Annotated in this window: 36 protein-coding genes and 2 pseudogenes; 21 read left to right on the top strand and 17 right to left on the bottom strand. The window is 72.6% G+C overall.

Translation table 11 applies throughout. The annotated features are described in order from the left end of the window. Positions 1 to 413 precede the first annotated feature (413 nt). From E1286_RS20285 to E1286_RS20275, 3 genes and pseudogenes are all read right to left on the bottom strand, one after another. Positions 414 to 1031 (bottom strand): annotated as a pseudogene (locus tag E1286_RS20285) (dihydrofolate reductase family protein); the annotation flags it as partial. Next, entirely contained in the window at positions 1028 to 1504 is a 477-nt protein-coding gene (locus E1286_RS20280; protein ID WP_132614796.1) for an SRPBCC domain-containing protein, read from the bottom strand. The gene E1286_RS20280 and the pseudogene E1286_RS20285, both read right to left, overlap by 4 nt. Next, on the bottom strand, positions 1501 to 1839 hold the full coding sequence (locus E1286_RS20275) for an ArsR/SmtB family transcription factor (protein WP_132614794.1): 339 nt from the start codon (positions 1837 to 1839) through the stop codon (positions 1501 to 1503). The genes E1286_RS20280 and E1286_RS20275 overlap by 4 nt, the downstream gene beginning before the upstream one ends. 221 nt (positions 1840 to 2060) lie before the next feature. Between E1286_RS20275 and E1286_RS20270 the strand changes: the two genes are divergently transcribed. The 4 genes from E1286_RS20270 to E1286_RS20260 all read left to right on the top strand — a co-directional run bounded on the left by E1286_RS20270 (position 2061) and on the right by E1286_RS20260 (position 8962). Next, a complete protein-coding gene (locus E1286_RS20270) occupies positions 2061 to 3968 on the top strand; it encodes a GTP-binding protein (RefSeq protein WP_132614792.1) in 1908 nt (635 codons plus the stop codon). A gap of 90 nt (positions 3969 to 4058) precedes the next feature. After that, positions 4059 to 4184 carry a hypothetical protein gene (locus E1286_RS51310; RefSeq protein ID WP_281282706.1) on the top strand — a complete coding sequence of 42 codons (126 nt, stop codon included), beginning with the start codon at positions 4059 to 4061 and terminating at the stop codon, positions 4182 to 4184. A gap of 106 nt (positions 4185 to 4290) precedes the next feature. Further along, entirely contained in the window at positions 4291 to 7410 is a 3120-nt protein-coding gene (locus E1286_RS20265; protein WP_132614790.1) for a S41 family peptidase, read from the top strand. Between the two features lie 163 nt (positions 7411 to 7573). After that, on the top strand, positions 7574 to 8962 hold the full coding sequence (locus E1286_RS20260) for a glycosyltransferase family 4 protein (RefSeq protein WP_132614788.1): 1389 nt from the start codon (positions 7574 to 7576) through the stop codon (positions 8960 to 8962). Here the strand turns inward: E1286_RS20260 and E1286_RS20255 are convergent. Then, positions 8943 to 9863 (bottom strand): S1C family serine protease, encoded by a 921-nt coding sequence (locus E1286_RS20255; protein ID WP_132614786.1) that lies wholly within the window; start codon positions 9861 to 9863, stop codon positions 8943 to 8945. The two genes, E1286_RS20260 and E1286_RS20255, sit on opposite strands and share 20 nt — an antisense overlap. Before the next feature lie 161 nt (positions 9864 to 10024). Here E1286_RS20255 and E1286_RS20250 point away from each other — a divergent pair, with 161 nt between their 5' ends. After that, a complete protein-coding gene (locus E1286_RS20250; RefSeq protein WP_132614784.1) occupies positions 10025 to 10738 on the top strand; it encodes an HNH endonuclease family protein in 714 nt (237 codons plus the stop codon). 3 nt (positions 10739 to 10741) lie between these two features. On the opposite strand, the gene E1286_RS20245 is transcribed toward E1286_RS20250, so the two are convergent. Then, a complete protein-coding gene (locus E1286_RS20245) occupies positions 10742 to 11575 on the bottom strand; it encodes an SGNH/GDSL hydrolase family protein (protein WP_132614782.1) in 834 nt (277 codons plus the stop codon). A gap of 218 nt (positions 11576 to 11793) precedes the next feature. Here E1286_RS20245 and E1286_RS20240 point away from each other — a divergent pair, with 218 nt between their 5' ends. Next, positions 11794 to 13023, top strand: a complete 1230-nt coding sequence (locus E1286_RS20240) for an isochorismate synthase (RefSeq protein WP_132614780.1) — start codon at positions 11794 to 11796, stop codon at positions 13021 to 13023. Between the two features lie 4 nt (positions 13024 to 13027). Here the strand turns inward: E1286_RS20240 and E1286_RS20235 are convergent, their stop codons facing one another. Next, positions 13028 to 13648 carry a YigZ family protein gene (locus E1286_RS20235; RefSeq protein ID WP_132614778.1) on the bottom strand — a complete coding sequence of 207 codons (621 nt, stop codon included), beginning with the start codon at positions 13646 to 13648 and terminating at the stop codon, positions 13028 to 13030. 71 nt (positions 13649 to 13719) lie between these two features. Here E1286_RS20235 and E1286_RS20230 point away from each other — a divergent pair, with 71 nt between their 5' ends. Next, positions 13720 to 14052 (top strand): hypothetical protein, encoded by a 333-nt coding sequence (locus tag E1286_RS20230; protein ID WP_132614776.1) that lies wholly within the window; start codon positions 13720 to 13722, stop codon positions 14050 to 14052. Positions 14053 to 14108: 56 nt separating this feature from the next. Here E1286_RS20230 and E1286_RS20225 read toward each other — a convergent pair whose 3' ends face one another. The 6 genes from E1286_RS20225 to E1286_RS20205 form a co-directional block, all read right to left on the bottom strand. After that, positions 14109 to 15641: a PucR family transcriptional regulator gene (locus tag E1286_RS20225; RefSeq protein ID WP_132614774.1), complete on the bottom strand. Its 1533-nt coding sequence runs from the start codon at positions 15639 to 15641 to the stop codon at positions 14109 to 14111. Beyond that, positions 15638 to 16672 (bottom strand): DUF917 domain-containing protein, encoded by a 1035-nt coding sequence (locus E1286_RS20220; RefSeq protein ID WP_165969812.1) that lies wholly within the window; start codon positions 16670 to 16672, stop codon positions 15638 to 15640. Before E1286_RS20220 ends, E1286_RS20225 begins: the two co-directional genes overlap by 4 nt. Then, a complete protein-coding gene (locus E1286_RS47905; protein WP_165969811.1) occupies positions 16669 to 17592 on the bottom strand; it encodes a hypothetical protein in 924 nt (307 codons plus the stop codon). The genes E1286_RS20220 and E1286_RS47905 overlap by 4 nt, the downstream gene beginning before the upstream one ends. Before the next feature lie 626 nt (positions 17593 to 18218). Further along, positions 18219 to 18974: an ATP-binding cassette domain-containing protein gene (locus E1286_RS20215; RefSeq protein WP_132614772.1), complete on the bottom strand. Its 756-nt coding sequence runs from the start codon at positions 18972 to 18974 to the stop codon at positions 18219 to 18221. After that, complete coding sequence (locus E1286_RS20210; protein ID WP_132614770.1) at positions 18971 to 20011, bottom strand: ABC transporter permease; 1041 nt, start codon at positions 20009 to 20011, stop codon at positions 18971 to 18973. The genes E1286_RS20215 and E1286_RS20210 overlap by 4 nt, the downstream gene beginning before the upstream one ends. Then, entirely contained in the window at positions 20008 to 20985 is a 978-nt protein-coding gene (locus E1286_RS20205) for a sugar ABC transporter substrate-binding protein (RefSeq protein ID WP_132614768.1), read from the bottom strand. The genes E1286_RS20210 and E1286_RS20205 overlap by 4 nt, the downstream gene beginning before the upstream one ends. A gap of 139 nt (positions 20986 to 21124) precedes the next feature. On the opposite strand from E1286_RS20205, the gene E1286_RS20200 reads away from it, so the two are divergent. The 3 genes from E1286_RS20200 (at position 21125) to E1286_RS20190 (ending at position 25270) form a co-directional block, all read left to right on the top strand. Beyond that, positions 21125 to 22348 carry a phytase gene (locus tag E1286_RS20200; RefSeq protein WP_132614766.1) on the top strand — a complete coding sequence of 408 codons (1224 nt, stop codon included), beginning with the start codon at positions 21125 to 21127 and terminating at the stop codon, positions 22346 to 22348. A gap of 151 nt (positions 22349 to 22499) precedes the next feature. Beyond that, positions 22500 to 24224 (top strand): MOSC and FAD-binding oxidoreductase domain-containing protein, encoded by a 1725-nt coding sequence (locus E1286_RS20195; protein ID WP_132614764.1) that lies wholly within the window; start codon positions 22500 to 22502, stop codon positions 24222 to 24224. A 245-nt stretch (positions 24225 to 24469) separates the two neighbouring features. Beyond that, on the top strand, positions 24470 to 25270 hold the full coding sequence (locus tag E1286_RS20190; RefSeq protein ID WP_132614762.1) for a hypothetical protein: 801 nt from the start codon (positions 24470 to 24472) through the stop codon (positions 25268 to 25270). Here the strand turns inward: E1286_RS20190 and E1286_RS20185 are convergent. Next, positions 25225 to 27066 (bottom strand): ABC transporter ATP-binding protein, encoded by a 1842-nt coding sequence (locus E1286_RS20185; RefSeq protein WP_132614760.1) that lies wholly within the window; start codon positions 27064 to 27066, stop codon positions 25225 to 25227. The two genes, E1286_RS20190 and E1286_RS20185, sit on opposite strands and share 46 nt — an antisense overlap. Further along, positions 27063 to 28745 carry an ABC transporter ATP-binding protein gene (locus E1286_RS20180; RefSeq protein ID WP_132614758.1) on the bottom strand — a complete coding sequence of 561 codons (1683 nt, stop codon included), beginning with the start codon at positions 28743 to 28745 and terminating at the stop codon, positions 27063 to 27065. Before E1286_RS20180 ends, E1286_RS20185 begins: the two co-directional genes overlap by 4 nt. Positions 28746 to 28945: 200 nt before the next feature. On the opposite strand from E1286_RS20180, the gene E1286_RS20175 reads away from it, so the two are divergent. The 5 genes and pseudogenes from E1286_RS20175 (at position 28946) to E1286_RS20155 (ending at position 32434) form a co-directional block, all read left to right on the top strand. Next, a complete protein-coding gene (locus tag E1286_RS20175) occupies positions 28946 to 29434 on the top strand; it encodes a TroA family protein (protein WP_132614756.1) in 489 nt (162 codons plus the stop codon). A gap of 12 nt (positions 29435 to 29446) precedes the next feature. Beyond that, positions 29447 to 29701: pseudogene (locus E1286_RS20170) on the top strand (iron chelate uptake ABC transporter family permease subunit); the annotation flags it as partial. A gap of 2 nt (positions 29702 to 29703) precedes the next feature. Then, positions 29704 to 30750 carry a FecCD family ABC transporter permease gene (locus tag E1286_RS20165; RefSeq protein WP_132614754.1) on the top strand — a complete coding sequence of 349 codons (1047 nt, stop codon included), beginning with the start codon at positions 29704 to 29706 and terminating at the stop codon, positions 30748 to 30750. After that, the gene (locus E1286_RS20160; RefSeq protein ID WP_132614752.1) at positions 30747 to 31520 is read left to right on the top strand and encodes an ABC transporter ATP-binding protein; all 774 of its coding nucleotides are present in this window, start codon (positions 30747 to 30749) and stop codon (positions 31518 to 31520) included. Before E1286_RS20165 ends, E1286_RS20160 begins: the two co-directional genes overlap by 4 nt. A 101-nt stretch (positions 31521 to 31621) precedes the next feature. Next, positions 31622 to 32434, top strand: a complete 813-nt coding sequence (locus tag E1286_RS20155; protein WP_132614750.1) for an SAM-dependent methyltransferase — start codon at positions 31622 to 31624, stop codon at positions 32432 to 32434. 34 nt (positions 32435 to 32468) lie between these two features. Here the strand turns inward: E1286_RS20155 and E1286_RS20150 are convergent, their stop codons facing one another. Together E1286_RS20150 and E1286_RS20145 are read right to left on the bottom strand one after the other, a co-directional pair. Next, positions 32469 to 34583, bottom strand: a complete 2115-nt coding sequence (locus E1286_RS20150; RefSeq protein WP_223190144.1) for a SpoIIE family protein phosphatase — start codon at positions 34581 to 34583, stop codon at positions 32469 to 32471. A gap of 163 nt (positions 34584 to 34746) precedes the next feature. Further along, positions 34747 to 35646 carry a LysR family transcriptional regulator gene (locus E1286_RS20145; RefSeq protein ID WP_132614748.1) on the bottom strand — a complete coding sequence of 300 codons (900 nt, stop codon included), beginning with the start codon at positions 35644 to 35646 and terminating at the stop codon, positions 34747 to 34749. A gap of 111 nt (positions 35647 to 35757) precedes the next feature. Here E1286_RS20145 and E1286_RS20140 point away from each other — a divergent pair, with 111 nt between their 5' ends. Continuing rightward, on the top strand, positions 35758 to 37065 hold the full coding sequence (locus E1286_RS20140) for an aspartate aminotransferase family protein (protein WP_132614746.1): 1308 nt from the start codon (positions 35758 to 35760) through the stop codon (positions 37063 to 37065). 25 nt (positions 37066 to 37090) lie between these two features. On the opposite strand, the gene E1286_RS20135 is transcribed toward E1286_RS20140, so the two are convergent. Next, entirely contained in the window at positions 37091 to 37930 is an 840-nt protein-coding gene (locus E1286_RS20135; protein WP_132614744.1) for an SDR family NAD(P)-dependent oxidoreductase, read from the bottom strand. Between the two features lie 74 nt (positions 37931 to 38004). Between E1286_RS20135 and E1286_RS20130 the strand changes: the two genes are divergently transcribed. The 5 genes from E1286_RS20130 to E1286_RS20105 all read left to right on the top strand — a co-directional run. Further along, a complete protein-coding gene (locus E1286_RS20130; protein ID WP_132614742.1) occupies positions 38005 to 38724 on the top strand; it encodes a TetR/AcrR family transcriptional regulator in 720 nt (239 codons plus the stop codon). A gap of 303 nt (positions 38725 to 39027) precedes the next feature. Next, the gene (locus E1286_RS20120; RefSeq protein WP_132614740.1) at positions 39028 to 39687 is read left to right on the top strand and encodes a glycosyltransferase family 2 protein; all 660 of its coding nucleotides are present in this window, start codon (positions 39028 to 39030) and stop codon (positions 39685 to 39687) included. Next, positions 39684 to 40355, top strand: coding sequence for a TIGR04282 family arsenosugar biosynthesis glycosyltransferase (locus E1286_RS20115; protein ID WP_132614738.1), 672 nt, complete (start codon positions 39684 to 39686; stop codon positions 40353 to 40355). Before E1286_RS20120 ends, E1286_RS20115 begins: the two co-directional genes overlap by 4 nt. Positions 40356 to 40381: 26 nt before the next feature. Beyond that, positions 40382 to 41368: an NAD-dependent epimerase/dehydratase family protein gene (locus E1286_RS20110; protein WP_132614800.1), complete on the top strand. Its 987-nt coding sequence runs from the start codon at positions 40382 to 40384 to the stop codon at positions 41366 to 41368. A 93-nt stretch (positions 41369 to 41461) separates the two neighbouring features. Next, a partial coding sequence (locus tag E1286_RS20105) for a glycosyltransferase 87 family protein (protein ID WP_132614736.1) occupies positions 41462 to 42824 on the top strand: 1363 nt, incomplete at its 3' end.

Genomic DNA, 42824 nt, shown 5'->3' with positions numbered 1-42824 from the left:
GAGCCCGAACAACTCCGCCTGCTCTAGCCCCGATGCCGTGAAGTCAAGGGCGTGGAGCAGCCGTCAACGCCGGCGACGGACCTGTCAATGTCCCGCTCCGGCGAACGGACCTGCCGCCGGCAGCGGATACACCACCGCCCGCGATGGCGGCTCGCACACCCGCCGCTCGGTTCCGCCCGCCCCGGCCGGCACCTCATCGACCAGCTGAACTCGCTAGGCGTGCCGCCGTACGCCCGACTGAGCCTCGCGCCCGGCGCGGGCGTGCGAGGTCACGGTGAACCACCCGCCCGGCGAGGGTGCCACGCACGCCGGGCGACACGGTGGAGCGGACCGTGATCCGCGCGTACCGCCCAGCGCCCCGCCCCTGACCGGCGCGTACGGTCACGCGTCTCCGCCGGTCGGCCTTGGACGAAGGCGGTGACGCCCGCATATTCGCCGTGGGGTGCCCGGCCTGTCGTCTCGTATTCGACGAGCAGCAGGCCGTTCGGCGTCGCCTCGTGACGGACCAGGCGGAGACCGGACGTGGCACCCGGGCCCGCCAGAAGACGCCGGCCGGTCCTGAGCACTGTGGGCGCGACCACGAGGCGGAGCGTGTCGATCAGGCCCGCCGTCAGCAGCGCGTCGCCCAGGCGGGCGCTGCCGTGGATCTGGAGTTCCCGTGCCGGTCGCGCCTTGAGCTCGGCGACCGTCCGGAGCGGGTCGCCCTTGAGGACGGTCGTGGGGTGCCAGGGCCCCTCGGCGAGGCTGTTGGACACGACGTACTTCGGCAGCGCGTTCATCCGCTCGGCGAACGGATCGGCCGGGTCGGTGATCTTCGGCCAGTCGCGCGCGAACGCCTCGTAGGTGCGCCGGCCGAGCAGCAGGCCGTCGGCGAGGCCGAGCCAGTCGGAGGCGCGCTGGACGAACGTCCCGTCGATGTGGGGCACGAGCCAGCCGCCGCGGGCGAAGCCGTCACCGGTGTCCTCGTCCGGCGAGCCGGGGCCCTGGCTGACCCCGTCGAGCGTGACGAACTCGGTGAGGGTGATCTTCATCGCGCGAGCATGCTCTCGGCGAAAGCGGTCAGCTGGCCGGCGACCGTGCCCCAGCCTTCGGCGAAGCCGAGCTTCTCGTGGTGGGCGCGGGCCTCCGGGTCGCCGTGCCGGACGACCATCCGGTAGTCCGTGCCGTCCGGGTGATCTCTCAGGGCGATCGTGGCGGTCATCGCGACGGGAGCGGGATTCGCCGGACGCCAGGTGCTGTCGATCGCGTTGGTGAACACGATCCGCTCGAGTTCGTCGACGGCGAGGAAGCAGGCGTCCAGGTGCGGGACGAACTCGGCCCCGTCGTCACTCAGACGGGTCAGGAACGCCCCGCCGGGCCGCAGGTCCAGGTGGTCCACCCGGCAGCGGGACGGAGCCGGGACCCACCACCGCTCAAGCCGGGACGGGTCGGTCCAGGCGCTCCACACGGTGGCGCGGGGGGCCCGGATGATCCGCTCCAGGCCGAGATCGAGCTCGGGATTCACTGTCTGCTCTTCTCCTGGTCGGTGACGAACTGTTCGAGGCGGTCGGTGCGCTCCTCCCAGATCCGGCGCTGCTCCGCGAGCCAGTCGTCGATGAGGGCGAGCCTTTCGCGGTTGAGCACACACGTGCGCACCCGGCCGGACTTGACCGTGCTGATGAGCCCGTTCGATTCGAGCGTCCGCACGTGCTTCATGAACGAGGGGAGGGTCATCGGGAACTCGCGGGCGAGATCGCCGACGGTCGTGGGCCCGTGGCCGAGGCGCCGGACGACGGCCCGCCGGGTCGGGTCGGCGAGGGCGACGAACACGCCGTCCAAGGGCGCCGAATACTGTGCCATGAGGCTAAGTATTTCGGAACCACAATGGTGAGCGCAAGAGCTAAGTGTCCAGTCGGTGGCCGCCGTGGCCGGGGCGCGTAAATGGTTGGACGCTGTTGCCGGGCCGGTGACAGGATGGCCGCGTTGTTCTGTGATCGCACGTCAGGAGCTTGAGATGCGGCGCCGCCTCGGAATCTCCCAGCGCCCCATTGGCACGAGAGTTCTCGAGGGCTCCTGCACCCATGCACATCCTGAACATCGGCATCCTCGCGCACGTAGACGCGGGCAAGACCAGCCTCACTGAGCGGCTGCTGTTCGAGACCGGCGTGATCGACCGGCTCGGCAGCGTCGACGAAGGCAGCACCCAGACCGACAGCAACGCGATCGAACGCCGCCGCGGCATCACCATCCGCACCGCCGTGGCCTCCTTCACCCTGAGTGACCTGCGGGTCAACCTGGTGGACACGCCCGGTCACGCCGACTTCGCGGCCGAGGTGGACCGGGCGCTAGGCGTGCTCGACGGCGCCGTGCTGGTGTTGTCGGCCGTGGAGGGCGTCCAGCCGCACACCCGCGTCCTGATGCGGGCGCTCAGCCGGTTGCGCCTGCCGACGCTGATCTTCGTCAACAAGATCGACCGGGCTGGGGCCCGGGAGGGCGGGCTGCTGGACGACATCCGGCGGCGGCTGTCGCCGTCCTGCGTCCCCGTCAACACCGTGTCCGGCATCGGCGGCCCGCGGGCGCGGACCCGTTCGCTGGGCTTCCTCGGGGAGGCGGCCGACGTCTTCGGCGCTCGCCAGGAGGCGGCCGAGGTGCTGGCCGAGCGGGACGACGGGCTGCTGGAGGTGCTCGTCGAGGGCGGGACGCCCGGTCCCGAGCGGGTTCGGGCGGCACTGGCGCGGCAGTGCGCGGCCGGGGTCGCGTACCCGGTGCTGTTCGGGTCGGCGATCACCGGTCAGGGCGTCCCCGAGTTGCTCGACGCGGTCGCCGGCCTGCTGCCGTCCGTGCCGCAGCCCGGTCCCGCGCAGGCGGTGCGGGGGACGGTGTTCGCGATCCAGCGGGCGCCCTCCGGCGAGAAGGCGGCGCTGCTGCGGATCCGCGGCGGTGAGCTGCGGACGCGCGAGCGGCTGACGTTCCACCGCGGGCCGCACGCCTACGAGGGACGCGTGAGCGCGCTCGAGGTCGCCGGCGCCCCCGACCGGCGCAGCGCCGTGACCGGCGACATCGTCAAGGTGTGGGGCGTGCCCGAGATCCGCGTCGGCGACCACCTGGGCGAGCCGGGGCCGGCCGCGGCCCACTTCCCGCCGCCCGCCCTGGAGACCGTCGTGCGCCCGCGCGCTCCCGGCCAGGAGCCGCGCCTGCACGCCGCCCTGCTGACGCTCGCCGAGCAGGACCCGCTCATCGGCACCCGTACGCTGCCCGGCGGCGATACCTCGGTCCTGCTCTACGGCGAGGTGCAGAAGGAGGTCATCGCCGAGACCCTGGCGGCGGACTTCGGCGTCGAGGCCCTTTTCGCGCCGAGCAGGCCCGTCTTCTTCGAGCGTCCCGCGGGCGTCGGCGAGGCCGTCGAGGAGATGGCCCGCCACGGCCGCAACGCGTTCATGGCGACGGTCGGCCTGCGGGTGGAGCCAGGACCGCGCGGCTCGGGGGTGGACTACCGGCTGGAGGTCGACCTCGGATCGCTGCCGCTGGCCTACCACCGGGCGATCGAGGAGAGCGTCCGCCTGACCCTGGGCGAGGGGCCGCACGGCTGGCCGGTGACCGACGTCGTCGTGACGCTGACCAGGACCGGGTACGAGGCGCCCGTCACCGTCGCGGCCGACTTCCGCGGGCGTACGCCGATCGTGCTCATGGAGGCGCTGCGCCGGGCGGGCACCACGGTGTACGAGCCGTGCCACCGCTTCGAGCTGGAGGTGCCCGAGGAGACGCTGGGCCAGGTGACGGCGGGGCTGGCGGCACTGGGCGGGGCGCCGCACGACACCCGGCGCGCCGGCGACACCTGGATGCTGGCGGGCGAGATCCCGGCGGCCGCGGTCCACGTGTTCGAGCAGCGGCTGCCCGGCCTGACGCACGGCGAGGGCGTGTGGTCCTCGCGGCCGGCCGGCGACCGGCCGGTCCGCTCCCCCGCCACAGCCGGACACACCACCCCTTAAGGCGGTATGTCGGGTTTCGATGCTAGATGGGTATTAACGGGCTTGGTGCACCGATCAGGTGCAACTCGTCCGTACAGGGGGGGAATTTCCATGGCTGACACCAAGAAGAAACCGGCCGCCAAGTCCGGCAAGTCCAAGAAGCAGGCCATCAAGACCAGCAGGCAGGCCAAGGAGACGAAGAAGGAAACCAGGCAGGCTCCGCCGGACGAGGCGTGACCCCGGGCCTTTGACCGGGCGGCCGGATGACCCGGCCGCCCGGTGGTGACATGATCGGACGGCTGGACCGCGTTCCGGCCGTCCGATCGACCGTGGAGCGGCACTGATGTCGGCTTACCTGCGCTTCCCCGCTGTCTTCCAGGACGTGGTGGTCTTCGCCGCCGAGGACGACCTGTGGATGGTCTCCGCCCGCGGCGGACGCGCGTTCCGCCTCACCGCGGGCCTGGCCGAGGCCGGCTACCCGCGCATCTCGCCGCGCGGCGACCAACTGGCGTTCGTCGGGCGCGAGGAGGGGCCGGAAGAGGTGTACGTGATGCCGTCCGCGGGCGGCGCGGCCCGCCGGGTGACCTTTCACGGTGCCCGCTGCGCGGTGACCGGATGGGATCCGGAAGGCCGCATCCTGTACGCCAGCGACCAGTCCCAGCCGTTCGAGGGCCGCAAGTGGCTGCACCGGGTGGCCCCGGGCGGGGTGCCGGAGCGGCTGCCGTACGGACCGGCGAACTCCATCGCGTACGGACCCGACGGCATGATCGTGCTCGGCCGCAACACCGCCGACCCGGCGCGGTGGAAGCGCTACCGCGGCGGCACGGTCGGCGACCTGTGGATCGACCCGCGCGGCGACGGCGAGTTCCGGCGGCTGATCCGGCTGCCGGGCAACCTGGCCTCGCCCTGCTGGAGCGGCGGCCGGGTGTGTTTCATCTCCGACCACGAGGGCGTCGGCAACGTCTACTCGTGCGACCCCGGCGGCGGCGACCTGCGCAGGCACACCCACCACGACGACTACTACGCGCGCAACCTGTCGGGCGACGGGCACCGCCTGGTCTACCACGCGGGCGCCGACCTCTACCTGCTGGAGCCGGGCGAGCGGCCACGCCGGCTGGACGTGCTGCTGGCCAGCTCCAGGACCCAGCGCAACCGCAGGTTCGTCGACGCCGCCGAGTACCTCGACAGCGCCACGCTCAGCCCCGACGGCAGCGCGCTGGCCGTCATCGCGCGCGGCAAGGCGTACGCGATGGCCGGCTGGGAGGGCCCGGTGCGGCAGCACGGCTCCCCCGACGGGGTCCGCTACCGCTTCCTGACCTGGCTCAACGACGGCGTCCGGCTGGTCGCGGCGGCCAGCGACGACGGCGACGAGGAGCGGCTGGTCGTCCTTTCCGGCACGCCGGGCGGCCCCGGCACGGAGGTAGCCAGGCTGGGGCGGATCAGCGAGCTGGTGCCCGACCCGGCGCACGACCGGGTGGCAGTCGTCAACCACCGTGACGAGCTGCACCTGCTCGACCTGGCCACGGGTCAGGCGACGCTGGTCGAGGCCAACCCGCACGGCCCTCCGGAGGAGCCGGCCTGGTCGCACGACGGGTGCTGGCTGGCGTACGCGAGCCCGCTCAGCTCGCAGACCAGCGCGATCAAGCTGCATCACCCCGAGACCGGGCGGACGACACAGGCCAGCGAGCCGGTGCTCAAGGACTCGGCTCCGGCGTTCGACCCGCGGGGCCGCTACCTGTACTTCATCGGGCAGCGCGTCTTCTCCCCCGTCTACGACCAGCTCCAGTTCGACCTGGGCTTCCCGCTCGGCACCCGGCCGTACGCGGTGGCGCTGCGCGCGGACGTGCCCGACCCGTTCGTGCCCGTGCCGCGTCCGCTGGAGGACAGGGACGACGACAAGGACGAGGAGGAGGACGAGGAGCCGGAGCCGCTGCGGGTCGACCTGGACGGGCTGGCCCGCCGGGTGACCGCGTTCCCGCTGCCGGAGGGCCGCTACGAGCAGGTGGCGGGGCTCAAGGGCAAGGCACTGATCCTGGCCAGCCCGCTCGAAGGGGACGACACGCTGCACCTGTTCGACTTCGCCAAGGGCCGCGCCGAGACGTTCGCCGAGGACGTCACGAGTTTCGAGCTGAGCCGCGACCACAAGACGGTGCTGTACCGGGCGGGCAGCCGGCTGCGGGTGGTCAAGGCGGGCGAGGCGCCCGGCGACGACGAGGGGCCGGGACGCGAGAGCGGCTGGATCGACCTGTCGCGGATCAAGGTGTCGCTCTGCCCGGAGGCGGAGTGGCGGCAGATGTTCCGCGAGGCGTGGCGGCTGCAGCTGGAGAACTTCTGGACCGAGGACATGGCGGGCGTGGACTGGCCGGCCGTCTACGCGCGCTACCAGCCGCTGGTGGACCGGGTGACGACCCGGGGCGAGTTCTCCGACCTGCTGTGGGAGCTGCACGGCGAGCTGGCCACCAGCCACGCGTTCGAGAGCGGCGGCGAGTACCGCCCCGGGCCCGACTACAGCCAGGGCAAGCTGGGCGTGGACTGGGACTACCGCGACGGCGTCTACCGCATCCACGCCATCGTGACCGGAGATCCGTGGGACCCGAAGGCCACCTCACCGCTGAACCGGCTCGGGCTGGACGTCCGGCCCGGCGACGCCGTGCTGGCGATCAACGGCGCGCCCATCGGCACGGCGGCCACGCCGAACGAACGGCTGGTCAACCAGGCGGGCGAGGAGGTCGAGCTGACGCTGCGGCGGGAGGACCGGGTCTTCACGGTCACCGTACGCGCTCTCGCCGACGAGCAGCCGGCCCGCTACCGCGACTGGGTGAACCTCAACCGCGCCCGCTGCCACCAGCGCTCCGGCGGCCGCGTCGGCTACCTGCACGTGCCCGACATGGGCACGGACGGGTTCGGGGAGTTCCACCGGGGGTTCCTGGCCGAGTACGACCGGCACGCGCTGATCGTGGACGTACGGTTCAACGGCGGGGGCCACGTCTCGGCGCTGCTGCTGGAGAAGCTGGCCCGGCGCCGCATCGGCTACGACTACCCGCGCTGGGGCGATCCGGAGCCGTACCCGCCGGAGTCGCCGCGCGGGCCGCTGGTGGCCATCACGAACGAGTGGGCCGGCTCCGACGGCGACATCTTCAGCCACACCTTCAAGCTGCGGCGGCTCGGCCCGCTGGTGGGCAGGCGCACCTGGGGCGGCGTGATCGGCATCTGGCCGCGCCATCGGCTGGCCGACGGGACAGTGACCACGCAGCCGGAGTTCTCCTTCGCCTTCGACGACGTCGGCTGGCAGGTCGAGAACTACGGCACCGATCCCGACATCGAGGTGGACATCACCCCGCAGGACTACGCCAGAGGTGTGGACACCCAGCTGGAGAAGGCCATCGACGTGGCGCTCGAGCTGCTGGCCGAGCACCCGCCGCACACTCCCGACCCCCGGCACCGGCCGCGCATGCAACCTTAGTCACCTTTGTGGCGTCTAAAGATCATAGGTGGGGAAAGCGCACAGGGGATGAACATCGTGCACTCCACCAGAGCGAGACGCAGGGCCGGTGGCGAGGCGGAAACGCTTCGCCACCGGCCGCGTGTGTTGGGGCTTCAACACCTCAAGAGGGGAATCTGACAAGGTGCGCGCACTGGCACGCAAGGGCAGGTCGGCAGCCGTTGGGCTGCTTCGGGGGCTCGACAGGCGCAAGGCGCGCAACGCGCCTCCGCCCTCCACCAAGCAGGTACGCATCCTCTTACTGCACGCCCACGGCATGGGCGGCACGATCAGGACCGTGTTCAACCTGGCCGGCTACCTGGCCGACGAGCACGACGTGGAGATCGTGAGCATCTTGAAGGAAGCCGAGAAGCCGTTCTTCCCGGTGGACCCGCGGGTGCGGTTCCGTTTCCTGGACGACCGCCTGCGGCCCGGCGGCGGCCCGCTGCGCGCGATGCTGTCGAAACGGCCGAGCCGGCTGATCCCCAAGGCGGAGAACGCCTACCACCGCTTCAACCAGTGGACCGACCTCAAGCTGGCGCGCTACATCCGTTCGCTGGACACCGGCGTGCTGATCGCCACCCGCCCGGGGCTCAACCTGGCGATGGCCCAGCTGGCGCGGCCCGGCGTCATCACGATCGGGCAGGAGCACGTGGCCCTGCGCACCCAGCCCGAGGAGGTCCAAGAGCTGATCAAGTGGCGTTACCGCCGCCTCGACGCCCTGATCACGCTGACCAAGGCCGACCTGCAGGACTACCGCGAGGCGCTGCCGAAGAAGCCGCGCAGGCTGGCGCGCATCCCGAACGCCGTACCGCCCATGGGCGGCGGGGTGTCCCCGCTGGACGCCAAGGTGGCCGTCGCTGTGGGGCGGATGACCAAGATCAAGGGTTTCCACCGGCTGATCACCGCCTGGGAGACCGTGGCCGCCGCGCACCCCGACTGGAAGCTGCGCATCTACGGCGCCGGGCCGCAGCATGAGCCCCTAGCCCGGCAGGTCGCGGAGGCCGGGCTGGAAGGCTCGGTCGAGCTGCCGGGGCCGGCCTCCGACATCGGCGCGGAGCTGGAGAAGGCCTCGATCTTCGTGCTCAGCTCTCGTCATGAGGGCTTCCCCATGACGATCCTGGAGGCCATGGCCAAGGGGCTGGCCATCGTGAGCTTCAACAGCCCGCACGGCCCCAAGGAGATGATCACACACGGAGTGGACGGCCTGCTGGTCAAGCCCAGGACGAACGCCGAGCTCGCGTCCTCGATCATCCGCGTCATCGAGGACGAACGGCTGCGCCGCGACCTCGCGGCCGGCGCGCTGGAGACCGCCCGGTCCTACGACGTCAACGCCATCGGCCGCCAGTGGGACGCCCTGCTGTCCGACCTCCTGGCCCGCCGCCGGCGCACTCTCCAGAACCCGTCCGCCGACTCCTCATCGGAGGCCAAGACGCCACGCCCCGCCCCCGGCCCGCCACCAGAATCCCAAGCCGCACGGCCGGCGGACGACTCCGCATCGGCTCCGGCGACGGTCACGCGCCCGAGCCAGTGAGCTCCACCGGCTCGGCGATGACGTCCACGAGGGCGCCGTTGCGGTAGACGGTGATCGGCAGCGGCCGTCCGATCGCGTCGGCGAACATCAGCCGCTGCAGGCCCTGCGCGTCGGTCACCGGCGCGCGCCCGGCGCTCAGCACCAGGTCGCCGGCGCGCAGCCCGGCCCGGCCGGCGGGTGAGCCGGGCACGACCTCGACCACGCGCAGCGCGCCGTGCTGCCCGGTGCGCCGTCGCAGGTGCTCCGGCAGCGGCGCGGGCGAGGTCACCAGTCCGAGGAACGCCCGCCGGACCCGGCCGTCCCTGATCAGCGCGGCGATGATGGAGCGGGTGGTGCCGTTCACCGGTACGGCCAGCCCCACGCCGATCCCGGCCACGGCCGTGTTGATCCCGACCACCCGGGCCCGCGAGTCGGCCAGCGCGCCACCGGAGTTGCCCGGGTTGAGGGCGGCGTCGGTCTGGATGACGTCCTCGATCAGGCGGGTGGCGTTGCCGGCGCCGGCGGGCAGCGACCGGCCGAGGCCCGAGACGACCCCGGCCGTCACCGACCCGGCCAGCCCGAGCGGGTTGCCCACGGCCACGACGAGCTGCCCGACCACCAGCCCGTCGCTGTCGCCGAGCTCGGCGGGCGGTGGCGTGACCGTCTGCGCCCTGATCACCGCGAGGTCGGACAGCGGGTCGCGCCCGACCACCTCGAACCCGCCGGACGTGCCGTCGGCGAAGGCGATCGTGCCGGCGCGGGAGGCGCCGACCACGTGCGCGTTGGTGAGCAGGAACCCGTCGGCGGTGAACACCACCGCGGACCCGCTGCCCCGTCCGGCCCGCACACTGGCCACTTTCGGCAGCAGCTCGGCCGCCACGGACGACACGACGCGCGAGTAGGCGTCGAGGGGATCCGCCATACGTGCACTCCTTTGCTTACACAATTACACGCTAACTCGCCCTCTCCACACGTGCGCCCCCGAACGAAGCGCCCTTGGTGCGTGGTCACAGAATCGTTGCCGTATCGGAACGGGGCTGGGTGGGAATCCCTTAAGCGACCAGGAGCGCACGGAGGACGGGTTTGAGCACCAAGGACGCGGTCGCGTTCCTCGCCGGAGCCATCATCGTCGTTTCGTTCATCGGCACCGCCAAGCAGTCACCGGCGACGGCGGCGAGCCCGTTGACCAACGTCAGCGGCACGTTGCCCGGCCTGGCCCCCATCACCGCCCGCGACGACAGATCCGACGCCCGCCGCCTCATCCAGCGCCTGCGCGTCAAGCCCATGGGCCCGAACACCGGCTACTCCCGCCTCCGCTACGGCGCGAACTGGGCCGACACCGCCACCGGCGTGCCGTACGCTCGTAACGGGTGCCGGACCCGTGACGACCTGCTGGCCCGCGACGGCCGGAACGTGCGCTACCGCAAGGGCTCCGACTGCGTGGTCGTCGCGATGGAGTTATCCGACCCCTACACCGGCCGGCTGATCCGCTGGCACAAGGACAACGCCGGCGAGGTGCAGGTCGACCACGTGGTGCCGCTCAACTACGGCTGGCGGATGGGCGCGCCGCGCTGGCCGATGGCCAAGCGCCTCGATTTCGCCAACGACCCGCTCAACCTGCTGCCGGTGTACGGCGACGCCAACGAGCAGAAGGACGCCTCCGGCCCGGCGAACTGGCTGCCCCCGCGGCGCGGCATCCGCTGCGCGTACGTCACCCGCTTCGCCCAGGTGGCGCTCAAGTACAACCTTCCGGTCACGCGCGCCGACAAGCGCGCGATGCTGACGCAGTGCCGGTAGCGGCTAACGCGGGTCGATCCAGGAGAAGCCCCGCTTGAACGTCTGCTCGGCGAGCACCCGCTGCCCGGTCGAGTTGGGGTGGAAGAAGTCCCACTTGCTGACGTGGTCGAGGGTGAACGGGAAGTCGAAGATCGCTCCCCCGTCGGTGCGGCAGGCGGGCCCGTACGCGGCGCACGCCTGGGCGGCGGCGCGGTTGTAGGCCATCACCCGTGCCCGCACCCGGTCGCGGCGCTCGGTGTCGGCCCGCTTGGTGGAGATCGGGTCGGCCAGCATGCTCGGGCAGACCCGGCCGATCGTCCAGAACGTGCGGGCGATGGGGTTCTTCCTGCCGACCTGCCACAGCCGCCGCAGGTCGGGGATGCTGGCGACGAACACCCGGGCCCGCGGCATCCCGGCCCGCAACTCGGCCAGCGCCGCGTCCATCCGCTGGCGGTAGGTCCGCACGGAGGTCATCGCCTGCTCGGTGCTGCGGCAGGCGTCCTGGGCGCCGACGAGGATGGTGACGTAGTCGGCCTTGGCGGCGACCGCCTTGCGCACCTGGCCGAGCAGGTCGGCGCTGGTGGAGCCGGGCGCGGCGAAGTTGAGGTTGTGCTTGCTCAGCGTGGCCGACAACTTCGACAGGCGCAGGTAGTGGCTGCGGACGTCGGCGTTGTCGCCCGCCGACCACGAGCGGGAGGTGCACGAGACGTACCAGCCGCAGGCGTTGAACCCGGTGGAGATGGAGTCGCCGAGCGCGGCCATGACCTCGGGCACGGGCTGGGCCGTGGCGGCGTGGGCGGTGCCGGACGCGGACAGGACGGCGACTGCGGCGAGGGCGGGACCCAGGCGAGCGATCATGGGGTCCAAGGTAGGGAGCCGATCTTCGGCTCACTATGACCTCATGGCAAGGTCTGCCAGTTCAGGACCTACTTCCTATCCCCGCTTGACAGAGCGGGGCCGAACTGGTTGCGCAGAATAGGCAGCGAGACGTGGCTTTTTCTGCGCTCATTGCCCGTAACCTCTCATTCACGGGGGTCCGAGTCGAACGTGTTCAGTTCCCGCATAGAGTGTGTCGGGTGAGTGTCGCGCTCGGAACAACCCGCCCGCTGCCGGTTCGCACCACCCCTGTCGGCGACCCCGGTAACCTGCTGGCCTCCCTGCCAGCAACAACGCCTTACGCCTGGGTCAGGAACGGCGAGGGCCTCGTCGGATGGGGTGAGGCCGCGCAGGTGGCCGTGCCGCCCGGCCCAGGACGGTTCGCCTGGGCCAGGGAGTGGCTGGCCACCGTGCTCGGCGACGCGCAGGTCGACGACGGCGTGCGCCATCCCGGCTCGGGCCCCGTCGCCTTCGGCAGCTTCACCTTCGACGAGAACGCCCACGGCTCCGTCCTCGTCGTGCCGCGGGCCGTGCTCACCCGGCGCGGTGGCCGGGCCTGGCTCACCACGATCGGCGAGGCGCCGGTGAAGACGTTCTCCCCCATCACCGACCCGGGCCGCATCAGCTACGGCGACGGCAGCCTGAGCGCCCCCGAGTGGGAGCGGGTCGTGGCGCGCGCGGCGCGGCGCATCCGCGAGGGCGAGCTGGAGAAGGTGGTGCTGGCCCGTGACCTCCTCGCCACCGCCGAGCGGCCGATCGACGTGCGGCTGCTGCTGATGCGGCTGGCCAGGCGCTACCCGGAGTGCTACACGTTCTCGGTCGCCGGGCTGGTCGGCGCCACGCCGGAGCTGCTGATCCGCCGCACGGGGCAGGAGATCGAGTCGCTGGTGCTGGCCGGCACGACGCCGCGGGGCACCGGCCCGGCCGACGACCTCGCCCGGGGCGCGGCGCTGTTCGCCTCGCCGAAGGACCGCCACGAGCACGAGTGCGCGATCGCGTCCGTACGCGAGACGCTCGCGCCGCTGTGCTCCTCGCTGACCACGCCCGACGAGCCGGAGCTGCTGGTGCTGCCCAACGTCCAGCATCTGGCCAGTCACGTCACCGGGCGGCTGGCCGACGGCGCGTCGGTGCTCGACGTGGTCGCGGCCATGCACCCGACGGCCGCCGTGGGCGGCACGCCGACCAGGACCGCGATCGAGGTGATCCGCGAGCTGGAGGGCATGGACCGCGCGGGCTACGCCGGCCCCGTGGGCTGGATCGACGCCAACGGCGACGGCGAATGGGGCATCGCGCTGCGGTCGGGGCTCGTCCAGGGCCGCCGAGCCCGGTTGTTCGCGGGCGGCGGCATCATGGGCGACTCCGACCCGGCCGCCGAGCTGGCCGAGGCCCAGGCGAAGTTCCGGGTCATGCAGTACGCCCTCGAGGGCTGAGGCCTCAGCCGGGCACGTAGATGTCCTCGCCGACGTGCACGCGGGCGCGGCCGGCGGTCAGCGTGGCCACCCAGTCGGTGAACGCGGCGACCTCGTCCTCGCCCACCGCGACGGCGAAGGTGACCTGACCGGCGTACGTCACGTCGCGCACCGCGTGGCGTGAGGCGCGCAGGTCGTTCTCCACCCGGCCGGCCTGGTCGTGCGCCACCGTGACGCGCACCAGTTTGGCCGGGACCATCCGCACGGGGTCGGCGCGGTCGAGGGTCTCGGTCACGGCCGAGCCGTAGGCGCGCACCAGCCCGCCCGCTCCCAGCAGGGTGCCGCCGAAGTAGCGGGTCACGACCGCCACCACGTCGCTGAATCCGCGCCCCACCAGCGCCTGGACCATCGGCGTGCCCGCGGTGCCGCCCGGCTCGCCGTCGTCGTCGCCTTTCTGGACGCGCTGCCCGATCACGTACGCGGTGCAGTTGTGCGTCGCGGAGGGGTGCTCGCGGCGGCGCCCGGCGATGAAGGCCGCCGCCTCCTCGACGCTGCCAGCCGGGGCGAGGGCGCAGATGAAGCGCGAGCGCCGGGCCTCGGTCTCGTGCTCGATGACGGTCTTGAGAGTAAGGAACGGCGCAGACACATTCGACAGGGTATGCCTTGCCGCGGCACCCCGGAGAGCTACGATCGCGTCATCCCCTACGGGAGGGTGCCATGGAAACGGCGAACCACGTCATGCCTCACGTCATGCCCTACGTCACGGCGGCCATCGACGCCTACGGTGAGACGGTGCTGGCGAAGACCCGGGAGCTGGCCGCCGGCACGCCTGCGGCCCGCGGCGGGCGCATCCTGCAGCGGGTCTTCGGCCGGGGCGACCGGCGCTCCCTGGAGGTGATCGGGCGGGTGGCCGGCGCCAAGCCCGACGACGAGCCCAGCCGGGCGGCGTTGCGGCGGGCGCTCACGGAGGCGTTCCACGCCGACCCGCTGCTGCGCCGCGAGGTCGCCGCGATGCTGCCCCCGGACGCCGCCACCCCCAGCGGACACTGAACCGCCGCCGAGGACGCTCATCCGAGCACGCTGGGCCGCCGCCCTTCGAGGAACGCTCATCTGAGCATGACGTGGCAGGCGAGCTGGAGGGCGAGGCGCGTGGCGGGGTCGTCGAGGTCGAAGCCGGCGGCCTTGATGCGGTCCAGGCGGGTGGTGACCGTGTTGCGGTGGACGCCCAGCCGTTCGGCCGCCTTCAGCGCGCCGCCCTCGTCCAGGACGGCGGCCAGCGTCTCCAGCAGCGTGCCGTCCCTGTCGATCGTGAGCAGCGGGCGCAGGATGACGGTGGCGGGCGCTCGCAGCGCCCGCGAGGGCAGCGCGCCGAGCAGCTCGGCGGGCCCCATCTCGTCCGCTCTGGCCACCGTGCCCGGGCCGGCCATGGCCGCCGCCGCCTCCGCGCCGGTCAGCGACTCACCGGCCGCCTCCAGCCCCGGCACCTGCGCGCCGACGCCGGCGGAGCACGGCCACGGCATCGTCGGGAGGCAGCGTTCGAGGCGTACGGTCAGCTCGGCGGGGTCGAGCGCCGACCAGCCCGCCCACCCCTCGCCCCGGACGGTCACCGGGACCTGGCCGAGTGCGGCGGTGATGAGCGTCTGCGCCAGAGCCGCGTCCCCTGCCCCGGACGCCGGGCGCACCTGGTAGCCGGTGAGCGGCCCGCGCACCGGCCAGCCCAGCGCGACCGCCGCCATCCTGACGGCCCCGGCCTCCTCCTCAGGGACGGCCGTCGCGGACGCGGAGGCCGTCCCGTCGGCCGACGCGAGATCGGCTTCCGTGGTGGCGGCCTCGGCGAGCAGGCGTTCGGCGAGTGACGCCTGCCGGGCGAAGTCCCGGCAGGCCCGCAGCCGTTCGCGCGCGGCCCACGCGGTCAGCGGCGCCACCGCCAGGCTCAGCACGGTACGCACCACCGACGGCCACCCCGGCGACCGGGACGAGCCGCCGGCCACCAGCGTGCCGAGCACACCGCCCTCCTGGTCGGGCACCTCCGCCTGCGCCGACCACCCGCCGATGGCCTCCTCGCCCTCAGGCCGGCCGCCCGCGGCGGCGTCGCGGCGGCCCGCCAGGAGCAGGCCGTGGCGGTCCAGGAAGGCCACCGACGTGCCGGGAAGCTCGGCGTTCAGCACGCCGAGGACCCGGCGGGCCGACGTCCCGGCCTCGGCGAGCCTCGTGGCGCAGCGGGCGACGAGCTGCATGCGGGCCGCGTCCGGGCGGGAGGCCGCCGAGGCGACCCGTACGGCGACGAGCAGCGGATCCTCGTCCACGAAGATCAGCGTGATGCCGAGCCGCTCCGCCAGCACCTCTCCGGAGCTCTCGCTCAGCCCTGCGGAGGGCGCGATCACGCAGGCCGCCGCCTGTTCCCAGGCCCGGCGCATGGCCATCTCCACCGCCCAGCCGCCGCTGGCGGCCGTGCCGATGAGCACCACCGCGGTGTGCGGGGCGACCGTCCCGAGGACCGACAGCTCGTCCACGATGCGGACGCCGCGGACCGGGTTCTCGCCCGCGCCGTACATGCGGGCCCCCGCGAGAGTGCCGGCGTTGACCAGCTCGGTCACCGTGACCGGCGCCTCCCAGCCCGGCGCCCGTACCCCGGTCACAGCGCGATCCCGAACGCGCGCGGCCCGCCCAGCGCCAGCCCGCGCTCGGTGTGCCACACCGGGGCCGCCTTGACGACCATGATGTCCACCTCCAGGCCGGGCCGGGCCTCGTCGACGTCGACGACCATGCCGTCGCCCGTGCAGATCATGCAGATCTGGTCCGGTACGGTCGCCACCACGGCCCCGTCGGCCAGGGCGAGCACGATCTCGTTGTGCGCCTCCAGCCGTACCAGGCGGCGCATCCCGTCCGGTTCGCGCAGCACGATGCTGGACGGCTGCGACGGCAGCGACACCTCGGCGTCGTGCCCCGTGCTGCCCTCCACGGACAGGATCAGCCCGCGGCACAGCCGCCGCACCCCGAACGGCGCCGCCGCCGACCGCGGCGCACCCGGCGTCCCGGCGCGGATCAGCAGGCTGACCGTCCCGGGGACGAGCACCCGCGCCAGGTCGGCCGCCGCCATCGGATAGCACGCCACGACCGCCCACCCTCCGACCGCCAGCACGACGGGACGCAGCAGCTCCTCCACCCGCCCGGCCTCCGTCTCCAGCAGGATCAGCTCGCCCGAGCCGCCCGCCAGCGCCAGCGGGGCCGGACTCATCCCGCCCAGCGCGTACGTGGTCTGCTCCACCAGCGGGAACACCCGTCCGGAGCCGTCGCCGTCCACCAGCGGCAGCCGCAGCATGGCGGCGGCGATCAGGGGGACGAGCGCGTTCTCGGCCGCCAGGTTCAGCGCCACCACGGCCCCGGCCCGCTCCCCCAGCCGGCGCTCCAGGGCGCGTACGGCCCGCTCGGGTTCGTCGCCGCGGGGCAGGTGCTCGCCCAGCGCGGTCGTGGAGCCCGCCAGGCTGACCGCGACGCACAGGGTCTCCGGCTTCAGCTCCCCCGCCGTCACCAGCTCGACGCCCTTCCCCGCCACCGACCTGGCCCAGTCGAGCGCCAGGTGGTACGGGGAGTCGCCGGCCCCCGTCGCGAACACCCGCGCGCCCGCCGAGAACCGGCCCAGCTCGTCGAGGTCGATCAACCGGCTCACGGCGTGGCCCCCTCCCCTATGACCCGCACCCGGTACAGCCCGTCGGGCAGGTACGACATCGGGTTCACCGTCGTCTCCGCGATCCTGGCCGAGCCCGGCGCGGCCCCCGCGCTGACCACGCGGGTGAGCGCCTCGTCGCGGGCGCGCTGCAGCTCCCGGTCCAGCTCCGCCTGTCCCCGCGCCTGCACGATCCGCTCGACCTGCGCCTCCGGCCGTCCGAGCGTCGCGCCGTACGCCGCCGCCTCGTCGTCGGGGACCGGCACGCCGAGGGCGGCCCGGCCGCGTTCCAGGCTCGCGGCGGCGCCCCGGTAGCAGGCCAGCGGGTAGCGGCGGAAGTAGTGCGCCGACACGAGGCCGCGGCCCGACCGGGCGAAGTACGCCGGTACGCCGGGCAGCTCTCTCGCCACCTCGTCGGCGATGCGCCCGGCTTCGGAGCCGAGCCCCGCGTTGCGGATGGCGTCGGCCTCGCGCTCGCGCAGTCCCGGATGGCCGAACTCGTACGACAGGGTGATGCGGGCGTCCGGCACCTCGGCCGTGATCGCGGCGGCGACCTCCAGCTCGTGGTCGGCCAGCATGGTGGAGCCGGTGGCGGTCACGGCGAAGTCGGCCAGGCCGCAGGTGGCGGCGAAGCGCCGTACCGCCTCGGTGTCCAGGGGCGCGAGCGGCCGGCCCGTCACGCCGTGGCCGCCGCGCACGATGGTGGCCACGCCGCGGCTCACGACCGGGCGCAGCGCCTCGGGGCACGCCCCGCCCACGCGGATCGCCGCGACGGGGGCCGTACGGGAGCGGCTCAGGTCGAGCGCCACGCAGGCGCGCTCGGCCGTACGGGCGGCGGCCCTGGCGACGGGCCAGGCGGGGACGCCGTCCATGACGGCGACCAGCACGGGGCCCGGCCTGCCGAGGACGACGCCGAGTATCACGCCGGCCCGTGTCCTGGAATCGTGCCCGGGCCGGCCGCCCTGGCGTGCCGCACCCGCCAGGGAGACCGGCCCGGAGCTCTCACCCGCGCCCCGTCGCTCCGGGAGTCAGCTCCGGGCGGACGGGCGCGGGACGCCACGGTGTAATAACGGCGATGGCCGCACATCGAGCCACATCTCCACGCCGGGGTTGTGGTCGGTCGATGGGAGCCGGCCGGTGTCGCCGGCCGGAAGGAATGTGTGTGCACGCACGGGGCGGCGCGATGCCACCCGTTCGGGATGAAGCAGTCCGGGGCGGGCGCACGCGAGTACGCGTGTCTGCCTCCGGAGGCGGCGTCCGCCAGATGGTGAAGCGAGTGGCCGTTCGTGCGGCCGGCCCGGTGGGCGGCCGCGTACGCCGATGCGGTGGGGCCGGGTGCGGAGCGGGCGCGTCGTGCTACGGCGCGGCGCGTGAGATAAGGGACGTTCGCCGTCGGCGGGCCGCCCCGCCGCCCGTCCCAGCACGACCCGGTCGCTGATCGTCGTGGCCATGGTGATCCCCCGGCTCTTCCTGGTTCGGCGTGCCGAGGTGTTCGTTCCCTGACCTTACCTCCCAGTGACCGCCAGAATCGGTCAAAACTCCACCAAACTCACTCGCGTCTCAGCTCGTGCGCCAGCTCCTCCAGCTCCGCCCCGCCGGCCATGAGGGCGGTCAGCTCCTGCGGGGTGATGTCCTGTTTGGCGTACTGGCCGAGGGTGGTGCCGCGTTTGAGCAGCAGGAACCGGTCGCCGACCGGGTAGGCGTGGTGCGGGTTGTGGGTGATGAAGACCACGCCGAGCCCTCGGTCGCGGGCGCGGGCGATGTAGCGCAGCACGACCCCGGCCTGCTTGACGCCGAGCGCCGAGGTGGGCTCGTCGAGGATGAGGACGCGGGCGCCGAAGTGGACGGCGCGGGCGATGGCCACCGACTGGCGTTCGCCGCCGGACAGCGTGCCGACCGGCTGGTCCACGTCGCGGATGTCGATGCCCATGGCGCGCAGCTCCTCGCGGGCCACCCGGCGGGCCTTGGCCACGTCGAAGGCCAGGCCCTTGCGCGGCTCGGAGCCGAGGAAGAAGTTCCGCCAGACCGACATGAGCGGGATCATCGCGAGGTCCTGGTAGACGGTGGCGATGCCGCGGTCCAGCGCGTCGCGGGGGCTGGAGAAGCGCACCTCCCGGCCGTCCACGAGGTACGTGCCCGCGTCGTGCTGGTGCACCCCCGACAGGATCTTGATGAGCGTGGACTTGCCGGCGCCGTTGTCGCCGAGCACGCAGGTGACCTGGCCGGCCGCCACCCCCATCGACACGTCGCGCAGCGCCAGCACCGAGCCGAACGTCTTGCCGATGCCGCGGGTCTCGAGGATCAATGCTTCACCTCCTCGGCGTACCGCCTGACCAGGCGGTTGGCCAGCGTGGCCAGCAGCAGCATCGCGCCCAGGAAGAACGTGAACCAGTCGGCGTCCCAGCCGAGGAAGACGATGCCCTTGTCGGCCATCCCGAAGATCACCGCGCCGAACGCGGCGCCTATGGCGGAGCCGTACCCGCCGGTGAGCAGGCAGCCGCCGATCACGGCGGCGATGATGTAGATGAACTCCTGCCCGATGCCGATGTTGGCCTGCACCGACGTGTAGCGCAGCGCCAGGATCGAGCCGACCAGCCAGGCGGCGAACGCGGTCGTCATGAACAGCGCGATCTTGGTCCGGGCGGCCGGCACGCCGACCGCGCGGGCGGCCTGCTCGTTGCCGCCCACCGCGAAGATCCAGTTGCCGGGGCGGGTGCGCATCAGCACCCAGGTCGCCACGGCGGTCACCAGGATCCACCACAGGATCGCCACCCGGAACGAGGTGCCGCCGATGTGGATCGTCCCGGCGAAGATCGCCGCGGCGCCGTCGTACCCCTCGGCCCGGCGCAGGCCGCTGACCTGGACGGTGCCGGTGATGGCCTTGGTGACGCCGAGGTTCACGCCCTGCAGCATGAGGAACGTGCCCAGCGTCACGATGAAGCTGGGCAGTTTCGTCCTGGTGACGATCATTCCGTTGGCGAATCCGACGGCCAGCGCGACGATCAGGCCGACGAGCATCGCCGACCACACGTCGAACCCGAAGCGGGTGGCGAGCGTGACGAGGATCAGCCCGCTGGTGCCGGTCAGCACGCCCGCCGACAGGTCGAACTCGCCGCCGATCATGAGCAGCGCGACCGCGACCGCCATGATGCCGAGCGTGGCCGCCGGGTCGAGCCAGTTGGCGATGCCGGCCGGTGACCGGAACACCGGCGACTGGGAGGCGAAGAACGTGAACACCGCCACGAGCCCGACCACCGCGCCGAGCTCGGGCCTGATGAGCAGGCGGCGGGCGAGGCCGACGTGGGCCACCCGTTCGTCGGCCTCCGCGGGGGCCGTCGTCATCGCGTGCCCGCCTCCGCCAGCCTGGCCACCTGCTCGGCGTTGTCCTTGGTGACGAACCCGGGCCCGGTGTTGACCGGCAGGCCGCCGCCGACGGTGTTGAGGTTGTTCTTGTACAGGTTGAGGAACGTGATCGGCAGGTAGCCCTGGAGGTACTGCTGCTGGTCGACGGCGAACAGGATCTCGTCGTCCTGGATCGCCGTCACCACGTCGGCCGACAGGTCGAACGTGGCCAGCTTGGCCTGCGACCCGGAGTCCCTGATGGCGTCCCTGGCGGCGATCGCGATGGCCGGATTGAGCGCGAGCACGCCGTTGACCTGCTGGTCGGACTGCAGCGTCGCGGTGACCTTGGAGGTGACGTCGGCCAGGTTGCTCACGTCGACCTGGAGCCGTTCGACCGTGCCGCCCAGCGTCTCCTCGGCGCCCCGGCAGCGCTGGTCGAGGCCGATGTTGCCGGCCTCGTGGACGACGCACAGCAGCTTGGTGACGCCGGCGGCCTTGAGCTGCTCGCCCGCGCCGCGCCCGGCGACGTCCTCGGACTGGCCGACGTGGGTGAGCGCGCCGAACGCCTTGGAGGAGTCGGCGCCCGAGTTGATGGTCACCACCGGGATCTTCGCCGCGACGGCCTCGCCGACGGCCTCGCGCAGCGCGTCGGGGTTGGCCATGGAGACCACGATGCCGTCCACCTGCTGGGAGACGGCCTGGTCGATGAGCTGCGACTGCCTGGCCGGGTCGCCGTCGCCCTGGTAGGTGACCGTCACGCCGTACTGACTGCCCGCGGCCTCGGCGCCGTTCTTGACCACGTCCCAGAAGGAGTCGCCGGCGGCTCCGTGGGTGATGACGGCGAAGGTGGCGCCGCTCCCGGCGGGGGCGGAGGAGGCGGGCGGGGCGGCGCTCTGCGCGCTCTGCCCTCCGGAGGAGCAGCCGGTGAGGGCGAGCGCGCCCAGCAGGGCCAGCACGATCGGGGTACGTCTCATAGGACACCTCCAAGACCAACGGGCTCGCCCCGGTTGTACCTCAATATCATTTATTTGTATAGACATAAGGACGAACAGTCGGGTTCATCGTCCGTACACCGGGGGCGGCGACCGTACGCGGGTGCTTATCCGTCCTCTCATGACCGCGGCGCTGCTCCTCATGGCGCCCCTCGGGCACGGTGACGGCGTCGACGCCGTCACCGCCGCCGCCGAGACCCCGCCCCTCTACGACGACGACGCGGGCGGCCACGCCAACGGCGACGACCCGGCGATCTGGGTGCACCCGGCCAAGCCCGGCAAGAGCGTCGTCATCGCCACCGCCAAGGAAGGCGGCCTGTACGCCTACTCCCTGACCGGCGCGCTGCTCCAGCACGTGGCCGCCGAGCCGCCGCCGGGCGACGGGCACGAGCCGGGACGGCTCAACAACGTCGACCTCGTCCACGGCTTCCGCCTGTCCACGGGCGCGACGGTGGACCTGGCCGTGGCCTCCGACCGGGGGCGTGACCACCTGCGCGTGTACGCGATCGATCCCGCCAAGGCGGCCGCCGGCCAGGCGCCGCTGACCGACGTGACGGACCCGGCGGTGCCGTTCGTCTTCAACTCCGCCCAGGAGGAGGTGGACGAGGCCGAGACCGCCTACGGCCTGGCGGTCAGCGGCACCCAGGTGCTGGTCAGCCGTCGCCACCGCACCACGGTCGGTCTCCTCCAGCTCGCCGCCGCGCCCGGCGGCACGGTCACCTACCGGCGGCTGCGCACGCTGGACCTGCCGGCCACGTTCCCGCTGCCCGACGGCACCACGTGGGTGCCGTGCGGTGAGCCGGGCGAGCTGCCGCAGGTCGAGGGCATGGTCGTGGACCGCGCCCGCGGCCTGCTGTACGCCGCGCAGGAGGACGTCGGCATCTGGCGCATGCCCGCCGACCTGTCCGGCCGCCCCGTCCTGATCGACAAGGTCAGGGAGTACGGCAGGCAGGACACCTACGACCCGCAGACCGAGGAGTGCACGCCGGGCCAGGACCGCGGCTTCGGCGGCGAGCACCTGTCGGCCGACGCCGAGGGCCTGACCATCTACGAGGACGGCGACGGCGGCTACCTGCTGGCCTCCAGCCAGGGCGACGACACGTTCTCCGTCTACGACCGCCGGACCAACCGCCACCTCGGCCGGTTCCGGATGGCCCCGGGCCCGCACGCCGACGGGTCGGAGGTCAGCGACGGCGCGATGGTCACCAGCGCCTCGCTGGGCGGCGCGTTCCCGAAGGGCCTGCTGGTGGTGCACGACGGCACGGACGCCCCGGCGGACGGCGACCGCGAGATCACCAACTTCAAGTTCGTCGACTGGCGCAAGGTGGAGCACACCCTCCGCTGACGCACCGCCGCCGCGATGCTGGAGCGACGACCACCACGGCGGGCGGTCCGCCGCCCGCCTACCAGCGAACTCACCAGCGCCGGATGGCTAGAGTGGAACGGAGGTACGACAGGAAGGAAATCGCGTGAAGTCATCGCGATGATCAGCCCCTATGACGGCGAAGCTGTTGTCCGTGAACGTCGGGATGCCGAAGGACGTGTCCTGGCAGGGCAGGAATGTGCGCACCGGCGTGTGGAAGCACGCGGTCACCGGCCCGCGGATGGCCAGGCGGCTCAACATCGACGGTGACGGCCAGGGCGACCTGCAGGGACACGGCGGTGAGCAACGGGCCGTGCTCGTCTACCAGATCCAGTCCTACCACTACTGGCAGCGATACTTCGGGCGGGCCGACTTCGAGTACGGCCAGTTCGGGGAGAACTTCACCGTCGACGGCCTGCCCGACGACGAGGTGTGCATCGGCGACCGTTACCGCATCGGCGAGGCCGAGTTCGAGGTCACCCAGCCTCGCGTCACCTGCTACCGGGTCGGGCTGCGCCTGGGCGAGCCCGAGCTCCCCGCCCTCCTCGTCTCCCACCACCGCCCCGGCTTCTACCTCCGGGTCCTCACCGAGGGAAGGATCCAGGCGGGCGACGCCATCGTACGGACGAGGACCGGTCCTGGCGCGCTCACCGTCGCCGACATCGACGCCCTGCTCTACCTGCCTGGCCACGACCCCGACACACTGCGCAGAGCACTCGCCGTCCCGGCCCTGAGCCCCGGCTGGCGGAGCTCCTTCGAGGCCATGGCCGCCGGCGGTCCGGCGGCGCCGCGCTCCGAGGGCTGGACGGGCTTCCGCCCGATGCGGGTGAGCAGGATCGCCAGGGAGACCCCGTCGGTGCTCTCCCTCTACCTCGAAGCCGACGGTGGGGAGCCGTTGCCCGTGGCCGGGGCCGGGCAGTACCTCACCCTCCGGATCGGCGGCATCGGCGACCCCGCACCGGTGCGCAGCTACTCCCTCTCCTCACCGCCCGGCGCCCCCGCCTACCGGGTGAGCGTGAAGCGCGAGGAGCTCGGCCACGTCAGCCGATATCTGCACGAGTCCCTGAGGGTCGGCGCCGTGGTGGAGGTCGCGGCCCCACGTGGCGACTTCGTCCTCGCCCCGGGCACCGGCCCCGTGCTCCTCGTCTCGGCGGGCATCGGGGCGACGCCGGTCATGGCGATGCTGCACCGGCTCGCCACCGAGCATGCCGAACGCCCCGTCTGGTGGATCCACACCACACGGAACAGCACCGAGCACGCCTTCGCCCGCGAGGCCCACACCCTGCTGACCTCGCTCCCGGACGCGCACGAACACACCTTCTACACCGCCGCCGGAACCGGCGAGGCCGGCCCAGGAGGGGTCGTCCACCACGGCCGGCCCACGTCGGAGAGCCTGCGGGCGCTCGGCGTCCCCGCCGACGCCACCGCCTACCTGTGCGGGCCGGCCTCCTTCATGAGCGCCGTGCGCGACATGCTCCTGGCCGTCGGCCTCGCGGCCGGCCGCATCCACACCGAGCTGTTCGGCGCGCTCGCGCCCATCACGCCGGGCGTCACGCCGGGCACCGCCACGCCTCCCCACCAGCCGCCGGGCGAGCCGGGCACGGGACCGCTGATCACGTTCGCCCGCAGCGGGCTGTCGGTCCGCTGGTCGCCCCGCTACCGGTCCGTACTGGATCTCGCCGACGCCTGCGAGGTGCCGACGCGCTGGTCCTGCCGTACCGGCGTCTGCCACACCTGCGCCACGCCGATCCTCGCCGGGGACGTGAACTACTCCCCCGACCCGCTGGAACCGCCCGCCGCCGGCGAGGTCCTGATCTGCTGCGCCAGGCCGGAGGCCGACCTGGTACTCGACCTTTGACATCGAGGAGGCCGGGGCCCATCGATGGCCGTCGACAGGCGCAAAGGTGAACGCCACGGTCCGCGGACGGCTTGACCTGCACGCTCACCGATGACCAGCGCCATTAAGGTTCTCACCAAATCGGCATCCATCACGATTGGCCGCCTTCCGCGCCGGATATGACACGGGCCGCGATCTCCATCGGACGGAAAATCATATGTCCGATATGCAAGCTATTAGTGGAAAATTCTTCTACGGGGCGATTAGTGAATAAATCGAAAATGTTGTCCGGCCTCATCCTCATCGGCACGGCCACGCTGATGGCCGCGCCTCAGTCGGCGTACGGCCGCGACGCACAACCGGCAGGGGCCGATTCCGCCCCCGCGGAGGCCCAGGCGGCCGCGGCGGCACTCCTGCCCAGCGGGCGGTGGGGCGTCATCGGGCGCAACACCCTGGGCGGGCCGAACGCGGTCCTTCGCGAGGGTCCTTACGGGCGCACCGGCACCGCGTTCGCGGCCACCCAGGCGCCGCCCTACGGCCAGGGCAGCCTCGGCATCATCGTCGGCAGCGGCAACGACAAGATCGCGTTCGGCAACGAGACGATCTTCGCGAACGATCGGCTCTCCACCATCCGCACGCTGGGGTACTGGGTGTTCGCGGGTGTCGACTCCCTGACCGGGGTCAGCCTGCCGAACATCACCATCGAGGCCGATCCCAACGTCGGCACCACCGACTACACGAGCCTCGTCTACCTGCCCGACACCTCCACCGGCCCGTCCGCTCCGGCGACCCGCCTCCCCAACGTCTGGCAGCGGTACGACGCGTCCGCGACCGGAAGCAGGTGGTACGCCACAGGCGCCACCGGGACCGCCATCGGCTGCACCCAGGCCACGCCGTGCTCGTTCGCCGACCTCAAGACCCGGCTGCCCAATGCGGTGGTCAGCCTCAGCCTGGGGTTCTCGAAGGGCAGGGACAACCCGTTCGTCGGCGCGGTCGACGGGCTCCAGGTCAACAACACGGTCTATGACTTCGAGCTCTCCGGCGTGCGTACGAGGTTCGCGCGCTGAGGCGCCTGGCGTGACGAGGACGTGGGGGTGTGCGCCTCCCAGGCGCGCCAGAGCTCGACGTACCGGCCGCCCGCGGCGAGCAGATCCTGATGCGTGCCCTCCTCCACGATCCGGCCGTGCTCCAGGACGACCACCCGGTCGGCGGTCGCGGCCTGGGTCAGGCGGTGGGCGACGATCAGGGTGGTCCGTCCGCGCGTCGCCGCGGCCGCGGCCTCCTCCAGCGTGCGGGCGCCCAGGCTGCCCGCCTCAGCGGTGGCTTCGTCCAGGACGGCGATCGGGGGGTTCACGAGGACCAGGCGGGCCAGGGCGAGCTGCTGGGCCTGGACCGTGGTCAGCTCGTGGCCGCCCTCGCCGACCACCGTGTCGAGGCCGTCGGGGAGGGCCTTCGCCCACTCCAGCGCGCCGACGACGGCCAGCGCGGAGCGGACCTCCTCCCGCGAGGCTCCCGGCCGCGCCAGCCGCAGGTCCTCGATCAGCGGGCCGGCGAAGACGTGGATCTCCTGGGTGACGATGGCCACCCGCGCGCGCAGGCGGTCGGGCGGGAGCGCCACGCCGCCGACGCGCACGGTGCCGCCGCCGGGCCGCAGGATGCCCGCCGCGATGGCCGCGAGCGTGGACTTGCCCGCGCCCGTCGAGCCGACCAGTGCGACCCGGGCGCCCGCGGCCACGTCGATGGAGACGCCGTGCAGCACCTCCGGCCCGCCGTCGTAGCGGAAGTGCACGCCGGACAGCCGGATGGAGGTGTCCGCCGGCTCCCCCGGGTCCCCGCCGTCGGCCGGAGCCGCGGCGGGCGCGAGGTCGATCACGCCGACGAGCCTGGCCAGGCTCGCCCCGGCGGCCTGCACCTCGTCGAAGGTGAACAGCAGCATGCCGATGGGGTTGAACAGGCGGTGGAACAGGACCGCGGCGGCGGCGCTCTGGCCGACGGTGACGGACCCGTCGCGCACGAGGAGGAAGCCGGCCACGAGGATCGCGGCCAGCCCGAAGAACTCCGCGCGGTTGACGCGGCCGACGAAGCGGGTGAACAACGTGAAGACCGACACGGCGATGTCGCGCACCTGGTGCGACGCCTGATGGATGTCGTGCAGGCGGCGTTGTTCCAGCCGGTAGGCGTGCACCGTCCGGACGCCTTGCATGCTCTCCGCCAGCAATCGCGCGTTGTCGCCGACGGCACGGCGTTCGCCGGCGTACTTCGGTGCGGAGCGTGGCAGGTACCACCGCAGCGCCGCGACGTAGAGCGGGATCGCGACCGCTCCGGCCAGCCCGAGCCGCCAGTCGAGCCCGGCCATCGCGGCGAGGCTCAGCACGACCAGCAGAAAGGCGGAGATCAGCGAGGGGACGACGCTGGTCGCGGCCTTGCCGATCGACGCGACGTCGGTGCTCACCCGGGCCAGCAGGTCTCCCTTGCCGACCCGTTCCAGCGTCGTGACCGGCAGGGAGAGCGCGCGGGCCACGGTGCGCTCCCTGAGGTCGGCGAGCACATGCCCGCACACCCGGCCGATCAGGTACGTGCCCGCGCCCGTGGCCACTCCTCCGGCGACGGCCGCGACCACGATCACGGCCGCGATGGCGACGAGCGCCGAGGCGGGCGCGTGCTCCCTGACGCGGTCCACGAGCGTGCCCAGGGCGTAGGCCGGAACCACGGACGCGGCGGCGCCCAGCACCCCCACCAGCGCGGCCCACGTGACGCCCGTCCATTGAGCGCCCAACCGGCGGCGCAGCCAGGCCCAGGTCCGGCGTCCGCCGGCGACGGGGAGCCGGTCCTGCCCGGCCGACGGCTGATCGGGTCCGGTCACCGCAGCACCATCCGGTTGTAGTCGTCATCGGTGACGGCCAGCTCGGCGTGGGTGCCCTCGGCGGCGACCCGGCCGCCGTCGAGGACCACGACCCGATCCGTCAGGGCGAGCAAGGAGGGGCTGCTCGTCACGATCACGGTGGTGAACGCACCGGGACCGGGATGGCGCAGGGCCCGCAGCCCGCGGGCGATCTCATGCTCGGTCATCGCGTCCACGGCGGTGGTGGGGTCCCGCATCACGAGGATCGGCGGACGCGCCGTCAGCGCACGGGCCAGCGCCAGGCGTTGCCGCTGCCCGCCGGACAGGCCGGCGCCCCGCTCCGCGACGACGTGCGCGAGGCCGCCGGGATGGGCGCGGACGACCTGGTCGGCCGCCGAGGCGGCCAGCGCCTGCGCGTCCAGCGGCCCGCCGGCGGTGACGTTCTCCTCGATCGTTCCGGTGAAGAGGTCTGTGAGGTGTGGTTCCACCAGCATCGTCCGGCGGGCGTCCGCCGGGTCGAGACGCGGGAGGAGCGCGCCGCCGAGCAGGACCTCGCCTTCGTACTCCTCCGGCGCCACCCGCCCGGAGAGTATCGTGACGAGCGCCTCCCCGTCGGCGGGCCGGTGCGCCACCACCCCGACGAACTCGCCGGGGCGCACGCGCAGGTCCACGCCGTCGAGCGTGCCGTACCTGAGCGCGCGCAGCTCCAGCTCGGGGCGGGTACCGTCGAGCGTCTCCGCGCCCTCGGGGAGCAGCGCCGGGGCGTCCAGGACCGCGCCCACCCGGCAGGCCGACGCCCTGGCCTCGGCGAGCCGGCTGGGCATGAGGGTGAGCAGCCCGACGGGCTCCATCAGGAACTGCGCGAGACCGATGACGGTGATGAGCTCGCCGACCGTGATCCGCCCGTTCAGCGCGAACCATCCGGCCAGGATCGCGACGCCGCCCGCCAGCAGCGCGCCGCCGGCCGTGGAGGCGGACAGGTACCAGCCCTGGGTGCGGGCCGCGCGCAGTGCGGCGCGCAGGGAGCGCCTGCTGACCTCGTCGTACCGCGCGGCGGCGGCGTGCTCCGCGCCGATGCCGCGCAGCGGGCGCACCCCGCCGACCAGGTCGGCCGCCAGGGACGTGGCCTCTCCTGCGAGGTTCTGCTGCTCGGTCACCCGCCTGGTGATGACGGGCGCGGCGACCTGCAGCGCGAGGAGCACCAGCGGCGTCCCGGCGAGCACGGCCAGCCCCAGGCGCACGTCGATCACGAGCAGCGCGACCGCGCTCACCGCGGTCGCGGTCACCGCGCCCGCGATGCGCGGCACGTAGTCCAGCAGGTAGGAGGTGTTGTCGGTGTCGGTCGTGGCCACGGTGAGCAGATCACCCGCCCGCCGGTCGGTCCTGATGCCGCGCGGGTGCATGATCTTGGCGGCCACCTCGGCGCGCAGCAGGTGGGCCTCGTCGGCGATCGCGAGCATCAGCTGTCGCGCGCCGAAGCGGTACGCCAGGGTCAGCGCGGTGAACAACGCGGCGAGGGCCGCCAGCCACACCACCAGGGCGCCGGCGTCACCCGGGCCGATCGCCTGGTCGACGATCACCCCGATGAGGATCGGCACCAGCGACTCGCACACCTGGTGCAGGCTGGTCAGGCCGATGCCCGCGCTCAGCCGCCGGCGGTTGCGCGCCACCGCGCGCGTCATGATCCGGCGGCCGGTCATGGGCGTCACCGCTCCGTGCTCTCGTACGACGTGATCAGCGGTTCCTCCACCGAGGCATCGCCCCTTCCGCCAAATAAGGAAAGGCTAACCTTACAAGATCCGCGTCCTCAGATCCACGGCTGGCAAAAGAAGCGTAAGTATGGTTAGCCTTACCTAACTCATCCCTGGGGTTCACCTCGTACGAGAACGGAAACTCCGCCATGCGCGCACGGCCTCCGCTCCTGCTGCTCACCGCCCTGAGCGTCGCGCTCACCGCCTGCGGCGCCGCGAACACCACCGACGCGGCGTCCACCAGCTCATGGTCGTTCACCGACGGCTCCGGCAAGGTCGTCACGGCGGCCAGGACCCCGACGCGCATCATCGCGCACGCGGGCGAGGCCGCCGCGTTGATGTCGTTCGGCATCAAGCCGGTCGGCGTCTACGCCGACGAGTCGGTCAAGACCGACCCGAACCTGAAGGATCTCGACCTCACCGGCATCGAGATCCTGGGCCAGGAGTGGGGGAAGATCGACGTGGAGAAGGCCGCGGCCCTGCGTCCCGACCTGATCGTCGGCGACTGGTGGCCGGCGGAGAAGGCGCACAGCGGCCTGGAGGAGGGCGTCGACGAGAAGAGCAAGAAGCTCGCCGAGCTCGCGCCGGTCGTGGGAGTCGCGCAGGGCGAGTCGATCGTCGACCTGGCCGAGGGGTAACTCGCCGGTGCGGCCACGGCCGCCTGCGGGCCGATCGTCTTCGTCGGGCTGGTCGTCCCGCACGTCGCGCGGTTCGTCTGCGGCCCCGACCATCGCTGGATCCTGCCGTACTCCATGCTGCTGGCCCCCATCGTGCTGCTGCTGGCCGACGTGCTGGGCCGGGTGGTGGCCGCCCCCGACGAGCTGCAGGTCGGCGTGGTCCTCGGCGTGCTCGGGGCGCCGGCCTTCGTCGGCATCGTCCGCTACGGCCGGCTGTCGGAGGCGTGAGCATGACGGCGACCACACCCGCCACCGCCGGCACGGTCCGGATCAGCCGGCGTCGCCGGGCCGTACGCGCGCTCGTGGTGACGAGCGCCCTCGGCGCCGCCGCCGGTGCGCTGTTCGTGCTCACCATGATGGTGGGCAGCTTCCGGCTCGGGGCGGCGGAGGTCGTCGCCTCGGTGCTGCACCTGCGCGACGACCCCAGCGTCGACTTCGTCGTCCGGGAGCTGCGGCTGCCCACCGCGGCGTCCGCGCTGGCGGTCGGTCTCGCCCTCGGCGCCGCCGGGACGATCTTCCAGCAGCTGCTGGGCAACCCCCTGGCGTCCCCCGACTTCGTCGGCATCACCTCCGGCGCGGGGTTCGCGGCGGTCACCGGGATCGTGCTGTTGCAGGCCGGCGGGCCGGTCGTCAGCGGGCTCGCCCTCTGCGGGGCCGTGGTCGCCGCCCTGCTGATGTACGTGCTCGCCTGGCGCGACGGGGTCGCCGGCTACCGGTTCATCCTCATCGGCATCGGCGTCGCGCTCTTCTTCGACGGCCTCATCGGCTACCTGCTGACCAGGGCGCGGCTGTCCGAGGCCAGGCAGGCTGTGCACTGGCTGACCGGCTCCGTCGGCCAGGCCGGCGCCGGCGAGCTGCGGCTCCTCCTCGGCGCTCTGGTGTTCCTCCTGCCCGTCGCGCTCGTGTTGCGGCGCCAGTTGCGCGCGCTCGAACTCGGCGACGACACCGCTCGGGCGCTGGGCCTCCGGACCGAGCTCAGCCGCGCCGGCCTGCTCGCCACCGCGGTCGCGCTGGTGGCCCTGGCCGTCGCCGTGGCCGGCCCGATCGTCTTCGTCGCGCTCGTCGCCGGGCCGATCGCCAACCGGCTGCTCGGGCCCGCCACGGGCGGAATCGTGCCGGCGGCGCTGGCCGGCGCGGTGCTGCTGCTCACCGCCGATCTCGTCGCCGTCCACCTGCTGCCGGCGCCGCTGCCCACCGGCGTGGTGACCGGCGCGGTCGGCGCGCCCTACCTGCTGTGGCTGCTGGCCACCACGAACCGGCAAGGAGACGGCGGATGACCCGACTGCGCGCCGACGACCTGACCCTCGGCTACGACGATCGGGCGATCGTGACCGGCCTCGACGTCGAGATCCCGGCCGGGAAGGTCACCGCGATCGTGGGAGCGAACGCGTGCGGCAAGTCCACGCTGCTGCGCGGCCTGGCCCGGCTGCTCAAGCCGCGCCACGGCGCCGTGTACCTCGACGGGAAGGCGATGACCGAGCTGAGCACCCACGAGGTGGCCAAGGTGCTCGGCCTGCTGCCGCAGACCCCCGTCGCGCCCGACGGCATCACCGTCGCCGACCTGGTCGGCCGCGGCCGCTACCCCCACCAGGGCTGGTTCCGCCGGTGGACCGGACACGACGACGACGCCGTCGCGCGTGCCCTCGACGCCACCGGCACCGCGGACCTGGTGAACCGGCCGCTGCGGCACCTGTCCGGCGGGCAGCGGCAGCGCGTCTGGGTGGCGATGGCGCTCGCCCAGGACACCGACCTGCTGCTGCTCGACGAGCCCACGACCTACCTGGACATCAACCACCAGGTGGAGCTCCTGCGCCTGCTGCGACGGCTGAACGCGGAGTCCGGGAAGACGATCGTGCTCGTGTTGCACGACCTCAACCTCGCCAGCCGCTTCTGCGACCACGTCGTCGCGATGGCCGACGGCGCCATCGTCGCCGAGGGCGCGCCGAGCGCGGTGATCACCGCGGAGCTGGTCGAGAAGGTCTTCGGCCTCAGCTGCGTCGTGGTCCCCGACCCGGTCGCCGGCACCCCGATGGTCGCGCCGTCCTGAGTGCCGGCGCCTGGGAAATCGATCAAGGCCGTGATGGACGGCACAATGGTGCGATAGTGTCGAAACAAGTATTCGATCTTGATATGGGATGGTCTTCCACCATGCGTGACAGCGATGCCGAGGCGTCCGCCTGGGCCCGTGTAGACACCACCGTGCCGCACTCCGCCCGGGTATGGGACTTCCTTCTCGGAGGCAAGGACCACTTCCCGGTGGACCGTGAGGCCGGCGAGACCTTGCTGCGGCTGTTCCCCGACTTCGCGATGGTCGCGCGGCTGCAACGCGAATTCCTCATCCGCTCCGTCCGCCATCTCGTTCAGGAAGCCGGGATCCGGCAGTTCCTGGACATCGGCACCGGCCTGCCCACGGCGAACAACACGCACGAGGTCGCCCAGGGCATCGCGCCCGAAACGCGCGTCGTGTACGTCGACCACGACCCCATCGTGCTGGCGCACGCCCGAGCCCTGCTCACCAGCACCCCCGAGGGCGCCACGGACTACGTCGACTCGGATGTCCGCCGGCCGGACCTCATCCTGGAGGAGGCCGCGAGGACGCTGGACTTCACCCGGCCGATAGCGGTCATGATGCTCAGCATCGCCGGGCAGGTGGCGGACGACGACGACCCACGCGGCATCGTCGAACGGCTCATGCGTCCTCTCCCGTCCGGAAGCTACCTGGTGCTGAGCGACGGGACGAACACCAACCCCGCCCTGATCGAGGCTGTCACCGCCTACAACCAGAACGCCGCCAACACCTACCAGCTCCGCAGCCCCGAGCAGATCGCCGATTTCTTCACCGGTCTGGAAGTCGTGGAGCCCGGCGTGGTGCCGACCCCGGAGTGGCATCCCGACCCCGACCGCTGGGACGAACCGGCCGCCGTGATCAGCGCGGTCTGCGGCGTGGCCCGCAAACCCTGAGCCCACGAACACTGAGCCCACGAACCGGCCGGCGTCACACCAAGTGTTCGAGGACCAGCAGGGCGATGTCGTCGGCGCGCTGTGCGGTGTGCGGCGCGTGGTTGAGCAGGATGTCGGCGAGCTCCTGCGGCGGCCGGCCGGCCGCACCGGTCAGCAGGCCGGCGAGTGCGCCGATGGCCTGGTCGAGGTCGCCGCGGGGCGTCTCGACGAGCCCGTCGGTGTACAGCGCCAGCAGGGCGCCGGGCGGGAACGGCACTACGAGGGTGGGGTAACAGGCGCCTTCGTCCACGCCCAGGGGCGGTCCGACCGGCACGTCGATGACCTCTCCCGGCGCGTTCGGCGGGCGCAGCAGCGGCGGCGGGTGGCCGGCGCTCGCCGCGCGGAGCGTGCGCAGCCGCAGGTCGACGTGGACGAGCAGGCAGCTGGTGAACAGCTCGGTCTCCGTCTCGATGAGCAGCCGGTTGGTGTACGTGAGCGCCTCGCCGGGGCCGACGCCGGCGGCGGCGTGGGTGCGGACGGCGGTGCGCACCTGACCCATGAGCGCGGCGGCGGTGATGTTGTGCCCCTGGACGTCGCCGATGACCGCCATGGCCGTGTCGTCCAGGCGGATGAGGTCGTAGAAGTCGCCGCCGATGTCCACGCCGTGGGTGGCGGGCAGGTACCGGGCCGCCGCCGCCAGGCGGGGTATCTCGGGCAGCCTTCGCGGCAGCAGCGTCTCCTGGAGACCGTGGGCCAGTCGCTCCTTGGCGTCGTAGAGCAGGGCGCGATCCAGGGCCTGGGAGATCAGCTCGGTCAACGTGGTGAGGCCGGCACGATCCTCGCCGGTGAACGAGCGGGGCTCGTCGAAGGCGAGCACGCAGGCGCCGGCCGTGCCGTCCGAGCCGCCGATGGGCAGGAACGCCCACGACGACATCCGGTCATGCTGCGCGGCGTACGGGTACAGCTGCCGGAGCTCGTCCGGGCTGGAGAAGAACGCGGGCTCGCCGGTGCGCATGACGCGTTCGGCCGGTGTGGGCAGGGCCAGCGGCACGCCGTCGAACCGGTCCAGCACCTCGCGGTCGTACCCGCACGAGCCGACGATCTTCAGCTTGCCGCCCTCGGCTATCACCACCGCCATCGCCTGGACCTTGACGACGGGCATGATGTGGTCGGCGAACAGATCGATGATCTCCTGCACCTTGAGCGCCCGGGTCAGCGCCGCCGCGAACGGGACGAAGTTATAGAAGACATCTTCTCTCGACAGGTCGCGGGCGCCGAACACCGGCGGATGCGGCGGTGCCGCCTCGTCCGGCGGGGCGAGGGTCAGGCGCAGGCTGATGCCGGTCGGATCCGGGAAGAGCTGGAATTCCAGGCGGCGGCCGTCCGGCCGGTGCGCCACGCACGAGGTGACCTCCTGGCTGACCACCGCGGCCCTGCAGCGGTCCTCGAACAGGGGCTCCTGGAGCCAGGCCGTCACCTCCCACAGGAGCTTTCCCAGCAGTTCGGTCACGTCGCCGCCGAGGAGTTCGGCCGCCATGGGGTTGACGAACGTGATGCGGCCTTCCAGGTCGAGCGTGACGCACCCCTCGCGCAGACGGTCGACGTAGTCGGAGGCGGCGCTCGCGGTTCCGGGGTCCGGCTCCCGTCTCCGCACGGGAGGGATGACGCGGGGCCTGCCGGCGGGCCGCACGGGATGTCCGCTCTCGGCCGCCTGCTCCAGCAGGCCGGCCAGTTTCTTGGAGCTCAGGGTGATGACCTCCAACTCGTGGGGGGTGAGCTCACGGGGCCGCGATTGCGGCCAGAGCAGCGACCAGCAACCCCATACGTGGTCCCTGCTCTCGATCGGGGCCGAGGCCACGGCGAAGCGGTACGGCAGGGCCAGGGCGGTCGAGGGATAGCGGCGGGCCATCTCTTCGTGGTCGGGAACCCATACGAGGCGGCGCTGTTGGACGGCGACCGTCGCCGGGGCTGCGGCGTTCAGCCTGACCCTGGTCCACGGCCTGGCGATCTGGGCGGGCAGGCCGATCTCCGCGTCCATGAGCAGGAGTTCACCCCTGTCCGCCATGAGGTAGAGCACGCTGATGTGCGCACCCGTCGCGCGAACGGCCTCGCCGAGCACCTCGTCCAGTGCTGAGGCGCACTGTCGGGCGGTCCGGTCATCGCTGGGCACGGCTCAGCAGGCTCCGCTCCGCGATGACCTGGACCACCAACCTCCCAAACCGGTCATATCGCCCACGATAGGCACTCGAGGGCCGGACGACCGCGTTCATGGCCGGATCCTGAAGGCCGCTTGGCGTGACAATTGGCATATCCGGGCATCTCACCCCCTGCTGTCAATCCGGTCGGGCAGCGCTGTCGCGCAGTCGCGCCACCGCGTGGGCGACGAGGTCGCCGCGGCGACGATCCCGGCGGGCGTGGACGACGATGCGCCGCAGGACCGCGGGGCGGACCACGGGTCTGGCGACGAGTCCGCCGGGCAGCTCCGCGACGGCCAGGCGCGGCAGGACGGTGACCCCGATGCCCGACGCCACCAGCCGCAGCGCCGCCCGATGGTCGTCCAGGCGGGCCGCATAGCGCGGCGTGAATCCGGCGGCCCTGCACGCGCTCTGGATGATCTGCCCGATCGGGCTGTCGTAGATGTCGTGATCTACCCAGGGTTCGCCTTCGAGGTCGCGCAGAGCGAGTTCGGGAGCATCGGCGAGCGGGTGCGTACCGGGGAGCACGGCGACGAGTCGCTCGACGGTGAGCTCGTGACGCCGGTAGCCGTCGAGGTGCACCTCGGCTCCGTCCGCGGGCTCCGTCCGGATGTCGAGGTCCGGTCGCCGGCGGCCGCGCCCGTCGACGGGCTCGTTGAGGCTGATCTCGACGGTGAGGTTCGGCTGGTGCCGGCGGACGGCCCGCACGACGTCCGGGATCCACCGTTCGGCCGCGGAGGCGAAGCAGGCGATCGCCAGGTGCTGCGCCTGACCGCCCCGCAGGTCCGCGACGACGCGTTCGAGGCGTCCGAAGTCGGCGAGGAGCGACTGTGCCTGATCCGCCAGGTGATGTGCGGCGTCGGTGGGGACGATGCCGCGCCCCTGCTTCTCGAACAGGATCAGCCCGGTCTCCCTCGCCAGGGCGGTCATGTGCTGGCTGACCGTCGCAGGCGCGTAGCTGAGGTTTCTGGCCGCCTTGTTGATCGACCCGGCCTCCAGGACCGCGCGCAGGATCGCGAGACGTCGCGGGTTCAGCATGACGCCAACCGTAAGGCAATGCCGAACATTGAGCCACATGTGTTTGCTTGTGACGACTCATGCGCCCGATCGAAGATGGCATCACGACATTTCGGCCAGAGAGGGTTGGCGATGGACACGACGTTCTGGGACGAGGCGGACCGCCTCCTGATCCGCTACGGAGCCGGCTTCACCCCTCGGGTCATCGAACGCGCCTGCGGTGCGCATGTCTTCGATCGCCAGGGCGCACCGATTCTCGACTTCACCTCCGGGCAGATGAGCGCCATCCTCGGCCACGCGCACCCGGACATCGTGGCCACGGTCTCGTCCGCAGTCGCGTCGCTGGGTCACCTCTACAGCGGCATGCTCAGCACTCCGGTGCTGGAGCTCGCCGACAGGCTCACCGCAACCCTGCCCTCCGAGCTGAGCAAGATGTTGCTGCTCACCACAGGGGCCGAGGCGAACGAGGCCGCGATCAAGATGGCCAAGCTCTTCACCGGCCGCTACGAGATCGTCTCCTTCGACCGCTCGTGGCACGGCATGACCCAGGGGGCGGCCTCCGCGACCTTCTCGGCCGGGCGGCGCGGCTACGGCCCGCCGGCCCCGGGGAACCTCGTTCTGCCCACGCCGAACGCCTACCGCTCGCCCTTCCGGTCCCCCGACGGGTCATACGACTGGGAGGCCGAGCTCGCCTACGGCTTCGCCCTGGTCGACCAGCAGTCCGCCGGAAGCCTCGCCGCCTGCCTCGCCGAGCCCATCCTGTCCTCGGGCGGGATCATCGACCTGCCGCCCGGCTATCTGCGTCGCCTCAAGGAGATGTGCGAGGAACGCGGGATGCTGCTCATCCTCGACGAGGCGCAGACCGGGCTCGGCCGCACCGGGACGATGTACGCGTTCGACCGCGACGGGGTCACCCCGGACATCCTGACGTTGTCGAAGACCCTCGGAGCCGGGTTGCCCGTGGCGGCCGTCGTCACCTCCGGAGAGATCGAGCAGGTCTGCCACGAGCGGGGGTTCCTCTTCTACACCACGCACGTCTCCGACCCGCTGGCGGCCGCCGTCGCGCTGACGGTCCTCGACGTCATCGACCGGGACAAGCTCGTCGAACGCGCCGCGCGGCTGGGCGGCCAGCTCGCCGACCGGCTGCTGGCGCTGCGCGACCGCTACGAGGTCGTCGGTGACGTCCGCGGCCGTGGCCTGCTCCAAGGTGTGGAGCTCGTGAAGGACAAGAAGAGCAAGGCGGCCGCCGATGCGCTGGGCACCGCGGTCACCGCGGCCTGCCTCGAACGAGGCCTGCACATGAACATCGTCCAGCTGCCCGGAATGGGGGGCATCTTCCGCATCGCCCCGCCTCTCACGATCGCCGAGGACGACCTCCACACCGGCGTGGACATCCTCGAGTCCGCCCTCAAGGCCGTGCTCGACACCGCCACCGAATGACAGGGACCGTGATCTGCCGGGGACGTCAAGCCGCCGGGAAATCGGTGCCGCGCGCGACGGCCTCCTGGCCGCGGAGCTCGGCCAGCATGGCTTCCAGCCGGTGCAGCACGCGGTCGTACCCCGCGCTCCCCAGGACGAGCCGCTTGGGCGGATCGTCCTGATCGATCGCGGCGATGACGGCACGGGCACCGCGGTCGGGATCGCCGGGCTGCTGGCCGTTCTCGGCGATCATGCCGTCGCGGACGACGGCGAGCATCGGCCAGTAGTCCGGCACGCTCTCGTCGATCGGCTGGCCGGCGAAGCCCGCGTAGGCCCGGGTACGGAAGGCGCCCGGCTCCACCGCGAGCACCTTGATCCCGAAAGGCGCCACTTCCTGACGCAACACGTCCGTCAGCCCTTCCAGGGCGAATTTCGCCGCGCTGTAGAAGCCGAAGCCGGGGACGCCGACCAGCCCGGCGACCGACGACATGTTGACGATCCATCCGCTCCCGCGCCTGCGCATGCCGGGCAGCACGGCACGGGTCACCTCCAGGACCGAGAAGAAGTTCAGCTCGAACACCTTCCGCAGCGCGGCGTCGTCCATGCCCTCGACCGAGCCGTACCAACCGCGCCCGGCGTTGTTGACCAGGACGTCGATGCCGCCGAAGCGCGTCTCGGCCTCGGCCACGGTCTGCCGGACCTGCCGCGGGTCGGTGACGTCGAGAGGCAGGACGAGAGCCCTGTCCCGGTGGCGCGCGGCCCAGTAGCGCAACTCGCCGGGCCGGCGGGTGGTCAGCACGACGCGGTCGCCGCCTTCCAGCGCGGCGTTCGCGTAGGCCATGCCGAAGCCGCCGGGCGTGCCACCGGTGATGTACCAGGTCTTCATGGCGCGATCTCCCCCACACGTCGCTACATACGCTATATACAACTCTATAGCGCTATAAAGCGTACTATAGCGGGGTGAGTAACCCAGGGCAGGCCGGCAACGCACGCGATCGACTCCTCCTGGCCGCCGCCGAGCTCCTGCAGAGCTCCGGCGACCGCACCCTCTCGACCCGCGCCGTCTGCGAACGCGCCGGGGTTCAGGCGCCGACGCTGTACCACCACTTCGGCAGCAAGCAGGGCCTGATCGACGCAGTGATCAACCACGGGTTCAGCCAGTACGTCCAGCGGCACGCCCCGAGCGACTCGGGCGACCCCGTGAACGACATTCGCCGGGGCTGGGACCGGCATGTGCGGTTCGGGGTGGAACACCCTGCCTTCTACGCGCTGCTGTACGGCCGGATCGAGCCCGGCAAGCCCTGCGCCATCACCGCACCCGCGCACGCCATGCTGCGCGACCTCCTGACCGTGGCCGCCCGCCGAGGGTCGCTGAAGGTCCCGGCCGACGACGCGGCCGAGCAGATCCTGGCCGCGAACATCGGGGTCACGCTCAGTCTGATCACCCGGCCCGAGGACGACAGGGACATGGGGCTGTCGGACCGCGTCCGCGAAGCGGCGCTGGCCGCCGTTCTCCATCCGGGCGCGGAGCAGCCGGCGTCGCACCAAGCGGCCGCCGCGACGTCGCGGGCCAGTGCGGCGCTGACGCTGCGCGCACTCGTCGACGAGGACCCGGAGGGGCTCACCCCCGGCGAGCGCGCCCTGCTCGGCGAACTGCTGGACCGGCTCGCCGCGTCCTGAGCACGCGCCGACGGCACCGGAGGCCGTGACAGGCGTTCAGGGCGTGGCGGGGTCGAGGGCGCGAACGTCCGGCCCGTCGAACCCCCGTACGTGGCGATCTTGTACTCGATCGCCGCGAGCGACAGGGTCAGCTCACGGATCCGGCGGCGGACGGCGTCGCGGTGTTCGACCAGCATGCCGAGCCGCTCGGGCGTCCGTCCGGCACCGGCGCGAATTCAGCGAGTTCCCGTGCCGGGGTCATTTCTCGGAAAGACGGCTTTTCGCATGGGAGCCGCGGCCGAGGCGCCGCATAGCGTCGGCGGCATGGACATCGACGTGGTGATGCCCTGCCTGAACGAGGCGGAGGCGCTCCCATGGGTGCTCGGGCGCATGCCGCGCGGCTTCCACGCGATCGTGGTCGACAACGGGTCGGCCGACGGATCCGCCAAGATCGCGGCAGAGCTCGGCGCCACGGTCGTGAGCGAGCCGCGCCGCGGGTTCGGGGCCGCCTGCCATGCGGGCCTGACGGCCGCCGCCTCGGACGTCGTGTGCTTCATGGACGCCGACGCGTCGCTGGACCCCGAGCAGCTGCCGCGCGTGTGCGGGCCCGTCGTCTCGGGTGCGGCCGATCTCGTGCTCGGCCGCCGTGTCCTGCGGCCGGGCGGCTCGTGGCCGGTGCACGCCAGACTCGGCAACGCCGTGCTGGCCAGGACGTTGCGGCGCCGTACCGGTGCTCCGCTGCACGATCTGGGGCCGATGCGGGCCGGCAGGCGGCTGGAACTGATCGGTCTCGGGCTGGTCGACCGGCGCTTCGGCTACCCGCTGGAGATGGTCCTGCGCGCGGCGGAGGCGGGCCGGCGCATCGGCGAGGTCGAGGTCGACTACCTGCCCCGTAAGGGCAGGTCCAAGGTGACCGGCACGCTGCGCGGGACGCTGCGGGCGATCGGCGACATGCGGCGCGTCATGGCCCGGCGGGCCCCGTGAACCCGGCGTTCGGCCCGCCCGAGCAGGACCGCGCCGACGGTCAGCTGCTCGTGATCGCCAAGGAGCCCGTCCCCGGACGGGTCAAGACCCGGCTCGTTCCGCCGCTCACCCCGGGTGAGGCCGCCGCCCTGGCCGGCGCGGCCCTCGAGGACACGCTGCGGACGGTCGCCCAGGTCCCGGCCGCGCGCCGGGTGCTCGCCCTGGACGGCGCGCCCGGCGCGTGGCTGCCCGCGGGCTTCACCGTGCTGCCGCAGCGCGGGCGGGGGCTGGACGAACGGCTGGCCGCGGCCTTCGAGGACGCGCACCGCTCGCTGCCCGTGCCGACCGTGCTCATCGGCATGGACACGCCGCAGGTCACCCGCGGCCTGCTGGCCGACGCGCTGTCGCTGCTGACCGGCCACGACGCGGTGTTCGGCCCCGCGAACGACGGCGGCTTCTGGCTGCTCGGCCTGCGCGTCCCCGCCCGTGCGCTGCTGCTGGGCGTGCCGATGTCGGAGCCCACCACCGGAGAGATCCAGCTGCGAAGACTGAGGGAGATGGGGATGCGCGTCGCCTTGCTGCCGTGCCTGACCGATGTGGACACCATCGCCGACGCCATCGAGGTGGCGGCGTTGATCCCGGGTTCCCGTTACGCCGCCGCGCTCGACGCGATCGGGGCGGCACGATGACCGATTCGCGGATGACCGATTCGCGGATGGACGTGCTGGTGACCGGCGCGGCCGGGTTCGTCGGCGGTCACGTGGCCGAGGCGCTGGAGGCGGGTGGCCACCGGGTGACCGCGCTCGATCTCCGGACGGGCGACGACGTACGCGACCCGGCCGTCCTCGGCCGGGTGCTGCCGGGCATCGACGTGGTCGTGCACCAGGCGGCCAAGGTCGGGCTCGGCGTGAACGTGGCGGACATGCCCGACTACGCCTCGGTCAACGTGTACGGCACGGCGGTCCTGCTGGCCGCGATGGCGGAGCACGGGGTCGGCCGGCTGGTGCTGGCCTCGTCGATGGTGATCTACGGTGAGGGGGCCTACGACTGCGCGCGGCACGGCCGCGTACGGCCCGGTCCCCGCTCGGCCGAGGACATGGCGCGAGGACGGTTCGAACCTCGCTGTCCCCGATGCGGGGCGGACCTGGTGGCCGCCGCCATCGACGAGGACGCGGCGGCGGATCCGCGCAACGCGTACGCCACCACCAAGCTGGCGCAGGAGCACCTGGCCGCGAACTGGGCCCGCGAGACGGGCGGAACGGCCGTCGCCCTGCGCTATCACAACGTGTACGGCCCGAGGATGCCGCGGGACACCCCGTACTCGGGCGTCGCCGCGATCTTCCGGTCCGCGCTGGAGGCAGGGCGCGCGCCGCGGGTGTTCGAGGACGGCGCGCAGCGGCGTGACTTCGTCCACGTCCGCGACGTCGCCGACGCCAACGTGGCCGCGCTCACCGGCGGCCGGCCGGGGACGCTGACCGCCTACAACATCGCCAGCGGGCAGCCGCACACCGTCGGCCAGATGGCCCGCGAGCTGGCGGCGCAGCGCGGCGGGCCGGAGCCCGTCGTCACCGGGGAGCATCGGCTGGGCGACGTGCGGCACATCGTGGCCTCGCCGGAACGGGCTGCCGTCGAGCTGGGCTTCCGCGCCCGCGTCGGTTTCGGCGAGGGGATGAAGGAGTTCGCCACCGCGCCGCTGGCCTGACCGGCGCGTCATCATGCCGATCCTCGGAGGACCAGACCCATCAGAACGGAAGACCGCGACGGGCCGCCGCGGAGGCGGACGGCGACGAACCGCGTGATCGGCGCCGCCTGGGCGGCCGTCCCCCTCCTTGCCCTGGTCTGCGCACTGGCCCTGACGGTGCGCGCGGGCTCGCTCTCGACGGACCCCACCGGCCTGCTCGGGCCGTACGCGATCTGCTGGGCACTGTTCGCCGTGGCGGTGTGGCGGCTGCGGCGCGTACCGAAACGTGCCGCGCTGTTCATGGTGGGCGCCGGTGGGTTCGCGGTGGCCGCCACGGGCCTGCTGGCGCCGCCCGCGACCAGCACCGACTCCTTCCGGTACGCCTGGGACGGCCGGGTGCAGGCGGCGGGCCTGTCGCCCTACGACCACGCGCCGGCCGATCCCGCGCTGGCGCCGTTGCGCGACCGCTGGCTCTTCCCCGAAGGCGCCGCCTGCCGGGGCCGCGACCGTTACCCGCTCCCCTCCCCCACAGGTGTCCGGTCGTGTACGCGCATCAACCGGCCCGCGGTCCACACGATCTACCCGCCGCTGGCGCAGGCGTACTTCTGGGCCGTGCACCGGCTCTCGCCCGAGGGGTCACGGCACAAGCCGCTCCAGATCGGCGGCGCGGTGCTGGCGTTCGCGACGACCATCATGCTGCTGAGGGTGGCTCCCGCGCGGGCCGCCTGGTGGGCGTGGTGCCCGGCCGTGCCGGTCGAGGCGGTCAACAACGCCCACGTGGACGTCCTCGGCGTCCTGCTCACCGTCATCGCGCTGACCATCGTCGCCCGGCGCAGAGTCCTCGGCGGCGCGTTGCTCGGCGCGGCCACCGCCGTCAAGCTGCTGCCTGCCGTGACCCTGCCGGGCGCGCTGTCCGGCCTGCTCGCCAGGCCGCGGCGGGCGTCGGACGCTCTGGCGGTCGCGGGCTCCGCCGTGCTCGTCGTGACACTCGCGTACCTGCCGTACGTGCTGGCTTCCCGCGCGTCCGTCCTCGGGTACTTCTTCGGGTACGTGAAGGAGGAGGGCTACGACGACACGGGAGGTCACCGTTACGCGGTGCTGCGGCTGTTCCTGCCGGACTCGTGGGCCATGCCGGCCGCCCTGGCCGTCGTCGCGGCCGCGGCCGTGGCCGTGCTGTGCCGGGGCGACGCCGAGCGGCCCTGGCACGGCGCTCTCACGGTGGCCGGGATCGCGTTCCTCGTCTTCACACCCGGCTACTCCTGGTATGCCCTGCTGGTCGTCGCGCTCGTCGCCCTCGACGGCCGGTGGGAATGGCTCGCCGTCCCTGTGGCGGGCGCCGTCGCCTACCTGGGCCGGGCCGAGCCCGCGGCGGGGACGGCCGCCTACGCCGTCGCCGCCCTGGTGGTGGCCGCAGCGTCCGCCGTGCGCCTGCGTTCACCGGCGGGACGTACGCCTCCCCCACCGCCGCCTCCCCCAC

It is taken from the genome of Nonomuraea terrae, assembly GCF_004348995.1.
GTDB classification, from domain to species: Bacteria; Actinomycetota; Actinomycetes; order Streptosporangiales; family Streptosporangiaceae; genus Nonomuraea; species Nonomuraea terrae.
This window is presented reverse-complemented; position numbering and strand designations above follow the sequence as displayed.

Coding starts and splice junctions, on each gene's coding strand:
- E1286_RS20275 (WP_132614794.1), bottom strand. CDS start 1,839: ATGGCACAGTATTCGGCGCCCTTGGACGGCGTGTTCGTCGCCCTCGCC.
- E1286_RS20270 (WP_132614792.1), top strand. CDS start 2,061: ATGCACATCCTGAACATCGGCATCCTCGCGCACGTAGACGCGGGCAAG.
- E1286_RS51310 (WP_281282706.1), top strand. CDS start 4,059: ATGGCTGACACCAAGAAGAAACCGGCCGCCAAGTCCGGCAAGTCCAAG.
- E1286_RS20265 (WP_132614790.1), top strand. CDS start 4,291: ATGTCGGCTTACCTGCGCTTCCCCGCTGTCTTCCAGGACGTGGTGGTC.
- E1286_RS20255 (WP_132614786.1), bottom strand. CDS start 9,863: ATGGCGGATCCCCTCGACGCCTACTCGCGCGTCGTGTCGTCCGTGGCG.
- E1286_RS20245 (WP_132614782.1), bottom strand. CDS start 11,575: ATGATCGCTCGCCTGGGTCCCGCCCTCGCCGCAGTCGCCGTCCTGTCC.
- E1286_RS20230 (WP_132614776.1), top strand. CDS start 13,720: ATGGAAACGGCGAACCACGTCATGCCTCACGTCATGCCCTACGTCACG.
- E1286_RS20210 (WP_132614770.1), bottom strand. CDS start 20,011: ATGACGACGGCCCCCGCGGAGGCCGACGAACGGGTGGCCCACGTCGGC.
- E1286_RS20205 (WP_132614768.1), bottom strand. CDS start 20,985: ATGAGACGTACCCCGATCGTGCTGGCCCTGCTGGGCGCGCTCGCCCTC.
- E1286_RS20200 (WP_132614766.1), top strand. CDS start 21,125: ATGACCGCGGCGCTGCTCCTCATGGCGCCCCTCGGGCACGGTGACGGC.
- E1286_RS20195 (WP_132614764.1), top strand. CDS start 22,500: ATGACGGCGAAGCTGTTGTCCGTGAACGTCGGGATGCCGAAGGACGTG.
- E1286_RS20180 (WP_132614758.1), bottom strand. CDS start 28,745: ATGACCGGCCGCCGGATCATGACGCGCGCGGTGGCGCGCAACCGCCGG.
- E1286_RS20175 (WP_132614756.1), top strand. CDS start 28,946: ATGCGCGCACGGCCTCCGCTCCTGCTGCTCACCGCCCTGAGCGTCGCG.
- E1286_RS20165 (WP_132614754.1), top strand. CDS start 29,704: ATGACGGCGACCACACCCGCCACCGCCGGCACGGTCCGGATCAGCCGG.
- E1286_RS20160 (WP_132614752.1), top strand. CDS start 30,747: ATGACCCGACTGCGCGCCGACGACCTGACCCTCGGCTACGACGATCGG.
- E1286_RS20155 (WP_132614750.1), top strand. CDS start 31,622: ATGCGTGACAGCGATGCCGAGGCGTCCGCCTGGGCCCGTGTAGACACC.
- E1286_RS20145 (WP_132614748.1), bottom strand. CDS start 35,646: ATGCTGAACCCGCGACGTCTCGCGATCCTGCGCGCGGTCCTGGAGGCC.
- E1286_RS20140 (WP_132614746.1), top strand. CDS start 35,758: ATGGACACGACGTTCTGGGACGAGGCGGACCGCCTCCTGATCCGCTAC.
- E1286_RS20135 (WP_132614744.1), bottom strand. CDS start 37,930: ATGAAGACCTGGTACATCACCGGTGGCACGCCCGGCGGCTTCGGCATG.
- E1286_RS20120 (WP_132614740.1), top strand. CDS start 39,028: ATGGACATCGACGTGGTGATGCCCTGCCTGAACGAGGCGGAGGCGCTC.
- E1286_RS20110 (WP_132614800.1), top strand. CDS start 40,382: ATGGACGTGCTGGTGACCGGCGCGGCCGGGTTCGTCGGCGGTCACGTG.